25 protein-coding genes and 2 pseudogenes (1 of these 27 running past the window's edge) are annotated in these 57671 nt (G+C 72.9%); 12 read left to right on the top strand and 15 right to left on the bottom strand.

Translation table 11 applies throughout. The features are described from left to right. The 4 genes from ACWC5C_RS17225 to ACWC5C_RS17210 form a co-directional block, all read right to left on the bottom strand. Nucleotides 1-3480, bottom strand: partial view of an amino acid adenylation domain-containing protein gene (locus ACWC5C_RS17225; RefSeq protein WP_450876191.1) — the 5' portion only. It extends 8262 nt beyond the left edge of the window; only the first 3480 of its 11742 coding nucleotides appear in the window; it begins with the start codon at nucleotides 3478-3480; its stop codon lies beyond the left edge, outside the window. 511 nt (nucleotides 3481-3991) lie between these two features. Further along, nucleotides 3992-4474, bottom strand: a complete 483-nt coding sequence (locus ACWC5C_RS17220) for a hypothetical protein (protein ID WP_450876190.1) — start codon at nucleotides 4472-4474, stop codon at nucleotides 3992-3994. Between the two features lie 116 nt (nucleotides 4475-4590). Beyond that, nucleotides 4591-5052: a hypothetical protein gene (locus ACWC5C_RS17215; RefSeq protein WP_450876189.1), complete on the bottom strand. Its 462-nt coding sequence runs from the start codon at nucleotides 5050-5052 to the stop codon at nucleotides 4591-4593. A gap of 25 nt (nucleotides 5053-5077) precedes the next feature. Then, a complete protein-coding gene (locus tag ACWC5C_RS17210) occupies nucleotides 5078-5761 on the bottom strand; it encodes a DJ-1/PfpI family protein (protein WP_450876188.1) in 684 nt (227 codons plus the stop codon). Nucleotides 5762-5961: 200 nt separating this feature from the next. On the opposite strand from ACWC5C_RS17210, the gene ACWC5C_RS17205 reads away from it, so the two are divergent. Further along, nucleotides 5962-6900 carry a GlxA family transcriptional regulator gene (locus ACWC5C_RS17205; protein WP_385446686.1) on the top strand — a complete coding sequence of 313 codons (939 nt, stop codon included), beginning with the start codon at nucleotides 5962-5964 and terminating at the stop codon, nucleotides 6898-6900. A gap of 76 nt (nucleotides 6901-6976) precedes the next feature. Continuing rightward, nucleotides 6977-8038, top strand: coding sequence for an NAD(P)/FAD-dependent oxidoreductase (locus tag ACWC5C_RS17200; RefSeq protein WP_450876187.1), 1062 nt, complete (start codon nucleotides 6977-6979; stop codon nucleotides 8036-8038). Between the two features lie 94 nt (nucleotides 8039-8132). On the opposite strand, the gene ACWC5C_RS17195 is transcribed toward ACWC5C_RS17200, so the two are convergent. Beyond that, entirely contained in the window at nucleotides 8133-9413 is a 1281-nt protein-coding gene (locus ACWC5C_RS17195) for a YeeE/YedE family protein (RefSeq protein ID WP_450876186.1), read from the bottom strand. 213 nt (nucleotides 9414-9626) lie between these two features. Here ACWC5C_RS17195 and ACWC5C_RS17190 point away from each other — a divergent pair, with 213 nt between their 5' ends. Then, nucleotides 9627-11141, top strand: coding sequence for an amidase family protein (locus ACWC5C_RS17190; protein WP_450876185.1), 1515 nt, complete (start codon nucleotides 9627-9629; stop codon nucleotides 11139-11141). Between the two features lie 4 nt (nucleotides 11142-11145). Here ACWC5C_RS17190 and ACWC5C_RS17185 read toward each other — a convergent pair whose 3' ends face one another. From ACWC5C_RS17185 to ACWC5C_RS17165, 5 genes are read right to left on the bottom strand one after another with little or no spacing between them, the layout of a single operon-like run. Beyond that, nucleotides 11146-11619 (bottom strand): ribose-5-phosphate isomerase, encoded by a 474-nt coding sequence (locus ACWC5C_RS17185; RefSeq protein ID WP_450876184.1) that lies wholly within the window; start codon nucleotides 11617-11619, stop codon nucleotides 11146-11148. Continuing rightward, a complete protein-coding gene (locus tag ACWC5C_RS17180; protein ID WP_450876183.1) occupies nucleotides 11616-13361 on the bottom strand; it encodes a dihydroxyacetone kinase family protein in 1746 nt (581 codons plus the stop codon). Before ACWC5C_RS17180 ends, ACWC5C_RS17185 begins: the two co-directional genes overlap by 4 nt. Continuing rightward, the gene (locus tag ACWC5C_RS17175; protein ID WP_450876182.1) at nucleotides 13358-14818 is read right to left on the bottom strand and encodes an FGGY family carbohydrate kinase; all 1461 of its coding nucleotides are present in this window, start codon (nucleotides 14816-14818) and stop codon (nucleotides 13358-13360) included. Before ACWC5C_RS17175 ends, ACWC5C_RS17180 begins: the two co-directional genes overlap by 4 nt. Next, nucleotides 14815-15897, bottom strand: a complete 1083-nt coding sequence (locus ACWC5C_RS17170) for a 2-hydroxyacid dehydrogenase (protein WP_450876181.1) — start codon at nucleotides 15895-15897, stop codon at nucleotides 14815-14817. The genes ACWC5C_RS17175 and ACWC5C_RS17170 overlap by 4 nt, the downstream gene beginning before the upstream one ends. Nucleotides 15898-15902: 5 nt before the next feature. After that, nucleotides 15903-16595 carry an HAD family hydrolase gene (locus ACWC5C_RS17165; protein WP_450876180.1) on the bottom strand — a complete coding sequence of 231 codons (693 nt, stop codon included), beginning with the start codon at nucleotides 16593-16595 and terminating at the stop codon, nucleotides 15903-15905. A 108-nt stretch (nucleotides 16596-16703) separates the two neighbouring features. On the opposite strand from ACWC5C_RS17165, the gene ACWC5C_RS17160 reads away from it, so the two are divergent. The 3 genes and pseudogenes from ACWC5C_RS17160 (at nucleotide 16704) to ACWC5C_RS17150 (ending at nucleotide 31284) form a co-directional block, all read left to right on the top strand. Beyond that, a complete protein-coding gene (locus ACWC5C_RS17160) occupies nucleotides 16704-17486 on the top strand; it encodes a DeoR/GlpR family DNA-binding transcription regulator (RefSeq protein ID WP_450876179.1) in 783 nt (260 codons plus the stop codon). A gap of 99 nt (nucleotides 17487-17585) precedes the next feature. Next, nucleotides 17586-18845, top strand: a complete 1260-nt coding sequence (locus ACWC5C_RS17155) for an MFS transporter (protein ID WP_450876178.1) — start codon at nucleotides 17586-17588, stop codon at nucleotides 18843-18845. Between the two features lie 105 nt (nucleotides 18846-18950). Further along, nucleotides 18951-31284 (top strand): annotated as a pseudogene (locus ACWC5C_RS17150) (amino acid adenylation domain-containing protein). A gap of 59 nt (nucleotides 31285-31343) precedes the next feature. Here ACWC5C_RS17150 and ACWC5C_RS17145 read toward each other — a convergent pair. The 3 genes from ACWC5C_RS17145 to ACWC5C_RS17135 form a co-directional block, all read right to left on the bottom strand. Next, the gene (locus ACWC5C_RS17145) at nucleotides 31344-32279 is read right to left on the bottom strand and encodes a D-alanyl-D-alanine carboxypeptidase family protein (protein ID WP_450876177.1); all 936 of its coding nucleotides are present in this window, start codon (nucleotides 32277-32279) and stop codon (nucleotides 31344-31346) included. 106 nt (nucleotides 32280-32385) lie between these two features. After that, nucleotides 32386-32793 carry a DUF6234 family protein gene (locus ACWC5C_RS17140; RefSeq protein WP_450876176.1) on the bottom strand — a complete coding sequence of 136 codons (408 nt, stop codon included), beginning with the start codon at nucleotides 32791-32793 and terminating at the stop codon, nucleotides 32386-32388. A 113-nt stretch (nucleotides 32794-32906) separates the two neighbouring features. Further along, complete coding sequence (locus ACWC5C_RS17135; protein ID WP_450876175.1) at nucleotides 32907-33311, bottom strand: VOC family protein; 405 nt, start codon at nucleotides 33309-33311, stop codon at nucleotides 32907-32909. Between the two features lie 101 nt (nucleotides 33312-33412). Here ACWC5C_RS17135 and ACWC5C_RS17130 point away from each other — a divergent pair, with 101 nt between their 5' ends. Further along, nucleotides 33413-34285 (top strand): SAM-dependent methyltransferase, encoded by an 873-nt coding sequence (locus ACWC5C_RS17130; RefSeq protein WP_450876174.1) that lies wholly within the window; start codon nucleotides 33413-33415, stop codon nucleotides 34283-34285. Between the two features lie 13 nt (nucleotides 34286-34298). Here ACWC5C_RS17130 and ACWC5C_RS17125 read toward each other — a convergent pair whose 3' ends face one another. Then, a complete protein-coding gene (locus ACWC5C_RS17125; protein ID WP_450876173.1) occupies nucleotides 34299-34841 on the bottom strand; it encodes a CGNR zinc finger domain-containing protein in 543 nt (180 codons plus the stop codon). A 99-nt stretch (nucleotides 34842-34940) separates the two neighbouring features. Between ACWC5C_RS17125 and ACWC5C_RS17120 the strand changes: the two genes are divergently transcribed. Then, nucleotides 34941-35669: a haloacid dehalogenase type II gene (locus tag ACWC5C_RS17120; protein WP_450876172.1), complete on the top strand. Its 729-nt coding sequence runs from the start codon at nucleotides 34941-34943 to the stop codon at nucleotides 35667-35669. Between the two features lie 117 nt (nucleotides 35670-35786). Beyond that, nucleotides 35787-35942: pseudogene (locus ACWC5C_RS17115) on the top strand (MFS transporter); the annotation flags it as partial. A 13-nt stretch (nucleotides 35943-35955) separates the two neighbouring features. Here the strand turns inward: ACWC5C_RS17115 and ACWC5C_RS17110 are convergent. Continuing rightward, nucleotides 35956-38361 carry an ATP-binding cassette domain-containing protein gene (locus ACWC5C_RS17110; protein ID WP_450876171.1) on the bottom strand — a complete coding sequence of 802 codons (2406 nt, stop codon included), beginning with the start codon at nucleotides 38359-38361 and terminating at the stop codon, nucleotides 35956-35958. A gap of 289 nt (nucleotides 38362-38650) precedes the next feature. On the opposite strand from ACWC5C_RS17110, the gene ACWC5C_RS17105 reads away from it, so the two are divergent. The 3 genes from ACWC5C_RS17105 to ACWC5C_RS17095 form a co-directional block, all read left to right on the top strand. Next, complete coding sequence (locus ACWC5C_RS17105; RefSeq protein ID WP_450876170.1) at nucleotides 38651-39547, top strand: calcium-binding protein; 897 nt, start codon at nucleotides 38651-38653, stop codon at nucleotides 39545-39547. A gap of 381 nt (nucleotides 39548-39928) precedes the next feature. Further along, the gene (locus ACWC5C_RS17100; protein ID WP_450876169.1) at nucleotides 39929-42712 is read left to right on the top strand and encodes an AAA family ATPase; all 2784 of its coding nucleotides are present in this window, start codon (nucleotides 39929-39931) and stop codon (nucleotides 42710-42712) included. Nucleotides 42713-42930: 218 nt separating this feature from the next. Further along, nucleotides 42931-57671, top strand: a 14741-nt coding sequence (locus ACWC5C_RS17095) for an SDR family NAD(P)-dependent oxidoreductase (RefSeq protein ID WP_450876168.1), incomplete at its 3' end; no start/stop codon positions are given.

Raw genomic sequence — 57671 nt, 5'->3', positions numbered from 1 at the left:
GTCCAGGCCGGACGCGTCGTGCCGTACCAGCTCGATCTGGCCGCCGGGTTCGGTCCGCAGCTCCCAGGAGGAGTCGCGCGCGCAGAGGCGGAGGCGCAGCATGTCGTGGCGGTCGAGCAGCCCGTCGAGGAGGGTGCGCAGCCTCGGCAGGTCCAGTGCGGCGGGGGTACGCAGCGCCATGGACTGCGCGAACCCGGTGACGGGCCCGCCGCGTTCGCGCAGCCAGTGCATCACGGGGGTCGGCTCCACCGCCGGGTCGGTGTCGGTGTCGACGCCGGTGTCCGTGTCGCCCGGGGCGGCGGCGCCCGGGCCCGTGGGCAGCGGGGACCGGTCGGCCACGGTCGCGGCCAGGGCCGTGACCGTGGGGTGGCGGAAGACGTCCTGCGAGGTGAGCGGGAGCCCTGCCCGCCGGGCCCGGCTGACCAGGTGGATCGCCAGGATGCTGTCGCCGCCCAGGGTGAAGAAGCCGGTGTCCGGCGGGATGTGCTGCTCGCCCAGAACGTCGCGGAAGAGCGCGGTGAGCGTCTCCTCGGTGGCCGTGCGGGGCGGCCGGTCCGTGGCGGTGTCGGCCGGGTCGGCCGGACGCTGGGTGAGTGGCGCGGGCAGGGCGGCGCGGTCGAGCTTGCCGTTGCGGGTGAGGGGGAGCCGTTCGACGGGGACGATGGCCGACGGCACCATGAACGCCGGAAGGTGCTCGGTGGCGTGGCGCTCCAGCGCGTCCGCGCCACTTTCCCCTTCCTCCAGCGGCGCGGTGACGACGTACGACACGAGCCTGCGCTCACCGGGCCGGTCCTCGCGGAGCACGGTGGCGGCCTGCGTCACGGCGGGGTGGCGGCACAGGGCGGCGTCGACCTCGCCGGGTTCGACCCGGAAGCCGCGCAGTTTGACCTGGCTGTCGGCGCGGCCCGCGAAGTCCAGGGTCCCGTCCGGGTTCCAGCGCGCCAGGTCTCCGGTGCGGTACATGCGGGCGCCGGGCGGGCCGAACGGGCAGGCCACGAACCGCTCCGCCGTGCGGCGCGGCGCGCCGAGATAGCCCCGGGCGAGCCCGGTGCCGGAGAGATAGACGTCCCCGGTGACACCGGGCGGGACGGGGCGCAGCGCGTCGTCGAGGAGGTGCGCATGGGTGCCGTCGAGCGCGGTGCCGATGGGGATCGAGGCGGTGTCCGTGAGCAGGTCGTGCACCGGGTGGCGGGTGGCGAACACGGTGGTCTCGGTGGGTCCGTAGCCGTTGACGACGGCGGGGGCCCGGGGCACGGAGCGGACGCGCCGTACGGCCTCGGGCGCGACCACGTCGCCGCCGGTCCACACCTGGCGGACCCCGGCGAGGCAGTCGGGGTCCTCCTCGGCGATCGCCGCGAACAGGCCCGCCGTCAGCCACAGTCCGGTGACCCGGTGGGTGGCGATGGTCTCGCGCAGGACGCTGAGGTCGGTGCGGCCCGGCGGGGCGATGACGATCTCGCCGCCGGTGAGCAGCGGCACCCACAGTTCCAGGGTGAGCGCGTCGAAGGCGTGCGGGGAGTGCAGCAGCACCCGCTGCGCGCCGCCTTCGTCCCACCAGCGGTCGGCTGCGAGCCGTACGAGATTGCCGTGGGTGATGGCGACGCCCTTCGGGGTGCCGGTCGAGCCCGAGGTGTACATCACGCACGCGAGATGATCAGGGCGCACGGCCACCGGAGGGGAGGGCGGCGGGGCGGACGGCTGGTCGCCGAGGACGAGGGTGTGGTGTCCCCGGTCGCGGAACCACCCGGCGATGTCGTCCTCCCGGGTGGTGGCGTCGGTGATCAGGAACCGCGCCCCGGCTCCGGCGGCGATCGCGGTCAGGCGGCTCGTGCCGTCCGCGCGGTGCAGCGGCAGATACGCGGCTCCCGCCTTGACCACGCCCAGCACGGCGACGACGAGGTCGGGCGAGCGCTCCACGAGCAGGGCCACGGGCGTCTCGGCGGTGACGCCCGCCGAGGTCAGCCGGGCGGCGAGGGCGGTGGCGCGGTCGTCCAGCTGCCGGTAGGTGAGCCGTTCGCCGGTGGCGGCCGAGCGCACGGCGAACGCCTCGGGTGTGGCGGCGACATGGTCCTGGAACCAGGTGAGCGCGGTGCGCTCCGGGTCGGTGTGCCGCTGCGGCTGCCCGCTGCCCGCCGTACGGATGCGGTCGCGCTCGGCGTCCGAGGTGACGGCGTACCGCGCCACGGGGGTCCGGCCGGGGCGGGTGGCGGCCTGGCGCAGCACGTGGAGGAAGCGGTCGCTGGCGTCGCGCAGCAACTCCGGGGTGTGGTTGGCCGGGTTGGCGTCGGCGTCGATGGTGAGCGGGCCGTCGCCACGGTCGTACGCCACCAGGGACAGGTCTTCCGAGGGCGGCGCCTGGACGTTGTGCACGGTGGCGGTGGCGGGGCCGAAGCGCAGACCGTAGGCGAAGCGCTGGATGTTGAGCACGGGCCCGAAGAAGCGCCGCCCGTCCTGCGGGTATCCGAGGTCGCGGCGCAGCTGTTCGCCCCGGTAGCGCTGGTGCCGCTGGACGAGGGCGATGGCCTCGTCGGCCCGGGCGGCCAGGTCGGTGAGGGGCGTGGCGGGGTCGACGTACAGCCGCAGCGGCAGCACGTTGGCCGACATGCCGGGCACCTGGCGGCTCTGCTCGCTGACCCGCCCGGTGACCGGCAGGCTGAGGACGACGTCCCGGCTGCCGGTCATCGCGTGGACGAAGACGGCGGTCGCCGCGATGACCAGCCGCGACCAGCGCTGCCCCATGTCCTGGGCGGCCGAACGCAGTTGGGCGAACTCGGTGGTGGGCAGGGTGCTGGTCAGCCGCAGCGAGGCGGCGGGCACCGGGGCCGGGCGGGCGGCCAGGCTCAGGAATTCCGGATGCCCTTCCATCTGGCCGAGCCACCATCGCCGGTCGGCCTCCCACTCCGGTGAGGCGCGGTAGGCCCGGTCCTCGTCGAGTACGGCGCGCAGCGGGGTCCAGTCGCCTCCGGGGATCGGGCCGCCGTCGTGCAGGCTGCCGTAGAGGTCCGCGACGCGGCGCGAGAAGAGGGTCATGCCGAAGCCGTCGAGGGCGATGTGATGCACCCGCGTGAACAGCAGATGCCGGTCGTCGCCGATCCGCAGGACGGCGCCGTCGAACAGCTCGCCCTCGGCCAGGTCGACGGGCCGGGACAGCTCCTTGCGCATCCAGTCGAGGGCGCTTCCGTACGGATCGGGCTCGTGCCGCAGGTCGCGTACGGGGAAGGGGACGGAGCGCGGGCGCGTCACGCGCTGGACCGGCCGTCCGTCCGGCGCCTCGGTGAAGCGGACATGGAGGGCTTCGGTCTCGCGCACGGCCTGCTGGACGGCCGCCACGAGGACACCGGTGTCGAGTGCGCCGGTGATGTCGGTGTACTCGCCCCAGAGGTAGGGCGAGGACAGGTCGGGCCGGGACCGCTCGGCCAGCCATACGCCTGACTGCGCCTCGGAAAGGGGGAGTTCGGTGCCGGTGTCGTCCAGGGCCATGAGGTTCCCGCCCGGTCGCCGTGTGACGACCTCAACGTAGAAGTGGCTTCACAGGGCGATTTGCATCAGTCGTCGGGCTGTTCGGGCACGGGGCCGGTTGGGCGGTGTTCCGATCTTGTCCGGTCGCCGGAAGACTAACAGGCGAGTAAAGCCATCGCAAAGGTATGGCAATGGAGACGATCATCACTCGGATCACCTAAACGTGACCGCGCACGGCAGATCGCAGCAGCTCACAGCCCTGGAGCAGCAACTCGGCCCCGAAAACGGCCGATTCGACCCCGCCGCGACCCAGCACGGCCGAGCCCTCGGCCGTCACTTCCTCCCCTGTCTGCCCATGCGCCGATCCCTGAACACCTGCTCGCGCTGCCCCTTGGTGAGCAACCGTCCCACCCGCAAACGCGACACGTGGCACGCACGCACGAAACCGCCCGCCGAAGGCCGCAACGGGGCGGTCTTCGGCGGGCGGTGGGTCGATCTGTTGAACTGTCGAGCGGTTGCGCGGTCGGGCCGGTCAGATACGGCCGCCCGTCATCCGCGTGACGGGACCGTGGCCGCTGCGCTCCGCGTGGCGGCCCACGGCGTAGGAGGCCGCGCTGAGGGCGGTGACACCGGCCGCGGCACCGGCCGCGATGAGCTTGCGGTTCTTCAGGACGGTCCAGGCGGTCGTGGCGGCGGAGGTCACCTGCCCCGCCGCCGAGGTCACGCCCTTCAGCGTGCTCGTCACGGCGGTACCGGCCGTCCCGGCCGCCTTGCCCGCCGTGGCGCCCATCGAGGTCACGGCGTGTCCGACGGCGTGGCCCGCGCCGGTCGCGGCGCGTCCCGCGCCGTTCCCCGCGGACTTGGCGGCATCGGCGGTCGACTGGCCCGCGGACTCCGCCTTCGCCGCCGTCTTCTCCGCCGCCTTCTCGGAGGTCTCCTTGGCCTTCGCGGCTGTCGCCTTCGTGGCCTTGGTCGCGCGGTCGGTCGATTCGTTGTTCGCTCGTGCGTTAGCCATGCTGTGCGAATTGCCCGATCCGGCCGATGCAAACAACGCATGAAGATTCCGCCGAGGACCTGTGGCGCGCCGAACGCACCCCGGCGCACCCCCCGCAGGACCGCGCGCCCCGCGCGTCACGCTCCCGTGGTGGAGCCGGGGCGGATGATCATCAGGATGGTGACCGTCGCCCACAGCAGGTTGAAGACGCCGGTGAGCATGGCGAGGCGGCCCGGCGCACCGGTGGCGGCGCCGGGAGTCCCGGCCGCCGTGAGAACGCCCTCCTGCGCGGGCAGGATCAGCAGGGCCAGGACGGCGGCGGCCGCGGCGGTCAGGACGATCGAGACGATCAGCCATGCGCTGCCGAGGACACCGAGGCTGCTGGCGGTGGCGAACCCGAAGAGGGGCACGGCGAGGCCCACGGCGGCGTAGACCCGGCAGATGCGGTGCAGCACCCGCAGGGTGCTGATGGCCTCACGGTCGTCCGGGTCGCCGTGGGCGCGGCGCAGCGTCGGCGGGAACATGCTCGCGGCGACGGTCACGGGACCGATGGCCACCACGGCGGCCAGGACATGCAGGATGAGGAAGAGTTTCGTCATGGTCAGAGATCCCCGGTGGCGGTGGTCAGAAGCCGACGGGCGCCGGGCCCTGGTCGCGCCATACGGTGCCGCGCCGCTCATGGGCGATCAGCTCTTCCACGGCGTGCGCGATCCGGGGGCCCATCTCGCGCTCCAGTAGATACAGCCCCAGGTCGAGGCCGGAGGTGACACCGGCCCCGGTGACGAGGTCGCCGTCGTCGACGACGCGGGCGCTCACCGCGTGGGCGCCACCGGCGCCGAGCGCGTCCAGGCCCCCGTGGTGGGTGGTGGCGTGGCGTCCTTCCAGCAGACCCGCCATGGTCAGGAGCATCGACCCGCCGCACACCGTGCCGACCGTCACCTCCGGGTTCTCCATCGCCGCCTTGAGCAGCGCGGGCAGTTCGGTGGCCATGGCGCGGTGCAGCAGTACGGAGATGAACTCATCCGGCTGCCCGTTCCCCTCCCCCTGCCCGGGCGCCTCGCCGGGCTCGCCCAGGCGACCGGCGACGCCGGGCACGAGGATCACACCGGCCCGCGCGGGGTCCAGGGCGGCGGTGGCCCGCAGGGTCAGGCCCCCGATGCCACTGGCCACCTCGCGGGGCCCTTCGGCGGAGACCAGTTCCACACTCACCGCCCCCGCCGAGGCGGCGCGACCCGCGTACAGCACCTCGTAGGGGGCGATGACATCGAGCGGGTCGAAGCCGTCGAGCAGGACAACCTGGACATGCATGAAGGGCTCTCTTTCCGAGGCGGGAAGCCCGGCCAGTGCCGGGAACGCCACCGAAGGTAATCGGCTGCCGCCCCGCCTCCCAGTGGCATGAGTGCCACCTTTCAACGGGATAGTGCCATCTGCGACGTGACCGCTCCGACATGCGACGACGTCGAGAACTCCGCACCCCGCGCCGCCCGGCGAAGGGGTATCTTCCGGCCATGCACACCATCGCCGTTCTCGCGCTGGACCAGGTGATCCCGTTCGACCTGGCCACGCCGATCGAGGTCTTCGCCCGCACCCGGCTGCCGGACGGGCGCCCCGGCTACCAGCTCCGGGTGTGCGCCGAGCGCCAGGAAATCGACACCGGGACCTTCGCGTTGCGCGCGCCCTGGGGCCTCGACGGGCTCCAGGGCGCGGACACCATCATCGTGCCCGGCACCGCGAACCCCACGGCACCGCTCGCGCCCGAGGTCCGCGACGCGCTGCGGGCGGCGGCCGCGGACGGCACCCGCATCGCCTCCATCTGCGCGGGCACCTTCATCCTGGCCGCCACCGGCCTCCTCGACGGGCTGCGGGCCACCACCCACTGGATCGCGGCCGGTACGCTCGCCGCCGCCTACCCGGACATCGAGGTGGACCCGGACGTCCTGTACGTGGACAACGGCCAGTTCCTCACCTCCGCGGGCGCCGCCGCGGGCCTGGATCTGTGTCTGCACCTGATCCGCCGCGACTACGGCTCGGCCGTCGCCGCCCACGCGGCCCGGCTGTCCGTGATGCCGCTCGAACGCGAGGGCGGGCAGGCGCAGTTCATCGTCCACGACTACGCGCCCACCCCGCAGGGCTCCGTCCTCGAACCCCTGCTCACCTGGCTGCAGGACAACTTGGGCCGCGACCTCACCCTCGCCGACATCGCCGCCCACGCCGGAACCAGCACCCGCACCCTGATACGCCGCTTCCGCGAGCAGACCGGCACCACCCCGCTCCAGTGGCTGCACCGCGCCCGCATCCGCCAGGCCCAGCACCTCCTGGAGACCACGCCGCACTCCGTCGAACGCATCGGCGCCCAGGTCGGCTTCGGCTCCCCCACCGCCTTCCGCGACCGCTTCAAACGCACCACCGGAGTCAGCCCGCACACCTACCGCCGCACCTTCAGCTGATTTGCCACTACGGCAAGCTTTCTTGCCCACTTCGCGTCACCGCGCGCATGCTGCGTCGCACAAGGAGGTGGCGCACATGAGCGAGCAGGTGAGCGAGCAGATGAGTGTGTACGACGTGGTGGTGATCGGCGGCGGTGCCGCGGGGCTGAGTGGGGCGCTCGCCCTGGGGCGGGCCCGGCGGTCGGTGCTCGTCATCGACGGTGGCGAGCCGCGCAACGCGCCCGCAATGGGGATCCACGCCTACCTCGGCCACGAAGGCAGGCCGCCCGGTGAGCTGCTGGCGGCCGGACGCGACGAAGTGCGCTCCTATGGCGGCGAGTTCAGGCCGGGACACGCCTCCGCCGTCGAACGGGACGCGGCCGGGTTCACCGTACGCCTCGCCGATGGCGGCGCGGCCCGTGGCAGGCGGCTGCTGGTGGCCACGGGACTGGTCGACGAGCTGCCGGAGGTGCCGGGCCTCGCCGAGCTGTGGGGCAAGGACGTCCTGCACTGCCCCTACTGTCACGGCTGGGAAGTACGAGACCGGGCGATCGGCATCCTGGCCACCGGGCCCATGGCGGTACACCAGGCCCTGCTGTGGCGCCAGTGGAGCGACACCGTCACCCTCTTCCTGCACACCGTGCCCGAGCCGAGCGACGACGAGTACGAGCAGTTGGCGGCCCGTGGCATCGCGGTGGTCGACGGCGAGGTGGCCGCCCTGGAACAGGAGGGCGGGCGACTGACCGGCGTACGGCTGGCGAGCGGCACCCTCGTGGCCTGCCAGGCCCTGGCCGTCGCACCCCGGTTCACCGCCCGCGCGGGCTTCCTGGCCGGGCTCGGCCTGGAACCGGTCGAGCAGGAGATGGCCGGGACGGTGATCGGCTCCAGCGTCCCGGCCGATGCCACCGGGCGGACCGCCGTGCCCGGTGTGTGGGTGGCGGGCAACGTGGCGAGCATCATGGAGCAGGTCGTCGGCGCCGCCGCCACGGGCGCCCGGGCCGCCGGAGCCATCAACGCCGACCTGGTAGCCGAAGACACCCGCCGCGCCGTCGCCACCCGCCAGGAGGCCACCGCCCCGCCCACCGAAGCCGCCTTCTCGGCCGAGATGGAACGCCAGGTCAGCGAACGCGTCCTGAGCCATAGGCGCCACGGGCTATGAGCGCCCCGCCCGCGCGGGCGGCCACTCACCCGCCCGGCGGTGGCGGGGCAACGTCCCTTACGGAAGGGCTGGCTCTCGTACGGGAGCGTCTCGCTCAGCACATGCCGTCGCCCGGCTTCGGGTTGCCGAGCCCGAAGAGGGGCCGCAGCTTCAGCCCGGCCCAGGTGCCGACGAGGGCGAAGGCGCCCCAGAGCCAGCCGTGGAGGCTGCCCGAGGCGATGCCCGCGAGGTAGGCGCCGATGTTGCAGCCGCCCGCCAGCCGGGCGCCGATGCCCATCAGCACCCCGCCGAGCACCGACGCGACCGCCGTGCGCCACGGCACGCCGCGGTGGAGCGTCCACGTGCCGCCCAGCGCCGCGGCGGCCGCCGCGCCGACCATGATGCCGATATCGGTGAGGCTGGTCTTGTCGCCAAGCACCGGCCCGGCGAGCATCTCCTTGTTTCCGGGCTGCTGCCACCAGCTCCAGGTCTCCGGGTGGCCGCCGAGGGCTCGTACCAGCTCCGCTCCCCACAGGCTGAACGCGCTGGTGACGCCCCACGCGCCACCAGACACCAGCAGCACTCCAGCGCCCAGCACACCCAGCACCAGGGCGCCGACGGCCAGTGGCCACGAGCCGCGCAGCACCCGGGCGGCGGCGCCGCGCGCGGAGGGCACCGGGCCGGTCGGCGGCGGGGTGCGGCGGGCCTGCACCAGTCGGCTGACCAGGACGACGGCGACGAGCACGAGGATCGTCACCGCCCAGGATCCGAACCAGCCGATGTGGTCGGCCATGAGGACCGGCTCCAGCGCGGGCAGGTCCTTCCACAGGTCGAACTGCCAGGCGGCGAGCGTCGCACCGCCGATGAAGCCGCCGAGGGTGAGCACGATCGACGTCTGCCCCGAGCCGACCGCGAAGAGGGTGCCGGAGGCGCAGGCGCCGCCGAGCTGCATGCCGACCGCGAAGACGAACGAGCCGATCAGCAGCCCCAGGCCCAGCGGTTCGGCCGAGGGCGCCGGAACGGACCCGAACAGCCCGGTCCCCGTGCCGATGAGCAGGGCGAACAGGGTGGCCGTGGTCCCGAGCAGCAGGGTGTGGGCGCGCAGCCCGGTGCCGTTGCCGACGGCGACCAGCTGCCGCCAGGCGGAGGTGAACCCGAAACGGGAGTGGAAGAGGGCGATCCCCAGCCCGAGCCCGAGCAGCAGCAGAACACCGGGCTTGGCTCCCTGGGCGGACCACACGTACGCGGTCAGCGCCGCGGCGAGCAGCCCGGACACGGCGAGCGGCACCCGGCGCACCGGCGGAGCGGCGGGCGCCTCCGGGCGGGGCACCGAGGTGGGTGAGGGGGACAGCAGCGCGGCGGTCTTCGCCGCCTCGGCGGGCGGGGCGGTGGTCACGGGCGGACTCCGGGGACGTACGAGAAGGCGAGAGGGGCGACGGGCGCTCTGGGGAACCGGCCGGTTCCGGCCCCGAGGATACGGTCCCCGTCAGCCGGTGAGAACCGCAGGTCACCGGCTGAGCTGTGGAGTCAGCCACAGGCCGATCGGGAATAGGCCTTGCGCCGGGCCGCCGCCTATAGTCCGCTGAATCTCATGAGGATCATGAGAAGCATGAGCAATCGGGGCGCTGCCACGGTGATGGCCACCCTGGTCGTGAGCTCCCTGTGCGCGGGCGCGCCGCAGGCGCGGGCTGGCGGAGCGGGGGTCGATCTCGACACGGTGACGATCCCGGAGTTACAGGCGCGCATGGCGGACGGTTCCCTGACCTCGTCGGCCCTGACCACCGTCTATCTGCGGCGGATCAAGGCCATCGACCCCGCCATCCACGCCGTGTTGCGCACCGACCCGACGGCGTTGCGCCAGGCTGCCGCCAGCGACGCCCGGCACCGGCGCGGACAGGCCCGTGGCCCGCTCGACGGCATCCCCGTGCTGCTCAAGGACAACGTGAACACCCGGGGCCTGCCCACGACGGCCGGGTCGCTGGCGCTGGCGGGCAGCCCGCCGGACACCGACGCCGCCCTGGTGACCCGGCTGCGGGACGCGGGGGCGGTGATCCTCGGCAAGACCAATCTGTCCGAGTGGGCCAACTTCCGTGCGGAGAAGCCGACTTCGGGTTGGTCGGCGGTGGGCGGGCAGACCAACAACCCGTACGTACTGGACCGCAACCCGTGCGGGTCCTCCTCCGGTTCGGCCGCCGCGCTCGCCGCGTCCCTGGCGCAGGTGGCGATCGGCACCGAGACGGACGGTTCCATCGTGTGCCCGGCCGGGATGAACGGGGTGGTCGGGCACAAGCCCAGTCTGGGCCTGGTCAGCCAGGACGGCGTGGTCCCGATCTCCGCGGAGCAGGACACCGCGGGGCCCATGGCCCGCAACGTGACCGACACCGCGCTCACCCTCTCAGTGCTCAGCGGCGATACCTCACCCGCCCCGGAAACCCCCCGCAGTCTGCGCGGCAAACGGATCGGCCTGTGGCGGCTGCCGTCGCTCGGCGCGGAGGTGGACGCCGTGATGTCCCGTACCGCTGAGCGGCTGCGGAGTGCGGGAGCCGAGGTCGTCCAGGTGACGCCCCCGTATCAGAAGCGCCTGGCCGACCTCGAATTCCCGGCGCTGCTGAGCGAGTTCCACCGGGACATCGACGCCTACCTCGCCACCCGCGAGGGGCCGCGCGACCTCGCCGGGCTGATCGAGTTCAACCGCGCCCACCCGGCGGAGCAGAGCTGCTTCGCGGGCCAGGAGCTGTTCGAGCGGGCGCTGGCCGCACCCGCCACCACGGACCCCGAATACCGGGCCATGCGCGCCGAGTTGAAGGATCTGTCCCGGCGTTCCATCGACGAGACCATGGCCGCCCACCGGCTGGACGCCATCGCCTCACCGACGAACCCGCCCGCCTGGACGACGGACTGCGCGCGGGGCGACAACGATGTGATCCCGTCGTCCACCCCGGCGGCCGTGGCCGGATACCCCTCCCTGTCGGTGCCCGCGGGGATGGTGAACGAACTGCCGGTGGGCGTGCTGCTGATGGCCGGTGACCATCAGGACGGCAAGCTCCTGTCGCTGGGGGCCTCGGTGGAGCGGCGCCTGGACGCCTGGCAGGCACCGCGCTACCTGCCGTCGAACACCCCCTAGCGGGTCAGCTCTCGTAGGCGCGGATGGCGGCGACCTTCTCCGCCGAGGGGGAGGTCTCGTCGAAGCGCTGGGCGAGCCAGTCATCGGTGAGCGCACGGGCGAGTTCCAGGCCTATGACGCGCTGGCCGAAGCAGAGGACCTGGGCGTTGTTGCTGAGGACGGAGCGGCGTACGGAGTAGGTGTCGTGGGCGGTGACCGCGCGGATACCGGGGACCTTGTTGGCGCTGATGGCCACGCCGAGGCCGGTGCCGCACACCAGGAGGGCGCGGTCGGCGGCTCCGTCGGCGACGCGGCGGGCCGCCTCGACCGCCACGTGCGGGTAGGCGGTGTGCTCGTCGCTGCCCACGCCGACGTCGATGACCTCGGCGACCCGGGGGTCGGCCAGCAGATCCTGCTTGAGGGCTTCCTTGTAGCCATAACCGGCGTCGTCGCAGCCGACGACGATCCGGAACGGAGGCGCGGTGGTCGCGGTGGTCATACGGCATCGCTTCCTGTCGTCGCGGGGAGGGTGGCGACCGCGGTCAGCACCGCGGCGAGTGAGGTGGCTCCGGGGTCGGGGGTGCCCACGCTGCGCTCGGCGAGGGGGCGGGCGCGGCCGAGGCGGGGGCGCAGGGTGGCGGTGTGTTCCGCGGCCGTACGGGCTTCCGCCGTGGCGGCCGCGTACGCCTCGGCCACCGGGGCTCCGTCGCGCAGCTGTCCGGCGAAGGCGGTGGCGAACGGGGTGAGGGCGTCGACCAGGGTCTTGTCGCCCACCTCGGCCCCGCCGAGCGAGGTCACGGCGGCCAGCGCCTCGGTGGCGGCGGACGCCAGCTCCTCGCGCCCGGGCGCCCGGTCCGCCGGGAGTACGCCACCGAGCGCGCGCAGCGCCGCGCCCCACAGCGCGCCCGAGGTACCTCCGGCTTCCGCCGCCCAGGCGTCTCCGGCGGCGGCGAACACGGCCGCCGGGGCGAGCCGTTCGGTGTGCGCCTTCTCGGCGGCCGCGAGGGCCGCGTCGACGCCTTTACACATGCCGCGGCCGTGGTCACCGTCGCCCGCCACCGCGTCGAGCCGTCCCAGCGCGTCCGCGTCCCGGTGCAGTACATCGCGGGCGGCGCGCAGGGCGTGGACGGCCAGTGCCGCGACCTCGACCGCCGCGCCGGACGCGGTGGCGGCGGGGCGTACGGAGGTAGTGGCGGCGGTGGCAGGACGTACGGAGGCGTCGGTGGCCGGGAGTTCGGGCAGGGCGCCACGGCGGAAGGCCGGGGTGTCGGCGGGGGCGCGCCACAGCCGTTCCAGCTCGTCGTCCAGCCAGGTCAGGGTGAGGGAGCAGCCCGCCATGTCCAGGCTGGTGACGAGTTCGCCGACCTCGGGGCGTACGGGGGTGAGCCCGGCCTCGTCCAGCAGCCGGGACACGGCGCCCCACAGCACGTACAGCTCCTCGTACTTGGTGGCGCCGAGGCCGTTGAGGACGACGGCGACCGGCCCGCCGTCGCCCGTGTCGGCGGGCCGGTCCGCCAGCAGCCCCGCCACCAGGACGCGGGCCAGCTCCTCCGCCGTGCCGAGGGTGTCCTCGCTCACGCCCGCTTCGCCGTGGATGCCGAGGCCGAGACCGAGGCGGCCCTCGGGGACGGTGAACAGGGGTGCTTCGCCGCCCGGGAGGGTGCAGCCATCGAAGGCCACGCCGAGGGTGCGGGTACGGGCGTTGGTGTGCTCGGCGACCCGGACGACCTCCTCCAGCGGGGCGCCCTCCTCGGCCGCCGCCGACGCGGTCTTGAAGACGACGAAGCCGCCCGCGATGCCACGCCGCCGCGCCATCTGGTCGGTGGGCGCGGAGGCGATGTCGTCGGTGACGGCGAAGCAGCGGGCGGGGATGCCGTCGCCGGTGAGCTGCTGTGCCGCGAGGCCGAAGTTCATGACGTCACCGGCGTAGTTGCCGAAGAGGAAGAGGACGCCACCGCCCGCCTCAGCGGCCTCGGCGACCGAGCGGGCGCGGGCGGCCGACGGGGAGGTGAACACGTCGCCGATGACCGAGCCGTCGGCGAATCCGGGGCCCACGACACCGCAGAACGCGGGGTAGTGGCCGGAGCCGCCACCGGTGAGCACCGCCACCTTCCCCTCGGGCGTGGCGCGGGCGCGCACCACGCCGCCGGGCACGGCCCGTACGTGTTCGGGGTGGGCGGCGGCGAACCCGGTGATCATGTCGTCGGTGAACCGGGCGGGATCGTTGAAGAGCCTGGTCATCGTGTGCTCCAGCCGTCGCGTGCGGCATCGAGGGCGAGACGGTAGTCGGCGTAGCCCTCGGCGTAGTGGTCGATCAGCCCGCGCTCGGCGGGCACGGTGCGGCGTGGCGCGCGCCAGGCGCGGGCGTCGACGGGCGTGCCGAGGGAGTGCCAGGCGGTCTGGGCCGCGCCACGGATGCCCACGGCGTCGTCGCAGACGTCCAGGTCGCGGCCGAGGACTCCGGAGAAGATGCGCGCCCACTCCCCCGAACGGGCGCCGCCGCCGCACGCGGTGATGGCGCCACACACGCCGAGGGTTTCCATGCAGTGCCGGGCCGAGTAGGCGACGGCCTCGCACAGCGCCCGTACCAGGTCGGCGCGCCCGGCCAGCGGGGAGAGGCCGTCGAAGCGGCCACGGGCCCGCGCGTCGACGAAGGGGGCGCGCTCGCCGCTGGCGGACAGGAACGGCAGGGCGGTGACGCCCGAGGCGCCGGGCGGGGACTGGACGAGCAGGGCGTCCAGCGCCTCGATCTTCACGTCGAGCAGTTTCAGCAGCCAGTCCAGGCCCGCGGTGCCGATCATGGCGGGCATGACGCGCAGGAACCGGTCCTCGTACGGGGTGGCCAGGACCATTCCGGCGGGTTCGTCGGCGGCGGCCGGGCGCGGCTCGCTGTCGAGGGTCTGGGCGGCGAGGGTGGTGCCGATGATGAGGTGGCCCTCGCCGGGTTCGGCGACGCCCGAGCCGAAGGCGCAGGCCGGTATGTCGAACGGACCGGCGGAGACCGGCAGTCCGGCGGGCAGGCCCAGCCGCCGGGCGGCGTCGGGCAGCAGCCGGTGCAGGGTGCCGGGCGGCGCGGGGTCCGGCAGCAGCCGCCGGTGGTCGGACAGTCCGCACAGGTCGAGCGCGGCGTCGTCGTAGGTACGGGTGGCGACGTCGAGGAACGGCTGCGAGGCGTCGGAGGCGTCGACGGTCACGGCGCCGGTCAGCCGCTGCACGACGGCGTCCACGCAATATCCGGCGACGTGAGCCGCTTCGAGCCGCTCCGGCTCGTGTTCGGCGAGGTGGGCCAGCAGGGGCGCGGCGGAGCCGGGGAACAGGCCGACTCCGGTGCGGCGGTGCAGGGCGCGCAGGGTGCCGTCGGCGGTCCAGCGGTCGAGCCGGTCGGCGGCCCGGCCGTCCATCCAGGACAGCGCGCGGCCGACCGGGGCGCCGTCGGCGTCGCGCAGCCACAGGCCGTCGCCCTGCCCGGTGAGGGCCAGCGCCTCGACCGGTTCGCCGTCCATCTGCCCGGCGTCGGCCAGCGCCGCCCGTATGACGGTCTCCACGGTGCCCACGACATCGTCCAGGTCCTGTTCGACGCGCTGTCCTGGCAGGGTGTAGACGGTGCTGCGGGCCTCGTGGGCGGGGGTGGCGCGGCCGTCGCGGGAGATCAGCTGGGCCTTGGTGACCGACGTACCGATGTCGACTCCGACGATCACGATCGGCCTCCGGTCAGCACCTCCGGGTTGGCGATGTGCCGCGGCTGTTCGCCGCGCAGGAACCGGGCGGCCTCGGCGGCGGTGATCAGGGCGGCCCGGTCGGCGGTCTGGCGGGTGGCGCCCGCCAGATGCGGCGTGGTGATGACGTTGGGGGCGTGGTGCAGGGGCCAGTCGGCCGGGGGCGGTTCGATGTCGTAGACGTCGAGGGCGAGCGCGCCGAGCCGCCCGGACTCCAGCAGCCCGGGCAGCGGGGCGTAGTCGAGCAGATCGCCACGGGCCGAGTTGACAAGGACGGCGCCCTCGGGGAGCAGCGCGAGGTTCTTGGCGTTGAGCAGATGGCGTGTCTCGGGGGTGACCCGGGCGTGCAGGCTGACGACGGAGCTGCGCTGCAACAGGTCGTCCAGGGAGGTGAGTTCGACGCTTTCCGCCTGCGCCTTGGCCGGGTCCGCGTACGGGTCGGAGACGAGGACGCGGGCGCCGAAGGCGCGCAGCACACGGGCGACGATCGCGCCGATGGCCCCGTACCCGACGAGGCCGACGGTGGCGCCGTCGAGTTCGAGACCGGCGTTCTCGTAGGCGTAGTAGTCGCCGCGCCACATGCCCTCCTTGAGGGCGGCGTCGGCGAAGGTGATGCGGCGCAGGGCGGCGAGCATCAGGCCGATGGCGAATTCGGCGGCCGCGGCGGCGTTGCGCCCGGGGGTGAAGGTGACGGGGATTCCGGCGGCGGTGGCGGCGGCCACGTCCACGTTGACGGGGCCGCCTCGGGCCACGCCGATGAACTTCAGCTGGGGCGCCTCGCGGATGACACGGGCGGTGACGGGGGCCATCTGGGTGAGCGCGACGCTCGCGTCACCGAGCGCCTCCAGCACCTGTTCCTCGGTGCCGCTGGCCTCCTTGACGCCACCGTTTCCGTGGGCGTCGGCGCCGACCGGGCCGAAGGGCTCGTTCGGCCAGCGGGTGCGCAGCGTACGGAAGGTGAGCCCGGTGTCGGGCAGGGCGTCGCCCAGGGCGTTGCTCAGGGCGGCGGAGAAGAGGTCGGGGGCGATGAAGTCGTCGCCTGCTACCAGGACCGTGGTCATGTCGGTCACTCTCCTCGGGTGTCGAGCTTGCTGAGCAGGAAGTCGCGTACGGCTCCATGGTCCGGGGAGCGGAAGGCGGCGGCCGCGAGGGCGTCCTCGGCCGGTGGGTACTGCGGGTTGGGGATGGCCACGACGGTCATCCCGGCGGCCGCCGCCGCGCGCAGTCCGTTGCTGGAGTCCTCGACCGCGAGGCAGCGCTCGGGCGCCACGCCGAGGGCGCTCGCGGCGGCGAGATAGACGTCCGGGCTCGGCTTGCCGCGCGGCACTTCGGCGCTGGAGACGGTCGCCTTGAAGTGGTGGTCGACCGCGTGGTGGACGAGGACGGCGTCGATGACCCGGCGCGGCGCGGAGGAGGCGAGCGCGATGGGGCCGCGCTCGGCGGTCGCGGTGATCATCTCGCGGGCGCCGGGCAACAGCTCGATACGCCCGTCCGCCAGTGCCTGGACCATGCCGTCGACGACGGTCCGTTCGGTGTCGGCCGCGGAGCCGCCCCCGGAGCCGCCCGCGGAGCCGCCCGCCTCGCAGAACCGGGTGAGGTAGGCGGCCCACTCGGGGGCGCTCATCCCCTGGACGTCACGCGTCTGGTCCGGGCCCCAGGAACGGCCGTGGGCGGCGGCGAACGCGGTCCACAGCTCCTCCCACAGATGCTCGCTCTCCACCAGGACGCCGTCCATGTCGAAGACCACTGCGTCGGCCATGCGTACCCCTGATCCCCTGGCTGATGATGTCGGTCCAGCGAAATTAACAGTCTCGGTGTGAGTTGTCACCGGTTCCATGTGAGAAATTGGCACGGCAGGATGGAGTACATGACTCTCCCGTCTTCGCGCGGTGCGCGGCAGCAGCGACACCAACTGATCGTCGACCACGTTCTGGCCCGGGGGGACGCCACCGTGGCCGAGCTGGCCGAGCTGACCGGCGTCAGCCTGATGACGGTCCACCGGGACATCGCCGAGCTGGCGGACCGTGGCATTCTGCGCAAGTACCACGGCGGCGTCTCCGCGCAGCCCTCGATGGTCTTCGAGTCCAGTTCGGACTTCCGGCTGCACGCGCACACCGAGGAGAAGCAGGCCCTGGCCCGCGCCGCGCTGTCGTTCGTGGCGCCGGGCATGTCGGTGATGCTGGACGACTCGACCTCGGCGCTGGCCCTGGCCCAGCTGCTGCCCGAGGTGGGGCCGCTGACCGTGGTGACCAACTACCGCCTGATCACGGAGGAGCTGCGGGGCGCCGAGGGCATCCGGCTGATCTGCGTGGGCGGCGAGTACTCACGTACCCACGACTCATGGATCGGACTGCCCGCGATCGACATGATCAGCGGCATCTCCGTCGATCTGACCGTGCTGTCCACCTCCGGGATGACGGCTGGCATGACGTTCCATCAGGAGCAGGAGATCGTCAGCATCAAGCGGGCGGCGCGGCAGGCGGGCGCGACGAGCGTGCTGCTCATGGACCACAGCAAGGTGGGCCGCCGGGCGCTGCACCGGCTGGAGAGCGTGGACTCGTTCGACCATGTGCTGCTGACCGGGCCGGTGGACGAGGAGCTGCTGCGGGAGATGCGGGAGCTGACCGACGTACGGGTGGTCGATAATTAACATCGGATCGCGTGAGTCTTACCAAGACTCTTGATATTTCTCTCGGCGCGCTTGAGTATCTGCGGTCATACTCCGTCACACCTCAGAGTGGAGGTAGCGATGCCGAAAGCCTTGGTCCTGGGCTATGTGGGCGTGCTCTTGTTCATGATCGGCGATGGTGTCGAGTCCGGCTTCATCGCCCCGTACATGGCCGACCATGGCGCCGGGACGGACGTACGGGCCGGGTACGTCATCACGGTGTACGGCATCGCCGTCATGCTGGCGTCCTGGTTCTCCGGCGCGCTCTGCCAGGTGTGGGGGCCGCGCCGGGTGATGTGGACGGGGCTGGTGATCTGGGCCGTCTTCGACGCCGCGTACCTGCTCTTCGCGCTGGGCACCGAGAACTACCCGCTGATGCTGCTCTTCTACGGCATCCGGGGCTTCGGCTACCCGCTCTTCGCGTTCGGCTTCCTCGTCTGGATCACCAACACGGCGCCGACGGCCCGGCTGGGCACGGCGGTCGGATGGTTCTACTTCGCCTTCACGGGCGGCCTGCCCACCCTCGGCTCGCTGTGGTCGAGCCTGACCATCCCCTGGTTCGGCCGCATGGGCACGCTGTGGTCGGCCCTCGCGCTCATCCTCCTCGGCGGCGCGGTCGCCCTGGTCGGCGCGCGCCGCAGGCCCGGCGGTGACCGGATGGCGCCGCCGGAGGTCACCACCGGGCAGAGCCTGCTGAACTCCGTCTCCATCATCTGGACCCATCCGCGCGTCCTGGTGGGCTGCCTGGTCCGGGTCATCAACACCGCACCCGAGTTCGGCATGCTGGTGTACCTGCCGCGGATCTTCTCCGACGACGTCGGCTTCGGCGAGGACAAGTGGCTTCAGCTGCTGGCGATCATCTACGGCACGAACATCTTCTTCAACCTCATCTTCGGTGTCCTCTCCGACCGCATCGGCTGGCGCACGACCATCGCGGGCTTCGGCGCCCTGGGCTGCGCGATCAGCGTCACAACGCTGTACTTCGTACCGGTATGGCTGGGCCCGGACTACTTCTGGGTCGCGGTGCTCGCGGGCATGTTCTACGGGGCGACCCTCGCGGGGTTCGTGCCCATCTCGGCGCTCATCCCGTCGATGGCCCCGGAGAACAAGGGCGGTTCGATGGCCCTGCTCAACCTGGGCGCGGGCGGCGCGGCCTTCGTCGGCCCGGCGCTCGCCAGCCTGTTCTTCCCGCTCGTCGGCGCGGGCGGCGTCACGCTGGTCTTCCTCGCGCTGTACTTGGTCGCCTTCGTGCTGACGCTGCTGCTGAAGCTGCCGGAGGAGCGGGACGGCGGGGCGACGGCCCCGGACAAGCACCGAGCGGGCGCGACGACGACCTCGTAAACCGCTCTGTCGTCAACCGCTTTACGGAACCGGGCTCTCCTCTTCGCCCCTCCCTCAGGATGGAAGCTCCCACAGGGTGGAAGCGAGCGAACGAGGAGAGCCTTGATGCCCGGACCGAATGGCGAGACCACGCTGCTGGGGGTCTTGCTGGACGCCGCCGAGGTGGCTCCCGACCAGGTGCTGGTGCATGTGCGGGGAGACGGCTCCGAGCGGACCGTCACCTACGCGCGGCTGCGGGACGACGCGCTGCGCGTGGCGGGCGGTTACGTGGCGGCGGGGGTGGCCCCCGGCACCTGTGTCCCCCTGCTCGCGGACCGCGGTGACGACTTCCAGGCGATGTTCTGGGGCGCGCTGGCGGCGGGGCTCGTCCCGGTGCCGCTCGCGGCCGACGCGCGGCGGGTGGTGCCGGTGTGGGAACTGCTGGGCCGCCCGCCGGTGGCCGTGGACGAGACCACCTCGTCGCTGCTGGCCGAACTCCCCTCTGCCGTACGCCCCTTGAGGCTTACGGCCCTACGGCAGGGCCGCCCGCCCGCCCGGCTGCCGGTGGCCGCGCCCGATGACGTGGCCTTCCTGCAGTTCTCGTCGGGCAGCACCGGGGCGCCCAAGGGCGTTCGGCTGACCCATGCGTGTGTCCTGGCCAACCTGGGGCAGATCCGCGCCGCCGCGGCCCTCACCCCGGACGACGTGGTGGCCAGCTGGATGCCGTACTTCCACGACATGGGGCTCATCGGCACCCACCTGGCCCCGCTCGCCGCGCGCGCCAAGCAGGTGCGGCTGGAGCCTCTGACGTTCGCCAAACGCCCCGCCCGGTGGCTGGAGACGGCGGCCCGGCACCGGGCCACGGTCCTGTCCGCGGCCAACTTCGCCCTCACGCTGGCCACGCGGCGGATTCCCGACGAGGTGTTCGCCCGACTCGACCTGTCCGCCGTGCGGCTGCTCCTGGTGGGCGCCGAGCCGATCGCCCCGGCGGTGTGGCGGCGGTTCGCCACCAAGGCCCGGGCGTCCGGCCTCGCCGCCCACGCCCCGCAACCCGTCTACGGCCTGGCCGAGGCCACCTTGGCGGTCACCTTCCCGCCCCTGGACGAGGTGGCGGCGCCCCGCGTCCTGGACCGCACCGCCCTCAGCGGCGGCCACGCGGTCGACACCGCCCCGGGCCCGGACGCGGTGGAGCTGATGGACGTGGGCCTGCCGGTGCCGGGCTGCGAGGTGCGCATCGCGGACGATACGGGCCACCCCCTGGACGAGCGCCGCGTCGGCCACATCCACGTACGCGGCCCCCAGGTGGCGCGCGGCTACCACGAGGCCCCCGAGGCGACCGCCGCCACGTTCACCAACGGCTGGCTGCGCACCGGTGACCTGGGTTTCCTGGACAACGGCCGCCTGTGCGTCACCGGCCGCGACAAGGACGTGGTCTTCGTCAACGGCCGCACCTACCACGCCCCCGACCTGGAGGCGGTCGCCGCAACCACCCCCGGCCTGCCCACCCCCCTGGCCGCCGTCGTCGGCTCGACCGACCCGGCCAGCGGCACGGAGCGGGTGGTCGTCTTCGTCCAGTGGCCGAGCCCACCCCGCGAGGCGACGACCGTGCTCGAGCAGGTGGCATCCCGCGTCCGGCAGGCCCTGTCCCACGACGACGTACGGGTGCTGCCCCTGCCACCGGCGGCGTTCCCCCGCACGACAAGCGGCAAGCTACGCCGCCGCACGATGCGCGACCGCTTCGAGGCCGGGCGGTACGCGACGGTCGAGGCCCAGTGGGCCCCAGGAACGCCCGCCCCGGCGAGTGCGGTTGCCACCCCGTTGGCGGCTGGACCGGGCACGGGCGCCCCACCGGAGGCCACCCCGACCGAGGCCGCCCCGGCAAAGGGCACCCCGCTGAAAGCCACCCCGACCGCCGACACCCCGGCCGATTCCGTCCCGACGGAACATGACCCGGCCGAGAGCCACCGGGCCGCCGCCGTAGCGACGGTGGGCAGCGCCACCGAGGGCGATCCGGCGGACGGCAGCCGGGAAGTTGCTGGGGTTGTCACGGCGGTCTGGGCGCGGGTGTTGGGGCGGCCCGCGCATCGCATCGGGGTGCGCGACCGGTTCCTCGCCATCGGCGGTTCGTCGCTGAAGGCGATGGAGGTGCTCGCCGCGCTGGAGGACACCTTCGGTGTCTCCGTACCGCCGAGCGTGCTGCGCGATCGTGACACCGTCGCGGCGATTACCGAATACCTGGTGGCGGCCCAGGGCGATGAGCGGCCGGACGGCGCGGACAGCCCCGCCACAGGCGAGGCGGCGGCGGTCGCCATCGTCTCCATGGCCTGCCGTTTCCCCGGGGCCGACTCCCCGGACGCGTTCTGGGACCGGCTCGTGGCCGGGCACGACGCCGTCGGGCCCGTGCCGGGCGACCGGTGGGCCACCCGGCCGGAAGGCACCGCCCGGTGGGGTGCCTTCCTGGCCGATCCGGCCGGTTTCGACGCCGCGTACTTCGGCCTCGACGAGCAGGAGGCCACCGCGACCGACCCGCAGGGCCGGATCTTTCTGGAGCTGGCCCACGAGGCCCTGGAGCGCGCCGGTTACGCGGGCTCCCGGCGGGCGGGCCGACGTGTCGGCGTGTTCGCCGCGACCGGGGAGAGTGGCTACCGCGAGGTGCTGGCGCGGGCCGCCGGGCCGGACGGCGGGTTGCCGCCCGCCGCGTTGACCGGCAATCTGCCCAACCTCGTCGCCGCCCGCGTGGCGCAGAGCCTGGACCTGAACGGCCCGGCCCTCGCCGTCGACACCGCCTGCTCCTCGGCGCTGGTCGCGCTGCACCTGGCGCGCCGCAGCCTGGAGTCCGGCGAGTGCGATCTCGCCGTCGTCGGCGGGGTCAATCTGGCGCTGTCCCCGACCGGCCACCGGCTGCTGGAGCAGGCGGGGGTGCTGTCGCCGACCGGGCGGTGCCGCGCCTTCAGCGCAGCGGCCGACGGGTTCGTACCCGGGGAGGGCGGTGCGGCGATCGTGCTGGCCCGGCTGGACGACGCGCGGCGCGCGGACGACCCGGTGCTGGCCGTGCTGCGCGGCACCAGCGTGAACAACGACGGGCGCTCACTGAGCCTGCTGGCCCCCAACGCGCTCACCCAGCGGGAAATCATCGTCCAGGCGTACCGGGACGCGGGTGTCGACCCCGACCGCGTGTCGTACGTCGAGGCGCACGGCACCGGCACCGCCCTCGGCGACCCCGTCGAACTGCGCTCCCTGCGCCAGGCGTTCGGGCCGCGCACCGACGGGCGGCCCCGCTGGCTGGGCTCGGTGAAGACCAACGTCGGCCATCTGCTCAACGCCGCCGCCATGCCGAGCCTGGTCAAGGTGATCCTGGCCTTGGGCCACCGGGAGTTGCCCGCCTCCCTGCACCACGCCCCGCCCGGTGAAGCGGATGATTTCGCGGTGGTCGGCAAGCATCGCGCGTGGACGGCCCCCGGCCCACTGGTGGCGGGTGTCAACGCCTTCGGCTTCGGTGGCACCAACGCACACGCGATCCTCGAGGAGGCGCCACCGCGCCCGGCCATTGCCACCGAGGACGACGGCCCGCATCTGCTGACGCTCTCGGCGCGCGGCGCCGACGTCCTGGAGGCCGCGGCCCAGGACCTCGTGGCCCATCTGCGCGCCCACCCGGAGCTGGCCGAGGGCGACGTGTGCGCCACCGTCAACACCGCCCGCGACCACGGCCGCCACCGCCTTGCGGTGGTGTCCCGGGGCGGTGACCTGGCCGAACGTCTCGCCGCCCACCCCGCTCCCGCAGTGGCCACCGCCCGGCCCCGGCTGGTGTTCCTGCTGCCCGGCCAGGGCACCGTACGGCCGGGGGCGGGCCGCGAGCTGTACCGCCGCGCGCCCGCGTTCCGCCATGCGATGGACGAGGCGTCCGCGCTGATCGGCCCGGTGTACGGGCGCACGCTGGCCCAGTGGTGTCTGGACCCCGATGCCCCACCGGCCGACCTGGCCCGTACGGAGGTCGCGCAGCCGCTGCTCGTCGCGTACGGCGTCGCGCTCGCCCGGCAGTTGCGCGCCTGGGGCGTGAATCCGGACGCGGTGTCCGGGCACAGCGTCGGCGAGATCGCCGCCGCGTGCGTGGCCGGGGCGCTCACCCTGGTCGAGGCGGTGCGGTTCGCCGCCGAGCGGGGCCGTCTGATGCGCGACTTGGCCGCTCCGGGCGCGATGGCCGCCGTACGCGGTGGGGAGGACGCCGTCGCGGCGGTGGTGGCCGAGTCGGCCGGTGCGCTGTGCGTGGCAGCCGTCAACGCCCCTGATCAGACGGTGATTTCCGGTCCCCCGGACGCCATCGACCGGGCGGTGGCGCGGCTGGCCGCCGCTGGGATTTCGACCCGTGTCCTGCCGGTCTCCCACGGCTTCCACTCCCCCACGATGCTCCCGGTGGCCGACCCGCTCGCCGCCGTGGCAGCCACCCTGGCGCCGCGTCCGCCGTCGGTGCCCCTGCTGAGCACGCTCACCGCCGAGTGGCAGCCGCCCCTGGACCCGGCGCACTGGCGCGAACACGCCCTGCGGCCCGTGCGTTTCGGCGCCGCCGTGGAGCGGTTGCTGGACGACGGGTACGACACGTTCCTCGAGCTGGGGCCCGGCACCACCCTGCCGGGTCCGGTGCGCTCCGTCGCGGCGGGACGCGGCGGCACGGGCCCGGCGCCCGAGGTGTTGACGACGGCGGGCGCCGACGCCTGGCCCGCTCTGCTGACGGCCCTGGGGCGGTTGTGGACACGCGGAGTGGACCTGGACCACGCGGCCCTGGGCGCGGGGCGGGCGCGTGTCGCCGTGCCGACGTATCCGTTCCAGCGCCGCCGGTACTGGCCGGAGCCGGTGGCGGCGCCACTTCTGCACCGCCTCACCTGGCGCGACGCGCCCCTGACCACGGTGGGGGACGCCCCGCACGCCGTACGGCTGGCCGGGCCGGACTCGGAACTGGTCCGCGCCCTGGCCCACCGCCTGAAGCGGCGCGGTATCCCGGTCCTGCGGGGCGACGCTTCCCCCGCCGAGCCGTCGACGTCGCCGCCGGTCACCGTACTGTTCGCCGGACCGGCCACCGACTGTGCCACCGTGGCGGACCTCGACGCAACGACGCACGCCGTGCTGTCCACCGTGCCCGCGCTGCGGGACCTGTTCACCCCGATGAGCCGCGACGGCGGGCGTCTGGTGACGGTCACCGAGGATGTGCACGCCACCGGTGCCGATGGCGAACGGCTCCGCCCTGCCCAGGCGTTGCTGACCGGCCTGACGCTCGCGTTGCCCGAGGAGTACCCCGGTCTCACCGCGTACAGCGTGGACGTGTCCTCGTACGACTCCCTGGACGTCCGGCTCAACGAGCTGGAACGGGAGGTACTCGGGCGGCACGCGCCGGGAGACGGTGGCGCGGTGGCATGGCGGGCGGGCCGCCGCCTGGTCCGTACGGCCGATGCGGTGGCGGCCGGTCCGCCGCCCTCGTCGCTGCTGCCGCCCGACGGCACGTACCTGATCACCGGCGGTGCGGGCGGTCTCGGCGCCGCGCTCGCGCGGGACCTGGCCGGACGTGGCCGACCGACCCTGGTCCTGGTGGGCCGGTCGGCCCGTGCGGCGGACGGCCTGACGGCCGAACTCGGCGCGCTCGGCGCCACCGTGGAGTACCACGTGGCGGACGTGTCGGCCGAAGCCGATGTCGAGGCATTGGTGGCCGGTCTGCCACCGCTGGACGGGGTGTTCCACGCCGCCGGGGTGGTGCGCCCCGGCACACTGCGGACCAAGTCTCCGGAGGAGATGGCCGAGGTCATGGCCGCCAAGGTGCGCGGCAGCCTGCTGCTGTCCCGCGCCTTGTGGCGGCACGGCCACCGCCCGGCGGTGTGCGTGGCGTTCTCGTCGGTCGCCGCCGTGCTGCCGGGGCTGGCGGGCGCATTGGGCGACTACGCCGCCGCCAACGCCTTCCTGGACGCGTTCGCCGCCGCCGAACGGGCCGCCGGACGGCCGTGGCAGTCGCTGAACTTCGCGGCGTTCGCCGACACCGGCCTGGCCGCCCGGCCCACCATCGCACCCCGAGGCCCCGCACCGCTGACCACCGACGCGGGGCTGTCGGCACTGCACACGGCGTGCGGTCTGGACACGGCCCAGCTGCTGGTGGCCGAGCTACCGGTGAAGTCGACAACGGCCCTGCCACTGTTCGCCGCAACACCCCCCGACAGCCCTGCCCCCGCCCTAGCGGCCCTCGCTACGTCCGCCCCCGACCCATCCGGACCCGCCACATCGGCCACCGATGGGTCGGCCATCGCAGTGCCGGGCACCGCCGCGTCCGACACCGGCGCACCCACTACCGGCGCCGCGCCGTCGCCGACGACAGCCGCAACAGGGCCCGCCACGCCGGGGGCCGACGCGGCGGCCCCCAATGCTCCCACCAACGCTCTATCGGCCACCGCCGCATCCGGGACCGGCACGTCGCCGTCGCCGACGACAGCCGTGGAGGGGCCCGGCGCGTCCGGAACCGACGTGTCGGCCATCAACGCCGCGAGCAGCACCGCGTCCGGGACCGACACCACGCCCTCGCCAACGGCCGGGGTGCCGGGGGCCTTGCGGTCGTTGGCGGAATCAGCCGCGCCACCCGACCCACCCCGCATCGCCGACATCACGCGCCGCCTCCTCGCCGAGGCCCTGCATCGCGCGCCCGGCGAGGTCGACGACGATGAACCGTTCCTCACCATGGGGCTGGACTCGCTCTCCGCCGTGGACCTCGTCCGGCGGCTGGAGACCGAGCTGGGGCGGGCGTTGCCGCCTACGCTGTTCTTCGAGTACCGGACGATCCGCGAGCTGGCCGCGCACCTGGCGGAAGACCACGCGGGAGCGCGGCCGCAACACACCACCCACCAGCGCACGGACGCCTTCGCCGCCGGGGACCCGCATCCCCTCACCCCCGTACAGCTGGCCTTCCACACCGGCGGCAGGCTGCACCCCGAGGTCGCCGCGTACGCGTACGTCCGCCAGACCATCGGCGGCGCCCTGGACACCACACTGCTCGGCCGGGCGCTCGCGTTCCTCGCCGACCGCCACCCGATGCTGCGCGTCAGGATCGAGCCCGGTCCCGGCGGTACGGCGCCCACGCAGCGCGTGGCGCCGCCCGAGCCGGACCCCGTCCCCTCCTGGTACGAGGTACGAGACGCCGACGACGGTCCGCTGGCCGATCTGGAGGAGGCGCTGTGCAACCGGCCCTTCGACCTGGCCGCCGAGGCGCCCGTACGTGCCGTACTGGTGCGCGAGCGCGCCGACCTGGCGCACCTGTTGCTCGTCCTGCATCACGCCGCCGCGGACGGCTTCAGCGTCAACGTCCTCGGCGAGGAACTGTGGTCGGTCTACACGGCGCTCGCGCACGGCCGTACGCCCCAACTGCCCTCATCCAAGACGGACTTCGCCGACTACGCCGCCGCCCTCGACGCGGAACGGTCTTCCCCTGAAGCCACCGAGGACCCGCCGCTACTGGCACGACCTGCTCGCCGACCGCACACGCCCCCTGGACCTGCCCTGGGCGGCCGCCCCCGACACGGCCCCCGTCGCGCCACTCACCGCACACCAGGTCGCCACCGACCCCGGTCTCACCGCCGCGCTGCGCACCTGCGCCGCCGCTCACGGCGTCTCGCTGTTCCATCTGCTGCTGGCCGCGTACGCGCGCTGCCTGGCCCGGTGGAGCGGGCAGCTCGACATCGCCGTCAACGTCGCCCGCGCCCGCCGTGAGCTGCGGCTCGCCGGGCTCGACCGGCTGGTCGGCCCGCTCGCCGACACGCTGCCGCTCCTGGCCACCGTCACCCCGGACGAACCGGTGCCCGCCCTGGCGCAGCGGCTGCGCGACGCCTGGCTGGACGCCGAGCGCCACGCGCGGCTCACCGGCCTCGACATCGCCCGGCTGCTGCCCGCCACGGGGGCACGCCCGCGCACGGCCTCCCCGGCGGGGTTCAGCTTCGCCCGCTTCCCGGCCGCCACGGACCCCGGCTGTCCGGTCACGGTACGCCCGACCGCCGCGCGCACCGCCTCCGCCGCCACGCGCCTGGGGCTGCTGTGCTGGGAGAGCGACGAGGCCCTGCACTTCTCCTGGAACTTCCCGGCCCGGCTGTTCACCCCGGCCACCGTGGAACGCCTGGCCCGCGAACACCTCACCGAACTCACCGAACTCGCCACACCCACCCCACCCGCCAAGCGCGCAGGCATCGTCGAGCGCCTGTGCGCCCGCTTCCGCGCGGCCGCCGACCACGTGGCGGTGGACACCGGCGAGGCCACCATCACCTACGCGGCACTCGACCAGGCGTCCGCCACGCTCGCCGCCCGCCTCCGCGCCCACGGCGTCACCCCCGGGGACCTGGTCGGTCTGCTCACCGAGCCGGGCGCCGACACCGTCGTCGGCGTGGTCGGCATCCTGCGGGCCGGGGCCGGGTGGGTGCCGCTGGACGCCGCCCACCCCACCGCACGCCTCGCCGACCAGCTGCACCGGTCGACGGCCCGGACCGTGGTGTGCCACACCGCCACCCGCGCCATGGCCGACGCGTTCGACAAAGCGACGGCGGTCGCCATTGACGATCCATCGCCCGCCCCCGCCACCACGCCAGAGCCCGCACCCACCGACCCCGACGCGATCGCCTACACCATCTTCACCTCGGGCTCCACCGGCCGCCCCAAGGCCGTACCCATCACCCACCGGGCGATGGCGAACTACCTGGACTGGGCCGTGGCCACCTTCGGCTACCGGCCGGGCGACCGGCTCGCCCAGACCGCCTCCGTGTGCTTCGACGCGTCCGTACGCCAGCTGCTGGCGCCGCTGCTCGTCGGAGCCACCGTGCACACCCTGCCCCGGAACCTCGTCCGCGACCCCGAAGCGCTGCTGGACCGGGTCGTACGGGACCGGATCACCGTGTGGAGTTCGGTGCCGACCCTGTGGGAACGGCTGCTGACCGCCGCCGAGACCAGGGTGCGTCGCGGCGCGCCCCGGCCCGATCTGTCGGCGCTGCGCTGGATCCACGTCGGCGGGGAGGCCCTGCCCGCCGACCATGTCCGCCGCTGGTACGACCTGTTCGGGCCCGGCCACCGCATCGCGAACCTGTACGGGCCCACCGAGGCCACCATCAACGCCACCTGCCACCTCATCGACACCCGCCCCGGCGACGAGGTACGCCGACTGCCGATCGGCCTCCCCATCTCCGGCACCGAGGTGGCGGTGGTGGCCGAGGACGGGCGCCACTGCGCCCCGGACGAGCCCGGCGAACTGCTCATCGGCGGCACCGGACTGACACCGGGCTACCTCGGCGACCCGGAGCGGACAGCGGCGGCGTTCACCGAGCGCGACGGCAGGCGCTGGTACCGCAGCGGCGACCGGGCCAGCAGGCGGCCCGACGGCGTACTGGACTTCCTCGGCCGCCTGGACAACCAGGTGAAGGTCCGTGGCCACCGGGTCGAACCGGGCGAGATCGAGGCGGTGCTGCACACCCACCCCGCCGGCGCACAGGCCGCCGTACTGCACCATCACGGCCGCCTGACCGCCTTCGTGGAACCCGCGCCGGGCGCGCCACGCCCCGAACCGGCGCAGCTCCGTGCCCATCTGGGCGGCACCCTGCCGGACTACATGCTCCCGGCCCGTTTCCGGTACCTCGATACGCTGCCCCTCACCGGCACCGGCAAGGTGGACCGCCGCCGTCTCGACGCACCGCCGCCGGACCCGGACGCCGACACCGACACGGTCACCACGACGGCACCGGACACGGCCCAGCCCGCCACGCCCACCGAACACACCCTGGCCCGCATCTGGTCCGAGGTGCTGGGCGTGGCGCGGGTCGGCCGCGAGGACGACTTCTTCACCCTCGGCGGCGACTCCATCCTCGTCCTGGAGGTGTTCGCCCGGCTGGAGAAGACGGACGACGGGGCGCGACGGAACACCACCCTGCCCAGGCCGACGGTCATCTACGAACACAGCACCCTCGCCGCGCTCGCCACCGCGATCGACGAGGCCGCCGGGACCAGCGCGCAACCGGCCCCCACCACGTCACCCGGAGCGGCAGGGGCAGCCGTCACGCCGTACCCCCTCACCCCCACCCAGCGTGGATTCCTGGTCGCCGAGGCCATCGCGCCCGGGTCCGGCTCGGCGTGGCTCGCCCGGCTGCGGCTGCGCGGTCCGCTGCGGGCCGATCTCTTCCAGCGCGCGGTCGACGCCCTCGTCGTCCGCCACCCCATGCTGCGCACCGTCTTCCCGGCGGGCGCCCGCCCGCCGGTCCAGCAGGAACTGCCGCCCGCGCTACGGCTACCGGTGGACTTCGAAACCCTGGCGTCCCCCGAAGAACTCGACGGGCGAATCGCCGAGGAACGCCGTCGCCGTTTCGAACCGTGGGCCTGGCCACTTCTGCGCCTGCGGGTGCTGACACTCGCCCCCGACGAGCACACGCTCGTCGTCCACGCCCACCACCTCATCGGCGACGGCTACAGCGCGGCCCTGTTCGGCCGGGAGTTGCTCGCCGTCTACGACCAACTCGACCGGGGCGAACAGCCCGAACTACCGCCGCTGCGCAGCACGTTCCGCGATTACGTCACCCTGCTTCAGCAGTCGGCCCCGGACCCGTCGGACACCGCCCGGCGGGCCCGCCACGACGCTCCGTACCAGCGGCCCGAGCTACGGCGCCCGGACGCCACTGGTGGCGGCACGACCGACTCGGGGTTCACCCTCGACGCCGAGGCGACGGCCGGGCTGCGCCACCTCGCCGCCACCGTCCGCGCCACGCCGTCCGCCGCCGTCCTGACCGCCTACTACCGGGCGCTGGCGGATCTCACCGGCCAACGGGACCTCGTCCTCGGGCTCGCCGTCACCGGGCGCGACCACGCGCTGCCCGACATCGGCGGGCTGTTCGGCCCGCTGGCCGCCGCCGTGCCACTGCGCCCGGCCGTGGCGGCAGAGGACCACCACACCACCCGCGCCACCCCCTTCCACGACGATCTGCGCCGGATCGCCGAGGAGGCCACCGCCGCCCGGACGTACGGCACCAGTGGCGAGCCATCCGGCCAGGGCCGTGGCCACGGCCACGGCCACGGCCTGCCGAGGGCCACCCAGTTCCTCTTCAGCTACCTCGACTTCTCCGCCCTCGGCCCACCCACCGGCGCGTCCCTGACTCTCGACTGGGATCACCACGACACGGAACTCGCCCCGCCCCCGGTGGGAACCGATGTGTTCCTGGCCGTCCGGCCCGTCGGGGACGGTCTGCGCGTGACCCTGCGGGCCTCGGCCGCCGCCCTCGACGCGACGGCCATGGAAGGGTTCGCCCGCACCCTGCGCGACGAGCTGACCAGGGCCGTCGCGCCACGCCCGCGTCGTACGGCACGTACCTCCCGTACCGACGCGGACGCCGCGCTCGTCGGCTATCTCCCGTCGCCCGGACACCTGGCGGCACTCGCCGGGCTACCGGCCACGGCCCTGCCCCGGGAACATCTGCGGGCCCTGCTCTTCCCGGACGGCGGCCCCCGCCTGCTGGAGGAGATCAGCACGCCACTGGGCCGCTCGGCGTTCGTGTCGCTGCCGCTGTTCGCCGACGAACTGGCGGCGGGCAGCGGGCTCATCGGCCACACCGCCCGCGCCGTCACCCACGCCGCCTCGCTCGGCGCGCGCTGTGTCTCGCTGGCCGGGATGATCCCCGCGTACACCGGCTACGGATTCGAGGTGGTACGCGCCACCGGCGGGGCGACGACGGTCACCACCGGCCACGCGGCCACCGCCGTGTCCGTGGTCAAGACCGTCCACGCCGCGCTCGCAACGCAAGGACACGACCTCGGGGACCTGACCGTCGCCATGGTCGGCCTCGGCTCGATCGGCACCTCGTCCCTCAACCTGCTGCTCAGCAGTGCCTCGCGGCCACCCGCCCGTCTGGTGCTGTGCGACCTCGCGGGCAGCGCGCCGCGCCTGCGCGCGCTCGCGGCAGAGCTGCGCGGGAGCGGGCTGGCGGGGCCGGTGGAGACGGCCGAGTCCACCCCGGCACTCCCCGATGTGGTGTACGAGGCGGACGTAATCATCACGGCGGTCAGCGGCGCTACGGCCGTCCTCGACGTCGACCGGCTGCGCCCCGGCGCCGTCGTGGTCGACGACTCGTTCCCGCACTGTTTCGACACCGCCCGCGCCCTCGACCGGATGCGGCAACGGCGCGATGTGCTGACGGTCGGGGGCGGACTGCTCACGGTCGGCGCCACCGAGCGGCACATCGCCGACGACCTGCCACCGGCAGCCGCCTCCGGCTACGCGGCACAGGCCTGGCTGCCGGGTACGGTCGCCTCCTGTCAGCTCGAATCCCTGCTGCACACGGCCGTGCCCGGCCTGCCACTGGTCCACGGACTGGTCGACGTCTCCCACGCACACGCCTACTGGGAGGCGGTCGAGGCGGCCGGGGTGAGCGCGGCGCCACTCCATCTACTCGGCCACCAAGTCGGCACCGAGCGCTAGAAACGCCGATGCCCCGGCCGGAAACAACCCGGCCGGGGCACCACCCGCACACTTGCGGATCAGTCCCGCTGAGCATCCTTGGGAAGCTTGCGCCACTTCACCTCGGTGTCGGCGTCGAACGCGAAGTCGAGCATCTTCTGCGCGTCCGGGTAGCGGTCCGTGGCGTCGTTGAGGATGACTCCCACAACGGTGCGGCCATCGCGCTCGGCGGCGAACACCAGACAGGGACCGGCAGGGGTGGTGGTCCCCGTCTTGACCCCGATCGCTCCCTTGTACGAGCCCAGGAGGCGGTTGGTGTTGTCCCAGGAGTAGTACCGGGTACGGCCGTTGGCCGCCGGTGCCTCCTGTTTGGTGGACACCGACTTGACGACGGTCTCGAAGGTGGAGTTCTCCATCGCCCGCTGCGTCAGCTCCGCCACGTCGCGCGGCGTGGAGTAGTTGTCGCTGTTGGCCGAGACACCGTCGAAGGAGTCGTAGTGGGTGTTGGTGAGCCCCAGATCCTTCGCCTTGGCGTTCATCTTGGAGACGAACGACTTGGTGCGGTCGGCCACGGTGTCACCGCTGCCGAACGTGTCGGCCAGCGCCATCGCCGCGTCACAGCCCGACGGGAGCATCATCCCGTACAGCAGCTGGTTGACGGTCAGCTTGTCGCCGGTCTGCAGGTCCGCCGTACTCGCTTCCGACTTGGTCACATAGTCCAGGTAGTCCTGCTTGACGGTGACCTGCTTCTTGAGATCCACGTCCTTGGTCTCGAGTACCACGAGCGCGGCCATGATCTTCGTAGTGCTCGCCATCGGACGCTTGGTGTCGGCGTCCTTGGCCATCAGCTCCTCGTCGGAACCGGTGTCGAGCAGGTACGCGCCCTTGGCGCTGACCTCCGGCGGTTCGGTCGAGGCCTGAGCCACCGCCACCGGGACCGCGATCGACACGGCCACCGTGGACGCGACCGCCGCCACCTTCCAGCGACGGGTCACGGTTCCACGACGTTTATGCATTCGCCCTCCGTTTCAGTTGAAGATCGTTTCGGCGGGCGCATCGTCTCACTGCGTGCAGCACGAACACACTTCGGGGCACCGTGCGCGCGAAGATCTAGGGAATCAACTAGCCACCGCTGTGGGCGCACTCCGAGTTGTCGCCTCCGCTGCGACACTGGCCGTACGTGCCGGAGTGCCCGGAGCCGGGCGCGGGTTCGGGGTGCGCGGCGCGGTACTGCGCGGACCACGACAGGATCGTCGCCCCCACCAGGAGCAGCGTCGCCAGGCACTGAGCCGTCCCGGTGAGCGGCAACCGCCCCCGGACCAGGCCAAACGCGGTCAGCCCGACGATGACGGTGACGGCCCCCAGCCCGATGACCGGGCCCACGCCCCAGCTCGCGTCCCCGCCGTCCGCGCTATCGCGCCAAGCCGCGAACCCCACGCCCAGGACGGCGCCGAACACCAGGGCGGCGTCCAGCGCCAGCACGAGCACCGCGAGGACGAGATCGACGAGCCAGGGGACTCCCCGGTCCACGGGAGCATGGGGTCGCGCGGGCGATGTCATACGCGCGACTCTCCTCCCATGGGAGCGCTCCCGCCTGAGTACGCGTACCTAGACGCACTCAGGATCACCAGACGTCCTCAGGCTCAGGGGCGGCGGCCCGCGAGGACGCAGAACTCGTTCCCCTCCGGGTCGACCAGCGGGACCCAGCTCTCATCGCCCTTCTGGCCGACGTCGGTGTGCCGAGCGCCCAGGTCGAGCAGGCGCCTGACCTCTTCGTCCTGCTCCCGGTCGGTGGGGTTGATGTCGATGTGGAGCCTGTTCTTGACGGTCTTGCCCTCGGGCACCCGCGCGAAGGTCAGCGTCGGTGGCACCGGGCCAGGGCGGTCCCTGCCTTCCGGCACCAACGGGGAGCCGATCGAGACGACGTCGTCGCCCCCGTCGCCCTCGCCCTCGTCTCGCACCTCGTAGCCAAGGACCGCGCACCAGAACCGGGCGAGACCGTGGGGATCGGCACAGTCGATAGCAAGCTCACTGAACTTACTGGCCATGTCTGGGCCTCCCAGGCGAAACGGACGTTCGGATCGGCGCGGACCACATACCCTACGCACGACCGTACTTCCGCTCCTGTCCTTTTCCGAGGAGAGCCCCGATGCCCGCCGATGGCCAGACCCCGCAGACACTCGGCTTCGCGCCCGAGCAGATCAACACGGGTCGGCCGCATCCCGCCCGGATGTACGACTGCTACCTCGGCGGCAAGGACCACTATTCGGTCGACGCGGAGGCGGCCGAAGAGGTGCTGCGCCGTACGCCGCAGGTGCGGGACAGCACGCGGGGGAACCGGGCGTGGATGCACCGGGCGGTGCGGTATCTGGCGGAGACGGCGGGGGTGCGGCAGTTCCTCGACCTGGGCACGGGGGTGCCCACCTCCCCGAATCTGCACGAGGTGGCGCAGCGGGTGGACCCGGCCTGCCGGGTGCTCTACATGGACAACGACCCCATCGTGCTGGCCCACGCCAGGGCGCTGCTGACGTCCGGACCGGCTGGCCGTGTGGCCTACCGGCACGGGGATCTGCACCAGCCCGCCGCGGTGCTCGGCGAGGCGCGCGCGGCGGACATCTTCGACTGGGACCGGCCCATCGCGCTGATCCTCTCCGCGGTCATGCACTTCGTCCCCGACGAGGCGGACCCGGCCGCCCTCATCCGCACGTACTGCGACGCGCTGCCCGACGGCAGCTACCTGGCGATGTCCCACGCGACCGGCGACTACTCCCCCACCACATCGGCCGGGGCCGCCGTCTACGCCGAGCGCAACGTGGCCGCGCCCATGGTGCTGCGCGACCACGCCGACATCCTCCGGCTGTTCGACGGGACACATCCGGTGGAGCCCGGAGTGGTACGGCTGCCGGAGTGGCATCCCGAACTCGGCCCGGCGCCACGGCCGGAGGACGGGCTCGGCTACGACCCGGCACGGGTGTGGGCCTACGCCGGGGTCGCCAGGATCCGGCCGCACGGCCCCTCTTGAGATCCCACGCACCTCACCGGCGAACGGCCGCCGTGGCCGCGGCCCGTTTGCGGGCGCGATAGGCAGCGGCCTTGACGCGGTTGCCGCACTCGTCCATCCCGCACCAGGTACGCCTGGCACCGCGCGAACGGTCGAGGTAGATGCGGGTGCAGCCACCGCGACCGCACTCCTTGAGACAGGCGTGGGGATCGGCGAGCACGGCGATACCGCTCCTGGCGATGTGGGCGAGCACGGCCGGGAGGTCGCCCGAGATCCGCAGCCCCGCGTCGCCGAGTTCGATCGTGGGCACCGGCCCGGCGGCCGCGCCGTTGACGATCTCGAGGCTGCCCGGATCGAAGGCCCGATGGAGCACGCGATCGAGAGCGAGTTGGTAGATCGCTTCTCGCAGTGACAGCGCGGACTCGAACGTCGCGGAGTCGGCGGTGACCCGTTCGGGAAGCGCGTCACACTGGGCCACCCACCGCTCCAGGTCGGCGGGAGCGGCCAGGACGTCGATGGGCTCGTCCCGGCGCGACCCCACAGTGGCGGCCAGGTCGAGGGCTGGGTCACCGCTCACGAATGCGAATTTCACGTCACCATCTTGACCGGTGACGGGCCCGGTGACAAGGTCGTCACCGGCTGAGCTGGTGACGCCAGCACGAACGCAGGAGGGCGCATGGCCGAGATCCACGGCATCGAGGTCGTCGTCTTCGACGTCCTCGGAACACTGGTCGACGAACCCGGCGGGCTGCGTGCGGCCCTGCGCGACGCGTTGCCCGCGTCCGACGACCCGTCCGACGACGCGTGCGACGACCCATCCGACGACGCGGCCGACGACGCGCTGCTCACCATGTGGCAGCAGCACGTCGAGTGCGAGCAGCGACGCATCGGGCAAGGGCACCGCGCGTACGTCAATACCGAGATCATCGACGCGGAGGCCGCCGGGCGGGTGGCCGACCGTGCCGGACTCACCGATCCGGCGACCATCGCCCGGCTGGCCACGGCGGGGCAGCGCCTGCCTCCGTGGGCCGACTCCACCGCCGGTCTCGAACGGCTCGCGCGACACTTCCCCACGCTCGGGCTCTCCAACGCGAGCCGCACCGCCTTGCTGCGGCTCAACGCCCATGCCGGGCTGCGCTGGCACCAAGCCCTGTCCGCCGAAGCGGCCCTGGCCTACAAACCGGCGCCGGAGGTCTACCAGTTGGCCATCGACGCCGCCGGATGCCCACCCGAACGCGTACTCATGGTGGCCGCCCACGCCTGGGACCTCCGCGGCGCCCGGGCGAGGGGCATGCGGACCGCCTACATCAGGCGACCGGCCGGGGATCCGCCGACCGGCTCCGACGCCTTCGACGGGCGGTTCAACGGGCTGGACGAACTGGTCACCGCGCTGACGGCGAGGTAGCCCTGCGGGCGGGCAAGCCCGACGGCCGGGGCGGCGCGCTGGTGCCTCGTACCACCAGCTTCGGGTGGGCAGGGGGTGGCCGCGGTCGCGGTCGGCCATGAGCAGGTGTCCCGCCTCGATGCCCGAATCCTCCGTAACGCCCTGCCCTATATGACCGACGACCTGGGCCTAACCCCCGTCACGGAGGGCATGGTCACCAGCTCGCTGCTGCTGGCCGTGGTGTGCTTCCTGGCCACGCTCGGCTGCAGGTTCGCCCCGAACACCGAGACCATGACTAACGCCCCGGTCAGGCGCCGACGTAGGCCGCCAGGTGTTCGCCGGTGAGGGTGGAGCGCGCGGCGACGAGGTCGGCGGGGGTGCCCTCGAAGACGATCCGGCCGCCGTCGTGGCCCGCGCCGGGGCCGAGGTCGATGATCCAGTCGGCGTGCGCCATCACCGCCTGGTGGTGCTCGATGACGATGACCGACTTACCGGCGTCCACCAGCCCGTCGAGCAGGCCGAGCAGATGCTCGACATCGGCGAGGTGCAGACCGGTGGTCGGCTCGTCGAGGACGTAGACACCGCCCTTGTCGGCCATGTGCGTGGCCAGCTTGAGCCGCTGCCGCTCCCCGCCGGACAGCGTGGTGAGCGGCTGGCCCAGGCTGAGGTAGCCGAGCCCGACGTCGGCGAGGCGGCCGAGGATGCGGTGCGCGGCGGGCGTACGGGCCTCACCCGCGCCGAAGAACTCCTCGGCCTCGGCCACCGACATGGCCAGCACCTCGCTGATGTCGCGGCCGCCGAGGTGGTGGTCCAGGACCGACGCCTGGAACCGCTTCCCGTCGCACTCCTCGCAGGTGGTGGAGACACCGGCCATCATCGCCAGGTCGGTGAAGATGACACCGGCGCCGTTGCAGTGCGGGCAGGCGCCCTCGGAGTTGGCGCTGAACAGCGCGGGCTTCACGCCGTTGGCCTTGGCGAACGCCTTGCGGATCGGTTCGAGCAGCCCCGTGTACGTCGCAGGATTGCTGCGCCGGGAGCCACGGATGGGGCTCTGGTCGATCGCCACCACTCCCTCCTCGGCGGCCTTCGGACCGGCCACCAGTGAGCCGTGCAGCAGCGAACTCTTGCCGGAGCCCGCCACGCCGGTGACGGCGACCAGCACCCCGAGCGGGATGTCGACGTCGACGTCCCGCAGGTTGTGCGCACTCGCGCCACGGATCGGCAGGGTGCCGCTGGGTGTCCGTACCGTCTCCTTGAGGGCGGCCCGGTCGTCGAAGTGGCGGCCGGTGATGGTGCCACCGGTCCGCAGCCCCTCGACGGTGCCCTCGAAGCAGACGCTGCCGCCCGCCGTACCCGCGCCGGGGCCGAGGTCCACGACATGGTCGGCGATGGCGATCGTCTCCGGCTTGTGCTCCACGACGAGCACCGTGTTGCCCTTGTCCCGCAGTCGCAGCAGCAGGTTGTTCATCCGCTGGATGTCATGGGGGTGCAGCCCGATGGTGGGCTCGTCGAAGACGTAGGTGACATCGGTCAGCGAGGATCCGAGGTGGCGGATCATCTTGACGCGCTGCGCCTCGCCGCCCGACAGCGTGCCCGACGGCCGGTCGAGCGAGAGATAGCCGAGGCCGATCTCGCCGAACGATTCGAGGGTGTGCCGCAGCGCGACGAGCAGCGGCGCCACCGATGGCTCGGCCAGGCCGCCCACCCAGGCGGCCAGATCGCTGATCTGCATCGCGCAGGCGTCGGCGATGTTGATTCCGTCGATCCGCGACGACCGGGCCCCCTCGTTCAGCCGGGTGCCGTCGCAGTCGGGGCAGGCGGTGAAGGTGACCGCCCGGTCCACGAACGCCCGGATGTGCGGCTGCATCGCCTCCCGGTCCTTGGACAGGAACGACTTCTGGATCTTGGGGATCAGCCCCTCGTAGGTGAGGTTGACGCCGTTGACCTTCACCTTGGTCGGCTCGCCGTGGAGGAAGGCCCGCATCTCCTTCTCGGTGAAGTCGCGGATCGGCTTGTCCGGGTCGAGGAAGCCCGACTGGGCGTAGAGCCCCACGGTCCACACGTTGTCCGACTTCCAGCCGGGGATGGTGAACGCGCCCTCGGCGATGGACTTGGAGTCGTCGTAGAGCTGGGTGAGGTCGATGTCGGAGACCGTGCCCCGGCCCTCGCAGCGCGGGCACATGCCGCCGGTGCGGCTGAAGGTCGCCTTCACGGCCTTGCTGTTGCCGCGTTCGACCGTGATCGCGCCGCTCGCCCGGACCGAGGGGACGTTGAAGGCGAACGCGCCGGGCGGGCCGATGTGCGGCTGGCCGAGGCGGCTGAAGAGGATGCGCAGCATCGCGTTGGCGTCGGTGGCGGTGCCGACCGTGGAGCGCGGGTCGGCGCCCAGCCGCTGCTGGTCGACGATGATCGCGGTGGTCAGCCCATCGAGCACATCGACCTCGGGCCGGGCGAGCGTCGGCATGAAGCCCTGTACGAAGGTGCTGTACGTCTCGTTGATCATCCGCTGGGACTCGGCGGCGATCGTGTCGAACACCAGGGAGCTTTTCCCCGAGCCGGAGACGCCGGTGAACACCGTCAGCCGGCGCTTGGGGATCTCGATGCTGACGTCCTTGAGGTTGTTCTCGCGCGCACCGTGCACACGGATCAGATCGTGGCTGTCGGCGATGTGCGGGGCAGGCGACGGCGTGTCCGTCCTCATGGTCGTACTCATCGTGTCTCCATCCATGGCGCGGGCCGTGGCGCGAGCCGGTCTCATGATGCGCTGGAGTCACGTTAGCCGCGGTGCGGCAGCCGCGCTTCTCCATCTCTGACCGGCCTCTGATCGTTCCGGCCAGCGGTCCCGTGGTTGCCTCCCGGGGCCCCTCAGAGGAACTCCGGGAAGCCCCCCGGTGACATGTTCGCCCCAGGCAACTGAAGTGGTGTTTCCGGGGCAACCCGGTCCCCCGGCGCCCTGTCTATGCGGGTGATCAACCGCCACTTACCCGAAGGGGCACTTCCGCATGGCTCAGCACCGAACCCTCGCCGCCACCGCCACCGCCACCGCCACCGCCACCGCCGCGCTCGCCGTCGCCTTAGGCGGGGCCGCGCTCTGGGCGCCCGCCGCCCACGCGGACACCGCGAACACCTCAGCCACCTCGTCCACAGCGGCCCAGACCACCCTCACCCACGAGGACGGTGTGCTCTCGTACATGGCCGCCGCCGGGCAGACGAACAAGGTGACGGTCTCCACGGAGAACATCGACGTCGACCCCTCCGAGTTCGGCGGCGACTTCCTCATCACCTTCCGCGACCAGGCCGGTATGGGCATCGACCCGTCGGCGGCGCGGTGGGACGCTTGTAAGTACCCCTCGGCGGCCGATCACACCGTCGTGCAGTGCGTCATAGCCGAGCCGCTCGGCTCCGACGACTCGACCACCTTCGAGCTGTTCCTGGGCGACGGGAACGACACCGCGACGGTCGACGGCAAGGCGGGCACGATCGCCGCGCTCCGCGGTGGCGCCGGGGCCGATGTCCTCCAGGGCACCGGGCAGAACCACTTCCTGGGCGAGGACGGCGACGACCGCGTCGACGGCGGCGACGGCATGGGCGTCCGGGGCGGCGCGGGCGACGACACGATCACCGGCGCCTGCTCGTACGAGTGCCGCGGCGACGCCGGGAACGACACCCTCACCGGAACCGGCGAGGCCGACAATCTGTACGGCGACGACGGGAACGACATCCTTCGCGCCGGGTCCGACAACGACTTCGTATACGGCGGCAAGGGCGACGACACGCTGTACGGCGAGGACGGCAACGACACCATGTACGGCAACACCGGCGACGACACGCTGTACGGCGGCAAGGGCACGGACACGCTCTCCGGCGGCGCGGGCAAGAACAAGGTGTACCAGGACTGACGGCTGAGCCATCACCCGAGGCCGCGGCGGAACCCGCCGCGGCCTTCGCCGTGTCCGGGACCATTACTTCTGGTCCCCGTGCGTGACGGGTGTCTACAACAAAATACCCTGTTTCTCTACTGCTTTGGCATTTCCATGATCCGAGCGCGACACGCGCAGGGAATTCATCAGTCCGCAACGACCTGACCGGGCCTTCTTCCCGGATACCGGCGGGTTCCATGACTAAGATTTCCCTAGGAACACGGCCAAGGGGTGTTCAGCAGCGTCGCGCCGAATATCCTACCGCCCGGATAGTGACCGAATGCAGGTCACGAACTTCCAGCATTGACGAGTCCGTTCCGTTTCCGGGCATGCTGGAAAGCGGAACCGGCTTCGTGATCAATGACGCCGACAGGGGGAAGCTCAGCAGTGTTGGTGGAACGAAGAAAATTACTGGATCAGCTCGATGATCTCCTGATGCAGTCCGCGCGCGGCCGGGGGGCCATCGCCGCGGTCAGCGGTTCGACGGCGATGGGCAAGACCACGGTGCTCAACGCACTGGCGGAACGGGCCACCGCGGCGGGCAGCACGGTGCTCGGTGTGGTGAGTTCGCCCCATGAGCGCGAGGTCCCGTACAGCGCCTTCGCCCAGCTCTTCCACGCGATCGACGCACGTTCCGTCCCACCGGTGGCCGAGGACGACCCGCTGGCCGCCGCGCAACGCACGTACCAGCTCATCGCCGGACTGGCGGCCCGGCGTCCGCTGCTGATCACGGTGGACGACATCCAGCACACCGACACCTCCAGCCTCTCCTGTCTGCGCTACGTGGCGCAGCGCCTGACCCGGCTCCGCCTCGCGCTGGTGTTCACGCGCGGTGTCACCGTCGAGGAGCAGCCGCCGCGCATCCTGCACGACCTGCTGTACCGGACGAGCGTGCGCCGTTTCCACCTGGGGCCGCTGTCGCGGGCGGGGGTCAGGGAGCTGGCACCATCCCCGCCCTCGGACCGGCTCATCACCGAGATCCACGCCCTGAGCGGTGGCAATCCGCTGCTCGCACAGGCACTCATCGAGGAACACCGGCTGCGCGTCACACCCGAATCCACGGGCGGCGCGGGCCCCTCGGAGGGCGACGGGACCCCGCCGCTCCCCGAGGGCGGGATATCGATCGGGCCCGTCTTCCATCAGGCGGTCCTCGCGTATCTGCACCGGATCGGCCCGCGCGCGGTGCTTCTCGCCCGGTGTGTGGCGCTGTTGGACGAGGCTGCCACGCCTCTGCTGCTGAGCCGGTTGAGCGGCATCGACACCGAACTGCTCAAGCGCTATCTCCGGTTGCTCACCGGGATCGGTGTGCTCAGCGGTGCGCGGCTGCGGCACGGGGGCGTACGGCAGGCGGTCCTCGGCGAGATGCCGCACGACGAGGCGACGGCGCTGCGGTATCGCGCCGCACGCCTGCTGTACGACAGCGGGGCGCCGCCCCAGGCGGTCGCCGTGCAGCTGCTCGGGGCCGGTCCGCTGCACGAGGACTGGGTGCTGGGCGTGTTGCGGGAGGCCGCCTGCCAGGCCCTGGACGACGGCGATGTCCAGCGGGGCATCCGGTGTCTGGAGCTGGCCCGCGAATGCTGCTCGGACGAGGCGCAGCGGCTGTCCGTGAAGTCGCAGTACGCGTGCGGCCAGTGGCAGTTGCGCCCCGCCGACTCGGCGCCGCACTTCCTCGCGCTCAAGGCGCCCATCCTGGAAGGAAAGCTGACGGGCTACGACGCGCTGTGGGCCGCCGAAGGCATGCTGTTCCACCTCAGCTTCGACGACGCCCTGATGACCGTGGAGCATCTCAACGACGGCGACGAGGAGATGGCGACCGCGCTGCACGGCACCCGGATGCTCATGGCCTCGGAGGTCCCCGGCGTGCTCGACCGGCTGAGCCGTCCGCTGCCCGCCACCGCGGCCCCGGCCATGTCCCACTCCGAGCTGCGCGCCCGCCACGCCCTCGCCCTGGTCCTGGAGCGGGGTGCCGACGAGTACGCCATCGCCCTGGCACAGCAGGTGTTCCAGGCCAGCCCGAACGCGGTGACCTCGCAGCTCAGCAGCCTGCCGAAGGCGCTCCTGGCGCTGTGCTACGCGGATCAGCTGGACGCCGCGGCCAGATGGCACGATCATCTGGCGGGCGACGCGGGGCGCCATGACGCCCCGGCGTGGCGGGCGCAGATCGCCTGCGTCGGCGCTCTCGTCTCGCTGCGGCGCGGACGGCTGGCGGACGCCGTGCGCCAGGCGGAAACGGCGTACGCCCGGCTGTCGGGGCCGAGGTGGAACGTCAGCAGCGCGCTGGCGCTGGCCATACTGATCGAGGCGCACACGGCGATGGGCGATCACCAGGCGGCGGCCGGGTATCTGGCTCCGGAGCCGCCGCCCGAGCTGTTCCTGACCCGCGCCGGGCTGCACTATCTGTACGCGCGCGGCCGCCACCACCTCGCCACCGGCAACACGTATCTGGCGCTGTCCGACTTCCAGGGGTGCGGCAGCCTGATGCTCCGCTGGAACGTCGACACGCCCACCGTGGCGCCCTGGCGGCTGGGCGAGGCGGAGGCGTGGCTGCGGCTGGGCGACCGGGAGCGGGCGGCCCGGCTCGTCGAGAAGCAGCTCGCGAGGCCGGACACCGGGCTCAGCCGGTCGCGCGGGATGGCCCTGCACGGCCTGGCCCTGATCCAGCCCACCGCCCAGCAACCCGCCATCCTGCGGGACGCGTTCCGCCTGTTGGAGGTGAGTGGCGCGCGGTACGAGGCGGCCGCCGTACTGGCCGATCTGAGCCGCGCGTACCAGCAGCTGGGGGACAAGCGGGCGCGGCCGACCGCGCGGCGGGCGTGGCGGCTCGCCAAGAGCTGCCAGGCGGAACCCCTGTGCCAGGCGCTGCTTCCGACGTCCGCGCCACGGAGCATCGGCACGCGCGGGAGCGCGGAGTCCCGTGGTGACGACCGCGCCGACCAGGACAGCTTCGGCGGGCTCAGCGAGTCGGAGCGGCGCGTCGCCATGCTGGCCGCCCAGGGGTACGCGAACCGCGAGATCGCCGACAAGCTGTTCATCACCGTCAGCACCGTGGAACAGCATCTGACCCGTGTGTACCGCAAGATGGGCATCAGAAACCGCGAGCAGCTGTTGCAGGGGGCCCACGCGGTCAGCTACGAGTCCGCCTGACCGGTCAGCGCCCCGGTGAGGGCCGTCGTCCGCCTGTCCCGTTTCCCGACGGGGCAGGCGGACTTCGCTGTTCTGCGGCGCCGTCGCCGCCTGAGTGGCGGCCTCCTAGGGGGTTCTACGGGTAGCTAGGGGTGAGTGGCGGCGCCGAGGATCGTCCCTCAGGACGAACGCCAGCCCGGCGTTTTCGACAGCGCGCGATGAGGGAGGCACTCGCCACCATGACGAGTGATCTTGTTCACGGTACTGATGCCATCGCAATCACCGGCGTGTCGTGCCGCCTCCCCCAGGCACCGGACCCCGGTGCCTTCTGGGAGTTGCTGCGCGCGGGCCGCAGCGCCATCACCGAGGTCCCGCCGGACCGCTGGGACCCGGACACGGTGCTGCCGGGCGAGGGGCTGCCGGATGAGGGGCTCCCGGACGACGGGGAGCGGCATCGGGCCGGGCTGCGCCACGGCGGTTTCCTGGACCGGGTGGACGCGTTCGACGCGGCGTTCTTCGGCATCTCGCCACGTGAGGCGGTGGCGATCGACCCGCAGCAGCGGCTGTTCGCCGAACTGGCCTGGGAGGCGCTGGAGGACGCGGGCATCGTCCCGGAGACGCTGCGTTCCACCGCGACGGGTGTGATGGTCGGGGCGATCGCCGCCGACTACGCGGCGGTGGCGCGGCGCGGCGGCGCGATCACCCAGCACTCGCTGCCGGGGCTGAACCGGGGTGTCATCGCCAACCGGGTGTCGTACGCGCTGGGGCTGCGCGGCCCGAGCCTCGCGGTGGACACCGCGCAGTCGTCGTCGCTGGTGGCGGTGCATCTGGCGGTGGAGAGCCTGCGCAGGGGCGAGTGCACGCTGGCGCTGGCGGGCGGTGTGGCGCTCAACTTCGCGCCCGAGAGCGCCGAGGTGGCCGGGCGGTTCGGCGGGCTGTCGCCGGACGGGCGCTGCTTCACCTTCGACGCGCGGGCCAACGGCTACGTACGCGGTGAGGGCGGCGGGGTCGTCGTGTTGAAGCCGCTGGTGGACGCGGTACGCGACGGGGACACGGTGTACGGGGTCATCGTCGGCAGCGCGGTCAACAACGACGGCGCCACCGACGGGCTCACCGTGCCCAGCGCCGAGGCGCAGGCGGCGGTGGCGCGGCAGGCGTGCGCCGACGCGGGGGTGGACCCGGCGCGGGTGCGCTACGTGGAGCTGCACGGCACGGGCACGCCGACGGGCGATCCGCTGGAGGCGGCGGGCGTGGGCGCCGCGTACGGCAGCGCGCGGCCCGCGGGCTCGCCCGTGCTCGTCGGCTCGGCCAAGACCAACGTCGGGCATCTGGAGGGCGCGGCGGGCATCGTCGGGCTGATCAAGACGGCGCTGAGCATCCGCCACCGGGAGATCCCGGCGAGCCTCAACTACGCGACGCCGCACCCCCGTATCGACCCCGAGGCGCTGAACCTGCGGGTCCAGAGCGAGTGCGGGCCGTGGCCGGACGCGCCGCTGCTGGCCGGGGTGAGTTCGTTCGGCGTGGGCGGGACGAACTGCCACGTGGTGGTCGCCGAGGGGCCGGAGCGGGCCACGCCGGAGGCTTCGGAGAGCGGCGGCGAGCCGGTGATCCCGCTGGCACCGTGGCTGGTGTCCGGGCGCACGGAGGCCGCGCTGCGCGCCCAGGCCGGGCGGCTGCGGGAGCGGCCGACGGCTGACGGGGACGGGGACGCGTACGACATCGGCTGGTCGCTCGCCCGCACCCGCACCCACTTCGAGCACCGGGCCGTGGCGCTCGGGCTCGACCACGACGCGCAGCTGGCGGCGTTGCGGACCGGGGAGGAGATGCCCGGCCTGATCACGGGTGTCACGGGCGACCACGGCAAGGTGGCGCTGGTGTTCCCGGGGCAGGGCTCGCAGTGGGAGGGCATGGCGCGCGAGCTGCTGCGTACGTCGGCGGTCTTCCGCGCCTCGGTCGAGGCGTGCCACGAGGCGCTGGCCCCGCACACCGACTGGTCGCTGCTGGACACGCTCACGGGCGCGCCCGGCGCGCCGTCCCTGGAGCGCGCGGATGTGGTCCAGCCCGTGCTGTTCGCGGTGATGGTGTCGCTCGCCCGGGTGTGGGAGTCACTGGGAGTGCGGCCGGACGCGGTGGTGGGGCATTCGCAGGGCGAGGTGGCCGCCGCGCACATCGCGGGGGCGCTCAGCCTGGAGGACGCCGCCAGGGTGGTGGCGCTGCGCAGCCGGACCATCATGACGCTGGCGGGCACCGGGGCGATGGCGTCGGTGCCGCTCCCGGCCGACCGGGTCGCCGCGTACATCGCCCCCTTCGGCGACGGGCTGTCCATCGCCGCGGTCAACGGGCCCGGGACCACGGTGGTGGCCGGGGCGCCCGAGGTGGTGGCCGCATTGCTGGCCCGCTGCGAGGCGGACGGGATCCGGGCGAAGGCCGTCCCGGCCGTGGACTTCGCCTCGCACTCGCCGCATATGGAGGCCATCCGGGAGCGGTTGCTGGAGCAGCTGGCGGGGGTGACACCGCGTTCGTGTGACATCGCGTTCTACTCGACGGTCACCGGAAGCGCCATCGACACGGCGGGGCTGGACGCCGCGTACTGGTACACCAATCTGCGTCAGCCCGTCCTCTTCGAGACGACGCTCCGGAACATGGCGGAGGCCGGGTTCGGCACGTTCGTCGAGTCGAGCCCGCATCCCGTCCTCACCCTCGGACTGCGCGAGACACTGCCGGAAGCGCTGGTCGTGGGGTCGCTGCGGCGCAACGAGGCGCCGTGGCCGCCGCTGCTGACCTCGCTGGCGGAGCTGCATGTGCGCGGCCTGCCCGTGGACTGGTCCGCCGTCTTCGCGGGGCGGACACCGCGCCGCGTGGCGCTGCCGACGTACGCGTTCCAGCGCGAGCGCTACTGGCCGGAGGGCGCCACCGACTTCGAGCCGGTGGCGCGGGCCGCCGCCCCGCAGAATCGTGCGGAAGAACCCGTGGCGGACGCGACGTGGTCGGAGCGGCTTGCCGGGCTGACGGAGGACGAGCGGCACCGTAGGGCGCTGGCGCTGGTGCGGCTGCGTACGGCCATCGTGCTCGGCCATCTGAGCACGGACACGGTGGACGTCGAGCGGGCGTTCCGTGAGCTGGGCATGGACTCCACGATGGCGGTCCAGCTGCGGCAGAACCTCATGGACGCCACCGCGCTGACGCTGCCGGAGACCATCGTCTTCGACCATCCGAGCCCGTCCCGGCTGGCGCGGAAGCTGTGCGAACTTGCCCTGGGCGAAGATGTGTTGACCGTCGGGCCCGCGCGGCGGGCGGTGGCATCGGCGGTGGACGCCGACGACCCGATCGTGGTCGTCGGCATGGCCTGCCGCTTCCCCGGTGGCGCCGGTTCGCCCGAGGAGCTGTGGCAGCTGGTCGAGGGCGGCGTGGACGCCATTTCCGGGTTCCCCACCGACCGGGGCTGGGACCTGGACGCCCTGTACGACCCCGAGCCCGGTGTGCGGGGCAAGACCTACACCCGGCACGGCGGGTTCCTGGACGACGCCGCCGAATTCGACGCGGAGTTCTTCGGCATCAGCCCGCGCGAGGCCACCGCGATGGATCCGCAGCAGCGGGTGTTGCTGCAGGTCACCTGGGAGGCGTTCGAGCGCGCCGGGATCGATCCGGGCACGCTGCGGGGCAGCAGCACCGGGGTGTTCGTGGGCGCGATGTCGCAGGAGTACGGGCCACGGCTGCACGAGGGCGACGACGGGCTGGGGGGCTATCTGCTCACCGGCACCACCGCGAGCGTCGCCTCGGGGCGGCTCGCCTACACCTTCGGTCTCGAAGGCCCGGCGGTGACGATCGACACGGCCTGCTCGTCGTCGCTGGTCGCGATGCACCAGGCGGTGCAGGCGCTGCGGGTCGGGGACTGTGCGCTGGCGGTGGCGGGCGGCGTCACGGTCATGGCGACCCCCGGCATGTTCGTGGAGTTCGGGCAGCAGCGCGGGCTGGCGGCGGACGGCCGGTGCAAGTCGTTCGCGGCCGGTGCGGACGGCACGATCTGGGCCGAGGGCGCGGGCATGATTCTGCTCGAACGGCTCTCGGACGCACGGGCCAACGGCCACTCCGTCCTGGCCGTGATCCGTGGCTCGGCGGTCAACCAGGACGGCGCGTCCAACGGCCTGACCGCGCCGAACGGACCGTCCCAGCAGCGCGTCATCCACGCCGCCCTGGCGGGTGCCGGGCTCACGCCCGACCAGGTGGACGCGGTGGAGGGCCATGGCACCGGCACCACGCTGGGCGATCCCATCGAGGCACAGGCGCTGCTCGCCACCTACGGTCAGGGGCGCGAAGAGCCGCTGTGGCTGGGCTCGCTGAAGTCCAACATCGGCCACGCGCAGGCGGCGGCCGGTGTCGGTGGCGTCATCAAGATGATCCAGGCCATGCGCCACGCGACCCTGCCCAGAACCCTCCACGTCGATGAGCCCAGCCCGCACATCGACTGGACCACGGGCGACATCCGGCTTCTCGCCGAGGCCCGGCCCTGGCCCGAGAACGGCCATCCGCGCCGTGCCGCCATCTCCTCCTTCGGTATCAGTGGCACCAACGCCCACCTCATCGTCGAACAAGCCCCCGCTCCTGAGAGCGGCGGGGAGGACGAGGGCGCGTCTGACGGGACCCTGGTCCCGTGGGTGCTCTCCGCCAAGTCGGAGCAGGCGCTGCGGGACCAGGCCCGGCGGCTGCGCGGCCACCTGGCCGACCGCCCCGGCCTCACACCCGCCGCCATCGGCCACGCGCTGGCCACCACGCGCGCCCACCTCCCCCACCGCGCCGCCGCCATCGCGGCCGACCGCGAGGCGTTCGACCGCGCGCTGGACGCCCTCACACGCGGCGAGCCGTCGCCCGCCCTGGTGCGCGGCACCGCCCGCCCCGGCAGGACGGCTTTCCTCTTCACGGGGCAGGGCAGTCAGCGGCTGGGGATGGGCCGGGGGCTGTACGAGGCGTTCCCGGTGTTCGCGCGCGCCTTCGACGAGGTGTGCGCCGTACTCGACCCCTCGGTGCGCGAGGTGGTGTGGGGCGACGAGGAGGCGCTGCACCGTACGGAGTTCACCCAGCCCGCCATCTTCGCGGTGGAGGTGGCGCTGTTCCGGCTCGTGGAGTCCTGGGGCGTACGGCCCGACTTCGTCGCCGGTCACTCGATCGGGGAGCTGGCCGCCGCGCATGTCGCCGGAGTGTTCTCCCTGGTGGACGCCGCCACGCTGATCACGGCGCGGGGGCGGCTGATGGGAGCGCTGCCGCCCGGGGGTGCGATGGTGGCGGTCGAGGCCACCGAGGACGAGGTGGCCCCGTATCTGACCGACGAGGTGGACCTCGCGGCCGTCAACGGGCCTGCCTCCGTGGTGCTTTCGGGCGCCGAGGACGCCGTGACCTCTGTGGTGGAACGGCTCGGTGAGCGCAGGACGAACCGCCTCACGGTGTCCCACGCGTTCCACTCGCCCCTGATGGACCCGATGCTGGAGGACTTCCGCCAGGTCGCCCAGGGCGTGACGTACGACCAGCCGCGCGTCCCGGTGATGGCGGATGGCGATGTGGCGCACCCCGACTACTGGGTGCGGCATGTGCGTGGCACGGTACGGTTCGCCGACGCGGTGACCCGGCTGGAGGCCGAAGGCGTCACCCACTACGTGGAGTTGGGGCCCGACGGTGTCCTCACCGCCATGGTCCGCCACTGCCTCACCGACCCCGACACCGCCACCCTCGTCCCCACTCTCCACCGCGACCGCGACGAGCCGCAGGCGCTGATGGGCGCTCTCGGCCGTCTGCACACCCATGGGATCGCCATCGACTGGGCCCGTCTGTTCGGCGAGGTCCCGGCCCCGGCCGTCGGCCTGCCCACGTACGCGTTCCAGCGCGAGCGCTACTGGCTGGACACGCCGAAGCCCACCCTGGGCGCCGGTGGCCTGGGGCTGACCGCCACCGGCCATCCGATCCTGACCACCGCGGCCGAACTCCCCGACCCGGGCGGGCTGCTCCTGACCGGCCGGGTGAACGCCGCCACCCCCGGCTGGGCGTCCGACCACGCCGTTTTCGGCACCCCGGTCATGCCGGGCGTGGCGTTCGTGGACATGCTGCTGCACGCCGCGTCGCGGGTGGGGTGTGCCCGCGTCGAGGAGCTGACTCACCACGTCTTCCTGGCGCTGCCCGAGCGCGGCGCCCTCCAGCTGCGGGTCCTCGTACGAGCGGCGGATGACGCGGGGCGGCGCACCTTCGCCGTCCACTCACGGCCCGAGGACGCCCCGCCGGGCGCCGACTGGACCTGCCACGCCACGGGCGTGCTCGGCGCCGCCGATCCCGAGGACACCACCGCACCCGCCGACGCGGCCTGGCCACCGGCCTCCGCCGAACCCCTCGGCACCGACGGCTTCTACCAGCGGCTCGCCGACGCCGGTTTCGGCTACGGCCCGCTCTTCCAGGGGCTCACGGCCGCCTGGCGGGACGGCGACGGCGTGCTCTACGCCGAGGTCGCCCTGCCCTCGGGCACCACCCCCGGCCACTACGGCGTCCACCCCGGGCTGCTCGACTCCGCGCTCCACCCGCTCGCCCTGGCGGCGGGCGCCTCCGAGGACGGCACGCTCAATGTGCCGTTCTCCTGGAACGGCGTGGCCCTCCACACGACGGGCGCACGCGCCCTGCGGGTCCGCCTCGCGCCCCTCGCGGCCGACGCGGTCGCGCTACGGGTCATGGACCCGGCCGGTGCGCCGGTCCTGACCGTCGACTCCCTGGTCCTGCGCCCGGTCGGCCCCGAGCAGCTCGCCGCCGCCAGGCCCGACCGCGACGGCGCGCTCCACGAGGTCACCTGGCGCGCGGTGGCCACGCCACCGGACTCCGCCGTGTCCCCCGAGGGGGCGGCGGGATGGGCCGTGGTCGGGGACGTGGGCGACGGGCTGGCAGCGCTCGGCGCGGCGGCCGTGACGTACCCGGACGCCGAGGCCCTGCGTACGGCGCTGCGGTCCGGTGCGGCCCGGCCGGAGACGGTCGTCGCCCGGTGCCCCGGAAGCACCGAAGCCGGGGCCGACCCAGCCGAGGCCGCACACGCCGCGACGCGCCACGCCCTGGATCTGCTGCAGGCTGTTTTGGCGGACGGGGGTCCTGACTGCCGCCTCGTGGTCCTCACCGAGGGCGCGATGTCCACCGACGCGGATGCCCCTGGGCCCGGCGCCGATCCGGCCGGGGCCTCGGTGTGGGGCCTGATCCGCTCGGCCCAGTCCGAGCACCCGGGCCGGTTCACCCTCATCGACGTCGACGGCACGCAGGCTTCCGACGAGGCCATCGAGGCGGCGCTGTCCACCGGAGAACCCCAACTGGCCGTACGCGAGGGCCGGTTACTCGTCCCCCGCCTCACCCCTCTGGCATCAGCCAGGGCCACCGCCACCACCTTCGACGCCCAGCGCACGGTGCTCATCACCGGCGGCACCGGCGCCCTCGGCGGCCTCCTCGCGCGCCACCTGGTGACCCGGTACGGGGTCAGGAAGCTGCTGCTGACCAGCCGGAGCGGCCCCGAAGCGGCGGGCGACCTCATCGAGGAGCTAACGGCTCTCGGCGCCGAGGCCACCATCGCCGCCTGCGACGTCGACGACCGCGAGGCCCTGGCCGCGCTGCTGGCTACCCTGCCCGACAACCAGCCGCTCGGCGCGGTGGTGCACTGCGCGGGCGTCCTGGACGACGGCGTGGTCACCGAACTGGGCCCGGACCGGCTGGACACGGTGCTGCGCCCCAAGGCCGATGGCGCGTGGAACCTCCACCTGGCGACCCAGGACGCCGACCTGTCCGCGTTCGTGCTGTTCTCGTCCGTCGCGGGCACTCTGGGCACCGCCGGACAGGCCAACTACGCCGCCGCCAACGCCTTCCTCGACGCGCTCGCCCACCACCGCCGCGAACACGGCCTGCCCGCCACTTCCCTCGCCTGGGGGCTGTGGGCGGAGGACGGCGGCATGGGCGGCACCCTGGACCGGCGGGGTCTGGCCCGTATGAGCCGCGAGGGGCTGGCGCCGATGCCCACCGCACGGGCCCTCGCGCTCTTCGACGCGGCCCTCGCCACCGGGCGCACGGTGCTCGTGCCCACCGGGCTCGACGTCACCGGCGTACGCGCGGCGCAGCGGGCGTCGAGCCCGCTGTCGCCGCTGCTCGCCGACCTCGTCGCCGCTCAGGCCCCGGCCCCGCGCTCCGACCGGACCAGCGACACCGGCCAGGACGTCTCGCTGCGCGGGCGGCTGGCCGGGCTGCCGGAGGCCGAACAGCGCGAGTTGTTGCTGGACGTCCTCCGCATGCACATCGCCACCGTCCTGGGCCACAGCTCGCCGCCCGCCATCGACCCCGGAACCTCGTTCAAGGACCTGGGCTTCGACTCGCTCGCGGGCATCGAACTGCTCATCGTCCTGGGCGAGGCGCTGGGGTTGCATCTGCCGTCCACGATGCTGTTCGACCACCCCACACCCGCCGCCTTGATCACCCACCTCAAGGACGAACTGGTCGGCGACGCTCCCCTGCCGGACGCCCCTGCCCAGGCGACGAGGGCTACGGAGACCCCGCGCGCCGCCGACACCGGGGCCGCCACGACCATCACGGCCGCCGCCTCCGATGACGAGCCGATCGCGGTCATCGGCATGGGATGCCGATTCCCCGGTGGCGCGAGCACACCGGAGGCGCTGTGGCGGCTGGTGGCCGAGGGCCGCGACGCGGTCGGGGCGTTCCCGGACAACCGTGGCTGGGACCTGGACGACCTGTACGATCCCGACCCCGATGTGCGTGGCAAGACCTACGCCCGCGAGGGTGGATTCCTCTACGACGCGGCCGAGTTCGACGCCGAGTTCTTCGGCATCAGCCCCCGCGAAGCCCTCGCGCTCGACCCCCAGCAGCGGCTGCTGCTGGAGACCGCCTGGGAGACGTTCGAGGACGCGGGGCTGCGCCCCGACACCCTGGACGGCAGCGCCACGGGTGTCTTCGCCGGAGTCGTCACCCAGGAGTACGGCTCCCTCGTCCACCAGGGCGATGAGCCTGTCGATGGGTTCCTGCTGACGGGCACGACGGCGAGCGTGGCGTCCGGGCGGGTGGCGTACACGTTCGGCTTCGAGGGCCCGGCGGTCACGGTCGACACCGCCTGCTCCTCCTCGCTGGTGGCGCTGCACATGGCGTGCCAGTCGCTGCGGAGCGATGAGTGCTCCATGGCCCTGGCCGGTGGCGCGACCGTCATGGCCAATGCCGGGATGTTCCTCGAGTTCAGCCGCCAGCGCGGGCTGGCGCCCGACGGCCGGGCCAAGTCCTACTCCGCTGCCGCCGACGGCACCATCTGGGCCGAGGGCGCGGGCATGATCCTGCTCGAAAAGCTCTCCGACGCCCAGGCCAACGGGCACCGCGTCCTGGCCGTCATCCGTGGTTCGGCGGTCAACCAGGACGGCGCGTCCAACGGACTCACCGCGCCGAACGGACCGTCCCAGCAACGCGTCATCAACGCCGCCCTGGCCAACGCCGGTCTCACCCCGGACCAGGTGGACGCCGTCGAAGGCCACGGCACCGGCACCACGCTCGGCGACCCCATCGAGGCACAGGCCCTGCTGGCCACCTACGGGCAGAACCGCGAAGAGCCGCTGTGGCTGGGCTCGTTCAAGTCCAACATCGGCCACGCGCAGGCGGCCGCCGGTATCGGTGGCGTCATCAAGATGATCCAGGCCATGCGCCACGCCACCCTGCCCAAGACCCTCCACGTCGATGAGCCCAGCCCGCACATCGACTGGACCACCGGGAGTGTCCAGCTGCTCACCGAGGCCCGTGCCTGGCCCGAGAGCGACCGCCCCCGCCGTGCCGCCGTCTCCGCCTTCGGCATCAGTGGCACCAACGCCCACCTCATCCTCGAACAAGCTCCCGCGCCTCTCGAACCGGCCCCGGACACCACGGCGCGACCGACCACGGCCCCCTGGATCCTGTCCGCCAAGACCGAGCAGGCCCTACGGGCCCAGGCGCAGCAGTTACGCACCCACCTGGAGCTGAGCCCCGAGCCGCACCCGGACCGAGTCGCCGACGCACTCGCCACCACGCGGACGCTCTTCCACCACCGGGCGGTGGTGGTGGCGGATGAGCCCGAGGCGTTCGCCCGCGCCCTGGACGCCCTCACGCGTGGCGAACCGTCTCCGGCCGTGGTCCACGGCACACCGCACCCCGGCAAGACCGCGTTCCTCTTCACCGGCCAAGGCGCACAGCGGGCGGGCATGGGACGTCGGCTCTACGACACCTACCCCGTCTACCGCGACGCGTTCGATGAAGTCTGCGCCACGTTGGACCAGTATCTGGAAGCCGAACAGCCCATCAAGGACGTCGTCTTCGCCGAGGAGCAGGGCCCGCTGAACCAGACCCGCTCCACCCAGGCCGGACTGTTCGCCCTGGAGACCGCGCTCTACCGCCTGGTGGAGTCCTTCGGCATCACTCCCGACTACGTCACCGGCCACTCCATCGGCGAACTCACCGCCGCCCACATCGCCGGAGTCCTCACCCTGGACGACGCCTGCTACCTGGTCGCCGCCCGTGGCTCACTGATGCAGGCGCTGCCCGCCGGGGGCGCCATGATCTCCGTACGCGCCACCGAGGAGCAGCTACGCCCGCTACTCGAAGGCCGCGAACACGAAGTGGCCATCGCCGCCATCAACGGACCCACCTCCCTGGTCATCTCCGGCGACGAACAAGCCACCACCGACATCGCCACCACCCTCGCCGAAGACGGCATCAAGACCCGCCGCCTCACCGTCTCCCACGCCTTCCACTCCCCCCACATGGACGCGATGCTGGACGAATTCACACGCATCGCCGCAGAACTCACCTACCACTCCCCCACCATCCCCCTCGTCTCCAACCTCACGGGTGAGCTGGCCGACCCCGACGACATCACCACACCCGCCTACTGGGCCCGCCACGTCCGCGAAGCCGTCCGCTTCGCCGACAGCATCACCACCCTCCACACCCACGGCGTCCGCCACTACCTCGAACTCGGCCCCGACGCCACCCTCACCACCATGGCCCAGGACAGCCTGCCGGACGACACCGACACCACATTCATCCCTGTCCTGCACCGAGAGCGGGACGAGAACCACACCCTCCTCACCGGACTCGCCACCGCACACACCCACGGCCTCACCGTCCACTGGGCTCCCCTGATCAGCGAACCGGCCACGCCCACCGCCCTCCCCACCTACGCCTTCCAGCGCCAGCGCTACTGGCTGGAAAGGCCCCGGCCCACCGCGGGTGCTGCTGGTCTGGGGCTGACGGCGACCGGCCACCCCGTGCTGACCACCCTGGCCGAACTCCCCAACGGTGGCGGACACCTCTTCACCGGCCGCGTCACCGGGACCGACCCCGCCTGGGTGGCCGAGCACGCCATCTTCGGGGCGATGATCGTCCCTGGCGTGGCCTTCGTGGATCTGCTCCTCCACGCGGCACGCCATGTGGACTGCGACCACATCGAGGAACTGACCCACCATGTGTTCCTCGCCGTGCCGGAACGCGGCGCCCTCCAGCTACGGGTCCTCGTCGAACCGGCGGACGACTCCGGGCGGCGCTCCCTCGCGGTCTACTCCCGGCCGGAGGACGCCCCGGCCGAGAACGAGTGGACCTGCCACGCCACCGGAGTGCTCGCGGCCGGAGCGCCGGAAGCCCCCTCGACGGCCGGTGTGCTGACGGACGACGTCTGGCCCCCGGCCTCCTCCCAGCCCATGGACACGGAAGAGTTCTACCGCCGGGTCACCGGTGCGGGCTTCGGCTACGGGCCGCTGTTCCGTGGGATGCGCGCGGCCTGGCGGGACGGGGACACCACGTACGCGGAGGTGTCGCTGCCCACGGACGCGGACCCCGGCGCGTACGGCATCCATCCCGGCCTGCTCGACTCGGCGCTCCAGCCCGCGGCGCTCATCGCGGGGCGCGAGGCGGCGGAGGACACCATCAGGGTGCCGTTCTCGTGGAGCGGCGTGTCCCTCCACGCCACGGGGGCGAGCGCCCTGCGCATCCGTCTCCAGTGGCCCACCCCGGACACGGTGTCGCTGGTCATCGCCGACCAGACGGGTGCGCCGGTCATGACGATCGACGCCCTCATCATGCGATCGGTCGGCTCCGACCAACTCGCCGCCGCGCGTGCCGCCGACGCCGGAGAGCTGTACGAGGTCGACTGGCTCGCCGTACCGACACCCGAGGACGAGGTGCAGGGCACGGTCGAGATCCCGCAGGACGCGGTGGCGCTCCCTGACGACGGCCCCACCGGCTCCCACGTGTTCATCACGTGGTGTGTCTCCGAGGACGGCGCCGACCCGGCAGAGTCCACCCGCTCCCTCACCCACCGTGTGCTCGGTCTCGTCCAGGCAGTCGTGTCCGACGAACGACCGGACTCCCGCCTGGTGATCCTGACCAGGGGCGCGATGTCCACCGCCACCGAGGACGAGCCGACCGACCTGGCCGGGTCGGCGGTCTGGGGACTGATCCGCACCGCTCAGTCGGAGCACCCGGACCGGTTCACGCTGATCGACCTCGACGGCTCGGATGCCTCGCTGAGGGCCGTACCCGCCGCCCTCGCCACCATGGAACCCCAACTCGCCGTACGCGACGGCGCACTCCTGGCGCCGCGCCTCGCCCGCCCCGCCAACCCTGGCACTTCTGACACCTCAGCGGCGCCGTTCGCCCCGGACAAGACGGTGCTCATCACCGGCGGTACCGGAGCCCTGGGCTCGCTCCTCGCCCGCCACCTGGTCACCACATACGGGGTCAGGAGGCTGTTGCTCATCAGCCGGAGCGGCCCGCAGGCCGGGAGCACCCTCGCCGCTGAACTCGCCGAACTCGGCGCCGAGGTCACCATCGCGGCCTGCGACGCCGCCGACCGGCAGGCGCTGGAAGCCCTGCTCGGGAGTCTGCCGGAGGAGCATCCGCTGGGCGCGGTGGTGCACTGCGCCGGGACACTGGACGACGGCATCGTGACGGCCCTCAGCCCTGAGCGGTTCGACGGGGTGCTCCGCCCGAAGGTGGACGCCGCGTGGAACCTCCATCAGCTGACCCGGGACGGGGACCTGGACACGTTCGTCCTGTTCTCGTCGGCGGTCGGTGTCCTCGGCTCCCCCGGGCAGGCCAACTACGCGGCCGCCAACAGCTTCCTGGACGGCCTCGCCCAGCACCGCCGGGCGAGCGGACTGCCCGCCACGTCGCTCGCCTGGGGGCTGTGGGACCAGGGCGGTGGCATGGCCGGAACCCTCGATGAGCAGGACCGGGCGCGGATGAGCCGCAACGGGCTGCTGCCGATGCCCGCCGAACAGGCGCTCGCGCACTTCGACGCGGCGCTCGGCGCGGAGCCCGCCGTGGTGGTCCCGGCCAAGCTCGACCTGCCGGGCCTGCGGGCCCGCGCCACGTCCGCCCCGGTGGCGCCGATCTTCCGGGGGCTGGTCCGTACGCCTCTGCGCACCGCCGCCCAGGCGACGGCGACCGGAGCGGACGCGGGCGGTCTGCGGCAGTCGCTCGCGGGGCACTCCGAGGCCGAGCAGGAGCGGATCGTCCTGGACTTCCTGCGCGGACACGTGGCCACTGTCCTCGGACACGGCTCGCCCGACGCGATCGACCCCGTGCACTCGTTCAAGGACCTGGGATTCGACTCGCTCAGCTCGGTGGAACTCCGCAACTCGCTCAACAAGGCCTCGGGGATGCGCCTTCCGTCCACCCTGCTGTTCGACTACCCCACCCCCGCCGTGCTGGCGGGCTATATGCGCGGCGAGCTGATGGGCAGCGGGGAGAGTGAGTCCGGTGCCCAGGTGGCCCGGCGCACCGCCCGTACGGCACCGGCTGCCACCGACACGGCCGAGCCGATCGCAATCGTGGGGATGGGCTGCCGTTTCCCCGGTGGCGCGAGCACACCGGAGGCGCTGTGGCGGCTGGTGGCCGAGGGCCGCGACGCGGTCGGAGCGTTCCCGGACAACCGTGGCTGGGATGTCGAGAACCTGTACGACCCCGACCCCGATGTGCGCGGCAAGACCTACGTCCAACAGGGCGGATTCCTCTACGACGCCGACCGCTTCGACCCCGAGTTCTTCGGCATCACGCCACGTGAAGCCCTCGCGCTCGACCCCCAGCAGCGTTTCCTCCTGGAGACGGCCTGGGAGACGTTCGAGGACGCGGGCATACGGCCCGACACCCTGCGCGGCAGCGCCACCGGTGTGTTCGCCGGGGTGGCCGCCCAGGAGTACGTCTCGCTGACGCATCACGGCGGCGAACCGGTCGAGGGCTATCTGCTGACGGGTACGACGGCGAGCGTGGCGTCCGGGCGGGTGTCGTACACGTTCGGCTTCGAGGGCCCGGCGGTCACGGTCGACACCGCCTGCTCCTCCTCCCTGGTGGCGCTCCACTTGGCGTGCCAGTCGCTGCGCAGCGGCGAGTGCTCCATGGCCCTGGCCGGTGGCGCCACGATCATGGCCAATGCCGGAATGTTCCTGGAGTTCAGCCGCCAGCGCGGGCTGGCACCCGACGGCCGGGCCAAGTCCTACTCCGCTGCCGCCGACGGCACCATCTGGGCCGAGGGCGCGGGCATGATCCTGCTCGAAAAGCTCTCCGACGCCCAGGCCAATGGCCACACCGTGCTGGCCGTGATCCGTGGCTCGGCGGTCAACCAGGACGGCGCGTCCAACGGACTCACCGCGCCGAACGGACCGTCCCAGCAACGCGTCATCAACGCCGCCCTGGCCAACGCCGGTCTTACTCCTGACCAGGTGGACGCGGTGGAAGGCCACGGCACCGGCACCACCCTGGGCGACCCCATCGAGGCACAGGCGCTGCTGGCCACCTACGGCCAGAACCGCGAAGAGCCGCTGTGGCTGGGCTCCTTCAAGTCCAACATCGGCCACGCCCAGGCAGCGGCCGGTATCGGTGGCGTCATCAAGATGATCCAGGCCATGCGCCACGCCACCCTCCCCAAGACCCTCCACGTGGACGAGCCCAGCCCGCACAT

The sequence above is a fragment of the Streptomyces sp. NPDC001700 genome, assembly GCF_053596435.1.
The sequence above is the reverse complement of the archived record's forward strand: the minus strand, read 5'-3'. Positions and strand labels throughout refer to the sequence as shown.

Bases quoted from the DNA above. Each gene is read 5' to 3' on its own strand.
- ACWC5C_RS17120 (WP_450876172.1), top strand. From the start codon at position 34,941: ATGGCCGAGATCCACGGCATCGAGGTCGTCGTCTTCGACGTCCTCGGA.
- ACWC5C_RS17200 (WP_450876187.1), top strand. From the start codon at position 6,977: ATGAGCGAGCAGGTGAGCGAGCAGATGAGTGTGTACGACGTGGTGGTG.
- ACWC5C_RS17190 (WP_450876185.1), top strand. From the start codon at position 9,627: ATGAGCAATCGGGGCGCTGCCACGGTGATGGCCACCCTGGTCGTGAGC.
- ACWC5C_RS17100 (WP_450876169.1), top strand. From the start codon at position 39,929: ATGACGCCGACAGGGGGAAGCTCAGCAGTGTTGGTGGAACGAAGAAAA.
- ACWC5C_RS17185 (WP_450876184.1), bottom strand. From the start codon at position 11,619: ATGACCACCGCGACCACCGCGCCTCCGTTCCGGATCGTCGTCGGCTGC.
- ACWC5C_RS17155 (WP_450876178.1), top strand. From the start codon at position 17,586: ATGCCGAAAGCCTTGGTCCTGGGCTATGTGGGCGTGCTCTTGTTCATG.
- ACWC5C_RS17205 (WP_385446686.1), top strand. From the start codon at position 5,962: ATGCACACCATCGCCGTTCTCGCGCTGGACCAGGTGATCCCGTTCGAC.
- ACWC5C_RS17220 (WP_450876190.1), bottom strand. From the start codon at position 4,474: ATGGCTAACGCACGAGCGAACAACGAATCGACCGACCGCGCGACCAAG.
- ACWC5C_RS17210 (WP_450876188.1), bottom strand. From the start codon at position 5,761: ATGCATGTCCAGGTTGTCCTGCTCGACGGCTTCGACCCGCTCGATGTC.
- ACWC5C_RS17135 (WP_450876175.1), bottom strand. From the start codon at position 33,311: ATGGCCAGTAAGTTCAGTGAGCTTGCTATCGACTGTGCCGATCCCCAC.
- ACWC5C_RS17130 (WP_450876174.1), top strand. From the start codon at position 33,413: ATGCCCGCCGATGGCCAGACCCCGCAGACACTCGGCTTCGCGCCCGAG.
- ACWC5C_RS17165 (WP_450876180.1), bottom strand. From the start codon at position 16,595: ATGGCCGACGCAGTGGTCTTCGACATGGACGGCGTCCTGGTGGAGAGC.
- ACWC5C_RS17160 (WP_450876179.1), top strand. From the start codon at position 16,704: ATGACTCTCCCGTCTTCGCGCGGTGCGCGGCAGCAGCGACACCAACTG.
- ACWC5C_RS17170 (WP_450876181.1), bottom strand. From the start codon at position 15,897: ATGACCACGGTCCTGGTAGCAGGCGACGACTTCATCGCCCCCGACCTC.
- ACWC5C_RS17105 (WP_450876170.1), top strand. From the start codon at position 38,651: ATGGCTCAGCACCGAACCCTCGCCGCCACCGCCACCGCCACCGCCACC.
- ACWC5C_RS17215 (WP_450876189.1), bottom strand. From the start codon at position 5,052: ATGACGAAACTCTTCCTCATCCTGCATGTCCTGGCCGCCGTGGTGGCC.
- ACWC5C_RS17145 (WP_450876177.1), bottom strand. From the start codon at position 32,279: ATGCATAAACGTCGTGGAACCGTGACCCGTCGCTGGAAGGTGGCGGCG.
- ACWC5C_RS17110 (WP_450876171.1), bottom strand. From the start codon at position 38,361: ATGAGTACGACCATGAGGACGGACACGCCGTCGCCTGCCCCGCACATC.
- ACWC5C_RS17180 (WP_450876183.1), bottom strand. From the start codon at position 13,361: ATGACCAGGCTCTTCAACGATCCCGCCCGGTTCACCGACGACATGATC.